The sequence below is a fragment of the Micromonospora sediminimaris genome, from assembly GCF_016863575.1.
In the GTDB taxonomy this organism is placed as follows: domain Bacteria; phylum Actinomycetota; class Actinomycetes; order Mycobacteriales; family Micromonosporaceae; genus Micromonospora; species Micromonospora sediminimaris.
Genome location: NZ_BOPD01000035.1, coordinates 1 through 57,671 on the forward strand (window position 1 = coordinate 1; position 57,671 = coordinate 57,671).

The following is a 57,671-nucleotide window of genomic DNA, read 5'->3' on the forward strand; positions in this document are numbered from 1 at the left end:
TTGCGGTATGTCGGGCCTTCCCGTCGCCGTGATCGCCCGACATACCGCAAGCCGTGACCTCGGCGAGGCCAGGATCGCGGGAGGTACCCTGCGGCGGTGAGTGATCAGGGGCTGCCATGGGGAGCGGGTGCGGCGACGGGGCTGGGATCGTTGCCGGGGGCCGACATCGCCGAGGCCCAGCGGATCGTTCTCGGTGAGCTACCCGACCTGCCCCATCTGCCGGAGCTGCCGGCCCGTGGGCCAGGCGCCGACGTGATCGGGCGTACCGGCGGTCTGCTTGTGGAGTTGCCGATCGAGCTGTACGCGGCGCGGTGGCGGGTGGCCCCGCGTCCCGGCCGTGACCTGCGTCGGGCCCGCGACCTGATGGAGCGCGACCTGGACCAGCTCGCCGAGCAGGCCGAGGAGTACGCCGGCCCACTCAAGATCCAGGCTGCCGGCCCGTTGACCCTGGCCGCCTCGATCGAGCTGCCGATCGGCGGTCGGATGCTGCGCGACCCCGGCGCGCTGCGGGATCTCGCCGGCTCGCTCGCCGAGGGGCTACGCGGCCACGTGGAGGCGGTCACCCGCCGGCTGCCGCGCGCTTCGGTGCTGCTCCAACTGGACGAACCGTCCCTGCCGGCGGTGCTGGCCGGCCGGATCCCCACCGAGAGCGGCCTCGGTGCCTACCGGGCGGTGGAGTCGGGCGACGCCCGTGCGTTGCTGAGTACGGTGATCGAGGCGGTCGGGGTGCCGACCGTGGTGCACTGCTGCGCCCCGCACGTGCCGCTGGACCTGCTCCGCACCACCGGAGCGGTCGGTGTCGCGCTCGACCTGAGCCTGCTGACCGACCTCGACCCGCTCGGCGAGGCGCTTGACGCCGGGTTCGGGCTGCTGGCCGGCGCCGCGCCGACGACGCCGACCGGTCGCCCGCCGACCTCCGCCGACCTCGCCGACCGGGTACGCACCCTATGGGACCGGCTCGGGTTTCCGCGCCGCCGGCTCGCCGAGCAGGTGGTGGTGACCCCCGCCTGCGGCCTGGCCGGGGCGGACGCGGCCTACGCCCGGGCGGTGCTCGCGGCCTGCCGGGACGCCGGGCGTCGGCTCTCCGAGGAGTGAGGTTTCTCGTCGTACCCGTGGGGCACCATGCTCGCCATGATTGGACAGCTGCGTTCGACGGTGATCGACTGTCCCGACCCGCGTGCGCTGGCCGGCTTCTACTCGGAGCTGCTCGGCCTGCCGCTGATCGAGGACAACTCCGACGGCAACGACTGGGTGGTGCTCGGCGGCCCGCCCGGCCACCTGCCCCGGCTGGCCTTCCAGCGGGCCCCCGAGCTGCGCCCGCCGGCCTGGCCCGATCCGGAACGGCCCCAGCAGTTCCACCTCGACGTGACGGTGGACGACATCGAGGCGGCGGAGCAGGCGGCCCTGGCCCTGGGCGCCCGCCGGCTACCCGGTGAGGGCGAGGGCTTCCGGGTCTACGCCGACCCGGCCGGGCACCCGTTCTGCCTCTGCTGGGACTGACCGCCCGGCCTGCCGGTGCCGACCTCAGCCGGGCCGGCAGGCCGACCGTGGTGGTCCGACCGGCCGCTCTGCGGACTTGCGGGCGACAGGCATCATCACGGTCATGATCAGCCCTGCGCCTCAGCGTGCCGCCGGCTCGCTCTTCGGGCTCGCCTTCGGTGACGCCCTCGGCAAACCCACCGAGTTCCTCACCGTCGCCGAGATCGACAGCCGGTACGGACCGACCGGCCCGCGTGAGCTGATCGGTGATCCGGTGCTGGTCACCGACGACACCCAGATGGCGTTGGCGGTGGGCTGGGCGCTGCACGACGCGCCGACGTACACCGCCGAGGCGGTGGAGCCGCTGCTGCGCCGCCGCTTCCTGGACTGGGCGGCCAGCCCGGACAACAACCGCGCGCCGGGGATGACCTGCCTGCGGGCCTGCGCCGAACTGTCCCGGGGCCTGCCCTGGCAGCAGGCGACCGAGGCCGGCTCGAAGGGGTGCGGTGCGAACATGCGGGTCACCCCGGTCGGGTTGCTCGACGTCGACCTGGACACCCTCGCCGGGCTGGCCCAGCTCCAGGCGGGCCTGACCCATGGACACCCCACCGGACTGGCGGCGAGCGAGCTGACCGCGTACGCCGTGCGGCTGCTGGTCGACGGTGCTCCGCTGGCCGACCTTCCCGGCCTGCTCTCCGCCCGGGCCCGGCAGCAGCGCACGGTCTACCGGGCCGACTGGCTGGGCGACCTGTGGCAACGGCCGGGCGAGCGGACGCCTGCGGAGTTCATCGCCCGTGGCTGGGACGAGTGCCTACTGGCGTTGGGTCGACTCGATGTGGCCCTGGCCGCCCCGGACGACGGCGACGACCCGTGTCGCGTCACCGGCGCGGGCTGGATCGCGGAGGAGGCTCTCACGGCGTCCCTGTACTGCGCACTCCGGCACCCGGACGCCCCGGTCGACGCGCTGGCCCGAGGTGCGCGGAGCACCGGTGACTCCGACTCGATCGCGGCCCTCGCCGGAGCCTTCGTCGGCGCGGCCAACGGGATGGCCGGCTGGCCGGTGGACTGGGCCGGCCGGATCGAGTACGCCGATCAACTCGCCGCGCTGGCCGCACGGTTGTCCCACCCGGGGACTACCGTGCGGGGGTAGCACGATCACGGGAGGTCGACAGCGGTGTCCGGAGGCGGCAGGGTGTCGGAGGAAGCGGTTCCCCAGCAGGTTGATGCGGCGCAGGAGGCCGCCGGCCCCGAGCCGACGCCGCAGGCGCGGGAGCGGCACACCACGCTCAGTCAGGAGCTGACCGAGCACCAGTACCGCTACTACGTGCTCGACGCGCCGACGATCTCCGACGCCGACTTCGACCGCCAACTGCGCGAGCTGGAGGCGCTGGAGGCGGAGTTCCCGGCGTTGCGCACCCCGGATTCACCGACCCAGCGGGTCGGCGGCACGTTCTCCACCGACTTCACTCCGGTCGCCCACGCCGAACGGATGATGTCGCTGGACAATGCCTTCGCCGACGAGGAGTTGGCCGCCTGGGCGGAGCGGGTCGAGCGGGACGCGGGTGGTCCGGCGCCCTACCTGTGCGAGCTGAAGGTCGACGGGCTGGCGATCAACCTCACCTACGAAGGCGGCCGGCTGGTTCGGGCGGCCACCCGCGGCGACGGCCGCACCGGCGAGGACGTCACCGCCAACGTGCGCAGCATCCGGGACGTGCCCGGTCGGCTGACCGACTCGGCGGAGTTCGGCCCGGCCCCCGATTTCATCGAGGTGCGGGGCGAGATCTACTTCCCGGTGGCCGCCTTCGCCGATCTCAACGCCGGCCTGGTCGAGCAGGGCAAGGCGCCCTTCGCCAACCCCCGCAACGCGGCGGCCGGCAGCCTGCGGCAGAAGGATCCACGGATCACCGCCTCCCGCCCGCTGCGCCTGGTGGTGCACGGCATCGGCGCCCGTCGCGGTTTCCAGCCGGCCACCCAGTCCGAGTCGTACGCGGCGTTGACGGCGTGGGGGCTGCCCACCAGCGACCGCTGGCGGGTGGTGCCCGACCTGGCCGGCGTCCGGGACTACATCGCGCACTACGCGGCGCACCGGCACGACGTCGAGCACGAGATCGACGGCGTGGTGGTGAAGGTCGACCCGGTGCCCATCCAGGGGCGGCTGGGTTCGACCAGCCGGGCACCACGCTGGGCGATCGCCTTCAAGTATCCGCCGGAGGAGGTCAACACCACCCTGCTCGACATCGAGGTCGAGGTCGGGCGGACCGGTCGGGTCACGCCCCGGGCGGTGCTCCAGCCGGTCCGGGTGGCCGGCTCCACCGTCGAGTACGCCACCCTGCACAACGCCCGCGAGGTCGAGCGCAAAGGGGTGCTGATCGGCGACACGGTGGTGATCCGCAAGGCCGGTGACGTGATCCCCGAGGTGCTCGGCCCGGTGGTCGACCTGCGTCCGCCGGACGCCCGGCCGTTCGTCATGCCGACCACCTGCCCGGCCTGCGGCACCCCGCTCGCTCCCGCGAAAGAGGGCGACGTCGACATCCGGTGCCCCAACTCGCGCAGCTGTCCGGCACAGTTGCGGGAGCGGGTGTTCCACCTGGCCGGGCGCGGCGCGTTCGACATCGAGGCGCTCGGCTACAAGAGCGGCGCCGCGCTGCTCGATGCGCAGATCATCACCGACGAGGGTGACCTGTTCTCGCTGGACGCCGAGCAGCTGGCCCGCGCGCCGTTCTTCGTCAACAAGGACGGCAGCCTCGGCAGCAACGCCGCCAAGCTGCTCGACAACCTCGCCACCGCCCGGGAACGTGACCTGTGGCGGGTGCTGGTGGCCCTCTCCATCCGGCACGTCGGCCCGACCGCCGCCCAGGCGCTGGCCCGACACTTCCGCTCGGTCGAGGCGATCGACCAGGCGACCGAGGAGGAACTCTCCTCAGTCGACGGTGTCGGTCCGACCATCGCCGCCAGCATCCGCGAGTGGTTCGCCGTCGACTGGCACCGCGAGGTGGTTCGGAAGTGGGCCGAGGCGGGCGTCCGCATGGCGGAGGCGGCGGTGCAGGAGGGGCCGCGCCCGCTGGAAGGGGTGACGGTGGTGGTCACCGGCACGCTCGGCGGTTTCTCCCGGGACCAGGCGGCCGAGGCGATCCAGTCCCGGGGTGGCAAGGTCAGCGGCTCGGTGTCGAAGAAGACGGGCTTCGTCGTGGTGGGCGACAACCCCGGCTCCAAAGCGGACAAGGCGGCCAGTCTGAAGGTGCCCGTGCTCGACGAGGAGGGTTTCCAGGTGCTCCTTGACGCCGGCCCCGAGGCGGCCCGGCAGGTCGCCCGCGTCGAGGAGTGATGATCTTTACGGCACTCTGCCGGATACCAACTTAATTACGACTACGACCGATTCGTGACTGTCGCGACGGGAAAGTGGGGGGTGGGGGCGTTTCATTGGGGCACGGCGCGTGGAACCACGGGCCGGTCTCGTGCCGGGAGGTGTGATGGAGTCGCCCGATCCGCGCAACCTCGTCCCGCCCGGGCGGACGGCGCAGTTCTCGACGTTTGTCGCGGCCGTACTCGTGGTGGCCCTGCTCGTCTCGGCGAACGGGCTGGTGTCGTTCGCTTCGGCCCTGCCCGACCTGCCGGCGGCGTTCTGGACGATGGCGGTGCTCGCCGTGGCCTGCGACGCCCGGCCCTTCCTGCCGCCCGGCCGGGGGCAGTCCTCCTCGGCCGTCTTTCCCTCGACCTGCTTCACGTTCGCGATCCTGCTCGGTTGGGGACTCGGCCCTGCGGTCGCGGTGCAGGCGGTCGCCGTCGTGGTGTCCGGGGTCCGGATGCGGCACGCGCCCTGGCGGACGGCCTTCAACGCCGGGCAGTACGCCTGCTCGCTGGCGGCGGCGTACGCGATCACCCGGCTCGGCCCCGGCGGGATCTACGACGGTGCGGCGCTGGGCTGGACCGACATCGCCGCGATTGGCGGCGCCGGGGTCGCCTGGTTCGCGGTCAACTACGGGTTGGTCACCACCGCGGTGCGGCTGCGCTTCGGTGAGCGGTGGTGGCCCAACGCCTGGCACGGCCTGCCCTTCGAACTGCTCTCCACCGGGTCGTTGCTGCTGCTCGCGCCGGTGCTGGTCACCGCCGCCAGGGCAAGCGCCGCCCTGGTGCCACTGGTGCTGGTGCCGCTGTTCGCGGTCTACCGGATGGCCCGGCTCACCGTGGAGCAGCACCAGTTGGCCGCGCTCGACCCGCTCACCGGGCTACCCAACCGCAAGGCGTTGCTGGCTGAGGTCAACGAGCAGGTGCACCGGCACGCCGAGCGGGCCGCCCGAGGAGAGCCCGAAACACGCCTCGCCCTCCTCCTGATCGACCTGGACCGGTTCAAGAACGTCAACGACGCGCTCGGCCACGCGGTCGGCGACCGGCTGCTGGTGGAGGTGAGCGCCCGGTTGACCGACGTGGTCGCGCCGCCGCAGATGGTCGCCCGGCTCGGCGGCGACGAGTTCGCGATCGTGATGACCGGGCTCACCGATGTCAGCGAGGCCCGTTCGCTGGCCGACCAGGTCGTCCAGGCCCTCGCCGAGCCGGTGCCGCTGGACGGGCTGCCGCTGGATGTCGGCGGCTCCATCGGCATCGCCCTGTTTCCGGATCACGGCGAGGACTTCGCCACCCTGATGCGGCACGCGGACGTCGCCATGTACGACGCGAAGCACCGCAACGACACCGTCGCCGTCTACACCGCCGAGTCCGACCACAACTCCGCCGAGCGGTTGGCGCTCCTGGCCGACCTGCGCCGGGTGCTGGAGGTCGGTGCCTCGGGTCGAGCCGACGGGTCCGCGCCGGCCGAGGCGACCGCCGCCCGCCCCGTCGACCAGGCGACCGGCAACCCGCGACCCACCGTCCGCGGCGGGGACGGCGCGGTGCTGCCCACCTCCGGGCCGTCGGAGGAGCCGGTCGGCATCCGATGGTGGAGCCGGCGGCGACGTCGTCCCCGGGTGCTGCACCATGACGACGAGCTGATCGCCCGGATCATCACCGGCGCGGACCCGACCCTGCGCCGGGCGGCCCGCGACGTGGGATCGGATGCTGTGACGGCAGACGGCACGGGTTGGCCCGGGGCGCATGACGGTGGCCAGCCGCAGCTCGGCGGCGGAGCGGATCCCGCAGTCCCGACCGCCGACGACCGCTCCGGTGCCGAGCCGGCAACGGACGCGGGCGAAATCATGATGTATTACCAGCCGCAGGTCGCCATCGCCACCGGCGAGGTGGTCGGGGTGGAGGCCCTGCTGCGCTGGCGGCACCCGCGCCGGGGGATGGTCGACCCGGAGGAACTGATCCGGGTCGCCGAGCAGAGCGCGGTGATGCGGCTGCTCACCCGTCGGGTCGTCGACGACGTGGTGGAGCAGCTCGCCAAGTGGTCGGCGGCCGGCCTCGGGCTGCGGGCGGCGTTGAACGTCAGCGTACGGGACCTGCACACCGGCGAGATCGCCGACCAGATCGCCGACCGGCTCGCCCGCTACGGCGTGGCACCGGAGCGACTGCAACTGGAGATCACCGAGGGCGCGCTGATGGCCGACCCGCGTCGGGTGCTGACCACCATCACCCGGCTGCACCGGATCGGGGTGGGCATCGCGCTGGACGACTTCGGCACCGGCTACTCCAGCCTTCAGCACCTGCGCCGGCTGCCGCTGTCGGAGGTGAAGGTCGACCGCTCGTTCGTCCTCGGCATGACCGAGGACACCGACGACGCGGCGATCGTCCGCTCCACGATCGAGCTGGCCAAGGCGTTGGGGCTGCGGGTGGTGGCCGAGGGCGTGGAGGACGAGCGGACCTGGCGGATGCTGCACGCGGCCGGCTGCGACGCCGCCCAGGGCTGGTTCTACGCCCGGCCGATGCCGGCGGAGGAACTGGTCGCCTGGCTGGCCCGGTACCGTCCGCTGCGGCCACTCGGCGGCCACGACGAGGCGGAGATCCCCCGCCGGCACGCCCGCTGATCCCACGGCGCCGGTCGGGCCGGGACCAGCCGGTCGGGCCGGCGCTCGGGGAGGCGGCAACGGCCCGCCGAGCGGGAAACAATAGACTCGCTGCGGTCACCGCGCGTCGCGTACCCGGCAGCGGTGGGCGCAGGTCAGGCAGACGCAGCACAGCCACGAAGGGGGCACCGATGGCCGCCATCTCCCGCGAGGAGGTCGCGCACCTGGCGCGACTGTCGCGGCTCGCCGTGACAGAGGAGGAGTTGGACACCTTCGCCGGTCAGCTCGACGTGATCCTCCAAGCGGTCGCGCAGGTGGGCGAGGTCGCCGCCGCGGACATCCCGCCGACCTCCCACTCGGTGCCACTGACGAACGTGCTCCGCGAGGACGTCGTGACGCCCTGCCTGACTCCCGAGGAAGCGTTGTCGGGTGCCCCCGACGCGGAGGAGCAGCGGTTCCGCGTACCGCGGATTCTGGACGAGGATGTGGCCTCATGACCGACGTCACCGCAATGACCGCGACGCAGATCGCGGGGCTCGTCGCCACCGGCGCGGCTTCCGCCGTCGAGGTCACCCAGGCCCACCTGGACCGGATCGCCGCGGTCGACGGCCGGGTCAACGCCTTCCTGCACGTCGACACCGACGGCGCGCTCGCCGCCGCCCGCGACATCGACGCCCGCCGGGCGGCCGGTGAGGAACTGGGGCCGCTGGCCGGTGTGCCGGTCGCGGTCAAGGACGTCCTCACCACCAAGGGCGTGCCGACCACCGTCGGGTCGAAGATCCTTGAGGGCTGGCGTCCGCCGTACGACTCGACGATCGTGGAACGGCTGCGCGCCGCCGGCACGGTGATGCTCGGCAAGACCAACATGGACGAGTTCGCCATGGGCTCCTCGACGGAATACTCGGCGTACGGGCCGAGCCGCAACCCGTGGGACACCGACCGCATCCCGGGTGGATCCGGCGGGGGGAGCGCGGCGGCGCTCGCCGCGTACGAGGCGCCGCTGGCGATCGGTTCGGACACCGGTGGCTCGATCCGTCAGCCCGGCGCGGTGACCGGCACCGTCGGCGCGAAACCCACCTACGGCGGCACCTCCCGGTACGGGCTGGTGGCCTTCTCCTCCTCGCTGGACACTCCCGGCCCGTGCGCCCGTACCGTGCTCGACGCGGCGTTGCTGCACGCGGCGATCGGCGGGCACGACCCGCGTGACTCCACCTCCATCCCGGCACCGGTGCCGGACGTGGTGGCCGCGGCCAAGCTCGGCGCGACCGGCGACCTGAGCGGCGTACGGCTGGGCATCGTCACCGAGTTCGGCGGCGAGGGCGCGGAGCCGGGCGTGACGGCCGCCTTCAACGAGGCCGTCGACACGCTTACCAAACTCGGCGCGGAGATCGTCGAGATCTCCTGCCCGCACTTCCGGTACGCGCTCCCGGCGTACTACCTGATCGCGCCCAGCGAGTGCTCCTCGAACCTGGCCCGCTTCGACGGTGTCCGGTTCGGGTTGCGGACCGGCGACGACGGCAACCGGTCGCTGGAGGAGGTCATGTCGCTGACCCGGGAGGCCGGCTTCGGCCCCGAGGTCAAGCGGCGCATCATGCTCGGCACGTACGCGCTCTCCTCGGGCTACTACGACGCCTACTACGGGCAGGCGCAGAAGGTGCGTACGCTGATCACCCGCGACTTCACCGCGGCGTTCGAGCGGGTCGACGCGCTGATCTCGCCGACCACCCCGTTCGTCGCCTTCCCGCTCGGCGCGCGTACCTCCGACCCGTACCAGATGTACCTGGCCGACCTGTTCACCATCCCGAGCAACCTGTACGGCGGGCCGGGCATCTCCGTGCCGTGCGGGCTTTCCGACGGGCTGCCGGTCGGACTTCAGGTGATGGCCCCGACGCTTGCCGACGACCGGATGTACCGGGTCGCCGCCGCGTTGGAGAGCGCCGTCGGCACGTTCACCCCACCGGCACTGTGAGGCAGGAGCACAGATGACCACGACACTGCCCGCGTACGACGAGGTCGTCGCGCGCTACGAGCCGGTGATCGGCCTGGAGACCCACGTCGAGCTGGGCACGAACACCAAGATGTTCTGCGGTTGCCCGACCGACTTCGGCGGCGAGCCGAACACCCGCGTCTGCCCGGTCTGCCTGGGGCTGCCCGGCTCGCTGCCGGTGGCGAACAAAGCGGCGATCGAGGCGACCATCCGGATCGGCCTGGCGCTGAACTGCTCCATCGCGACCTGGTGCCGGTTCGCCCGGAAGAACTACTTCTACCCGGACATGCCGAAGAACTTCCAGATCAGTCAGTACGACGAGCCGCTCTGCGTCGACGGTTACCTGGACGTCGAGGTCAACGGCGAGACGGTGCGGATCGGCATCGAGCGGGTGCACCTGGAGGAGGACACCGGCAAGACGCTGCACGTCGGCGGCGCCACCGGCCGGATCCACGGCGCGACCGAGTCGCTCGTCGACTACAACCGGGCCGGCATTCCGCTCGTGGAGATCGTCACCAAGCCGATCCCGGGCACCGCTGCGCTGGCGCCCGAGGTGGCGCGCGCGTACGTCACCGAGCTGCGGGACGTGATCCGCAGCCTGGGCGTCTCCGACGTACGCATGGAGGAAGGCTCGCTGCGGTGTGACGTGAACACCTCACTTAACCTGCCCGGTCAGGAGTGGGGCACGCGTACCGAGACCAAGAACGTCAACTCGCTGCGGTCGGTCGAGCGGGCGGTCCGCTCGGAGATGCTGCGCCAGGCCGCCGTACTCGACGCCGGTGGCCGGATCACCCAGGAGACCCGGCACTTCCACGAGGACACCGGGGACACCACCCCCGGCCGGTCCAAGGAGACCGCCACCGACTACCGCTACTTCCCCGAGCCGGATCTGGTGCCCCTCGCGCCGGACCCGGCCTGGGTGGCCGAGCTGAAGGCCGCCCTGCCGGAGTTGCCCCGGCTGCACCGCCGTCGCCTTCAGCAGGCGTGGGGCCTGTCGGACGCGGACATGCAGTCGGTGCTGAACGCCGGTGCTGTCGAGTTGATCGAGGCCACCGTGGCAGCCGGTGCGACACCGGCCGCGGCCCGCAAGTGGTGGCTGGGCGAGCTGTCCCGGCGGGCCAACGAGTCGGGTGTGGAACTGGCCGACATCGGGGCCACCCCGGCCCAGGTCGCCGAGTTGCAGGGCCTGGTCGACGCCGGGAAGCTCAACGACAAGCTGGCCCGCACCGTGCTGGAGGGCGTGGTCGCCGGTGAGGGTTCACCGACCGAGATCATGACCAACCGCAGGCTGGAGGTCGTCTCCGACACCGGCGCGCTGACCGCGGCGGTGGACGAGGCGATCGCCGCCAACCCGGCCATCGCCGACAAGGTCCGCAGCGGCAAGGTGGCCGCGGCCGGTGCCCTGGTCGGCGCGGTCATGAAGACCACCCGGGGCCAGGCCGACGCCCAGACCGTCCGCACCCTGATCCTGGAGCGTCTCGGCGTCTCAGCCTGACCAACCCACCAACCCACCAACCCACCAACCCGAGTTGATCATGAGGTTGGCGGCATTTGTCGATCTTCAAACTGCCGCCAACCTCATGATCAACGAGGTGCGCCACCCCTCGCGAGGACGTCAATGGGGACGTCTGGATGGAGTTCACCGTGGACCAGCGTGATCTTGATGTGCTTGATGAGATTCAGCGGCGGGTGTTGTGGCTCGCCACTCGGATCGTGGACGCGGCGAATCATGATCGCGGTGCTGGTGACGGGGTGAAGGTCGGTGGGCACCAGGCGTCAAGCGCCTCGCTTGTCACCGCGATGACCGCGCTGTGGTTCGCCCACCTCAACGCCGAGGACCGGGTCGCGGTCAAGCCGCACGCTTCCCCGGTCTTCCACGCCATCCAGTACCTGCTGGGCAACCTGGACCGGTCGTACCTGCCCCGGCTGCGGGCGCGGGGCGGGCTCCAGTCGTACCCGTCGCGGACCAAGGACCCGGACGAGGTGGACTTCTCCACCGGCTCGGTGGGGCTCGGCGCCGCCGCGCCGCTCTTCGCCGCGGTGACCCGGCGCTACGTCGACGCCCACTTCGGGGCGCGGCCGCACTCCCGGTTCGTCGCCCTGATCGGTGACGCCGAACTCGACGAGGGCAACATCTGGGAGGCCGTCGCCGACCCGGCCACCACCGGGCTCGGAAACGTGATGTGGGTGGTCGACTTCAACCGGCAGTCGCTGGACCGGGTCGTCCCCGGAGTGCGGATCGACCAGTGGCGCGGCCAGTTCGAGGCCGCCGGCTGGCACGTCGTCGAGGTGAAGTACGGCCGCCGGCTCGCCGAGGCGTACGACCGGCCGGGCGGGGCGGCGCTGCGCAACTGGATCGACGCGATGCCGAACGAGCAGTACCAGTCGCTGTTCGGGCTGACCGGCCCGGCGCTGCGCAAGCAGTTCCTGGACGGTGCCCCCGAGGGCATCGCGGCATTGATCGCCGACGTCTCCGACGCCGACCTCGGCCCGCTCGTCACCGACCTGGGCGGGCACGACCTGGCGGCGCTGCTCGACGCGTACGCCCAGTGCGACGCGGTGACCGACCGCCCGAGCGTGGTGTTCGCGTACACCGTCAAGGGTTGGGGGTTGCCGATCGCCGGCAACCCGCGCAACCACTCCGCCCTGCTGACCAGCGAACAGGTCGACGCGTTGCGCGCCGCGCAGGGGTTGACCCGGGACACCGAATGGGACCGGCTCGACCCGGCGTCGCCGGCCGGGATCCGGGCCGGGCAGCGCCGGGAGGCGCTGTCCCGCGCGCCCCGCGAGCGTGCGCTCGGGGTCACCGTGCCCCAAGCCACGAACGTACGCGCCAACAAGCCGATCTCCACCCAGGAGGTCTTCGGCCGGGTGCTTGTCGACCTGGCCCGCGATCCACAGGTGGGCCGGTACCTCGTCACCACCGCGCCGGACGTGGCCACCTCCACAAACCTGGCCGGGTTCATCAACAAGACCGGCGTGTTCGCCCCCACCGCCCAGCGTTCCTGGTCCGAGGACCGGATGCTGCGCTGGACGGAAAGCCCCGAGGGCCAGCACATCGAGCTGGGCATCTCCGAGATGAACCTGTTCCTGCTGCTCGGCCAGCTCGGCCTGGCCTGGGACCTCTCCGGGCAGCCGCTGCTGCCGGTCGGCACCGTCTACGACCCGTTCGTGCTGCGCGGGCTGGACGCCTTCCTCTACGGCACCTACTCGGGTGCCCGCTTCGTCGTCGCGGGTACCCCGTCCGGGGTCACTCTCGCGCCGGAGGGTGGCGCCCACCAGTCGACCATCACCGCGAGCGTGGGCCTGGAACTGCCCGGGGTGACATTCGTCGAGCCCGCGTACGCGGCAAGCCTCGACTGGCTGCTCTGCGACGCGTTCGGGCACATGGCCGGTACGGTTCGGCCGACGACGACTGCGGTGCCGGCCGAGGACGGGGCGTACTACTTCCGGCTCAGCACCCGGCCGGTGGACCAGGCGCCGTTCGAGGCGGCCCGGGCCCGGCTCGGTGACGCGGTACTCCGCCGGCAGGTGCTCGCCGGGGCGTACCGGTTGGTCGACGCTCACCAGGCGTACCCGCACCTGGCAGACGCGCCGACTGTGCAACTGGCCGCCTCCGGGGCGGTGCTGCCCGAGGTGCTGGCCGCGGCGGCGGAACTGGCCGACGAGGGGGTCGCGGCCCACGTGGTGGACGTGACCAGCCTGGATCGCCTCTACCGGGCGTGGCAGCGCACCCTGCGTCAGGGCGTACGCACGGCGACCGTGCCGAGCGTGCCGGGCGCGCTGCGGTCCGCCTTCGCCGACCGGGTGCCGGTGGTGACCGTGCACGACGCCGCCTCGCACGCCATGGCCTGGCTCGGCTCGGCGGTCGGTGCCTCCGCGGTGCCGCTCGGCGTCGACGAGTTCGGCCAGTCCGGCAGCGTCCACGACCTCTACGACCTGCACGACCTCCTCCCCGGCAGCATCGTCAACGCCGCCCTAGCCGCCCTCTCCCTCCGCTAACCCCCCACCCCCCACCCCCCCTGCTCCGTTGATCAAGAAGTTTTCGTCATGGTGGAGCGCTCTCCCAGGCGAAAACTTCTTGATCAACGGGGTGAATGGGGGCGGGGCCGGGGGGCTGGGTGGGGGTTAGCGGGTGGGGGTGGGGGTGGGGGAGATGGTGGTGGGGGTTGGGGTTGGGGTGGCGCCCAGGGGGGTGGTGGGGGGAGGGGCGATGACGGTGCGTTCGAGGTTGACCTGGGCCTGGCCGGTGCCGCCCACGGTGATGTCGTCGTACGCCTGGAGACGCTTCTCCTGGTCGAAGTAGAGCACCGTCATCGCCAGCGGGGTCGGCTCCTCCTGCTCCAGCCCGCGCAACCCGGCACCGCCGGTGGAACCCTGCACCATCAGCGTGGTGGGCTGCTGGCCGGGCACCTCCGGCAGCGTGTTGATCTGCCGGTCGTGGGTGTGCCCGGCGAGCACCAGCGGGCAGGTGCCGGAGAGCGGGCCGGCGGCGGCCGGGTCGTGCACCAGCGCGATGTCGACCGGTCGGGGAGAGCTGCGAATCGTGGTGGCGAGCTTCTCGCCCGTCGTGATCAACTCGTCGGCGGTGGGTTGGCTCAGCCCACCGCTGGCCGGCGAGGTGCTCTTGTCCGGGGTGAAGCGGGGGTCACCGATGCCGGCGATGGTCAGCCCAGCGACGGTGGTCGTGGTGTTGTCAAGCACGACCGCGTTGGGTTGGCGGGCCACCGCCGCCGCCGTACGCCCCGAGTCGTGGTTGCCCCGGATGTAGACGTACGGCTTCTCCAGCAGGCTGATCGAGCCGACGTACGACGCCTCCGGCTCGCTGCCCCAGTCGGTGATGTCGCCGGTGTCGATCACCACGTCGATGCCGAACTGCTCGGTCACGGTCCGGATGATCTGCCAGGCGCTCGGGTTCAGATGCAGGTCGGAGATGTGCAGCACCCGGGTGGTGCCCGGGTCCGGCTCGTACACCGGCAGCGCCGACACCGTCGTGTACAGCTGGGTGACGTTGCCGATGAGCCGCTGGAGCTGCTCGGCGTACCGGGTGTAGTCGTCGGCGATCTTACGCACGTCGCCGACGATCGCCGGGGCGTTGACAAGCAGTCCCTCGTACCGGGGCTCCTCGATCGACTGGGGTCGGATGGTCGCCGCGGCGGTGCCCAGGCTGCCGGCCGTGATCAGCAGCGCCAGCCCGCCGGCCCAGGCCGCCCGTCGGGTGTCCCGGAACACCAGCAGCGCCAGCACCAGGGTGGCCAGTACGGCGGAACCGACAGTGCGCAGCCCGAGCCGCATCACCCCCTCCCGGACCTCGTCGACCGCCGACTGGGTGGCCCGGTTGAGGCTCGCCGGATCGTCGATCAGCGCCTCGACCCGGCTCTGCTCCAACGCGCCCAGCTCCACGGTCAGCTGGGTCGGCCCGCCGTGACTGTCCAGCAGCAGCGAGCCCAGCGGCGGGATGTTGACGGTGGTACCGCCGTCGGTCGTCGGCGACACGGAGAGCCGAGCGTGGAACGGCCCGATGTCGGTGCCCACGTTCCCGCCCGCCACCACACCGGCGAGCACACCGACAAGCGTCACGACCAGGATGGCCACGGCCACGGCGAAGCGGCGCAGGCCCAGCCGCCACCCGCCGTCGGGATGCGATGCCGAGCGTCGCGTCAGTGGGAAACGGCGCGGCCGACCAGGGGGCGTCTTCCCGTCCCGATCGCGGCGCGGCTCGTCGTTCTGCTGACCGTCCATGCTGAGATTCTGACCTGCCCGCCGAAGGATCTTGGCAAACCTGGAATGTCGCGTCGGGCGACCGACTCAGCTGCGCCCGGCACCGCCACCGGCGAAGACCAGACGCAGCAGCCGGTCGTCCTCGGGCGCCGGCCGGCCCCGCCCGTCGTGGTTGGAGGTGCCGACCCAGAGCGAACCGTCCGGCGCGGCGGCGATCCCGCGCAGCCGACCGTACCGCTCGGTCAGCAGTGCCTGCGGCTGGCCGAGGACCGTGCCGGTCTCGGTCAGCTCGACCAGCCAGAGCCGCTGACCGCGCAGGCAGGCGGTGGCGAGCATCCGTTCCACCGTGGCCAGGCCGGAGCAGGACGCCTCGTCGGTCGACCACTGCACGATCGGGTCGACGTACCGCTCGTCGTCGCCGCGTCCCTCGACCTCGGGCCAGCCGTAGTTCTTGCCCTTGGTGATCTGGTTGATCTCGTCCCAGGTGTTCTGGCCGAACTCGACGGCGTACATCCGGTCGCCGGACCAGGCGATGCCCTGCACGTTGCGGTGACCGAGGGACCAGACCGGGGAGTCCGGGAAGGGATTTCCGGGAGCCGGCTTCCCATCCGGCGTGATCCGCAGGATCTTGCCGCCGAGCTGCTTGACGTCCTGCGACTGGTCGGTGTCCCCCGCGTCGCCGGTGCTGGCGTAGAGCTGCCCGTCGGGACCGAACGCCAGGCCGCCCCCGTTGTGGATGCCCGCCTTGGGGATGCCGGTGAGGATCGGCTTCGGCTCCTCACCGAGTCGCAGCCGGGCCACGCGGTTGTCCCGTTCGGCGGTGTAGTAGACGAACACCGTGCGGTCCTGGGCGAACTCCGGGGAGACCGCGATGCCCAGCAGGCCGCCCTCACCCGAGGCGACCACGTCGCCGATGGTCTGCACCTCGGTGATCTTCAGGCCGTCCGCGGTCGACTCCGGGCCGACCTGGACGATGCGGCCACTGTCGCGTTCGGTGACCAGGGCGCCGCCGTCGGGTAGGAAGGCGATCCCCCACGGCACCCGCAGCCCTTGGGCGAGCACGGTGGCGACAACCTCCTGGTCGCCGTTGTCCGCGGTGATCGTCGGGCTGGGCAGGTTCGGTGGCGCGCCGGCCGGGTCGGGTTCCGGGTCACCGAGGCTGCAACCGCTGGCAACGAGCAGCAGCGTCGCGCAGGACGCCACGAGGGCGGCACGAATCTGACGGGCGCGGAGGTACGGGGGAGCGCTCACCCGCCCCAGAGTAGCCCGCCGGGGCCGGGCCCGTGGAAGGCGACGCCGTGCTGCCCCCCATCGGCTGGTCGGGCTGCGCCGACGCCTATCGTCGGCCGGGTGAAGGTATGGATCCCGCACGAGGCCGGCCACGCCCTGCTCGGCGAGTTGCCGCCGGAGGTCACCGTCGAGACGATGGAGGATCCGGCGAAGCTGCCCTCGCCGATGGCCGGCGTCCGATTCTGGGTACCGCCCTTCCTGGCGGGCGAGGACGCCGTGGCCGTGCTGCACGAGCTGCCGGACCTGGCGGTGGTGCAGCTGCTCTCGGCCGGAGCGGACGCCTGGGTGGGTCGGATACCGGCCGGTGTCACGCTCTGCGACGCCCGTGGGGTGCACGATCCGTCCACCGCCGAATGGGTGGTCGCCGCGATTCTCTCCCAGTTGCGTGCCTTCCCGACGATGGCCCGGGCGCAGGCCCGGCGACGGTGGGCGTACGACGAGGTGGCCCCGACCGACGAGCTGGCCGGCAAACGGGTGTTGATCGTCGGGGCGGGGTCGATCGGTACCGCGTTGCGGCAGCGGCTGACGCCGTTCGAGGTGGAGTTCGTGATGGTGGCCCGGACCGCCCGGCCCGAGCAGGGGGTGCACGGTGTCGACGAGCTGCCGCGACTACTGCCGCAGGCCGACGTCGTGGTGCTGCTGGTGCCGTTGACCGAGCAGACCCGGGGGCTGGTCGACGAGACGTTCCTCGCCGCGATGCGGGACGGTGCCCTGCTGGTGAACGCCGCCCGGGGCCCGGTGGCCCGGACCGACGCCCTGGTGGCCGAGCTGGCCACCGGACGGATCTCCGCCGCGCTGGACGTCACCGATCCCGAGCCGCTGCCCGCCGACCATCCGCTCTGGGAGCTGCCGAACGTGCTGATCACTCCGCACGTGGCCGGCTCGGTGCGGGGGCTGCTGCCCAGGGCGTACCGCCTGGTGGGTCAGCAGATCCGACGGTTCGTGGCCGGTGAGCCGCCGCGCAACGTGGTGGTGGACGGCTACTGATCCGCTTCGGTGACGTCGCGTCCGGCCGCCGCCACCAGCCTCGGCAGGTCTGCCCCACGCACGGCCGGGAGCACGAACCACCGGCCGTCGTCGAGCTGGGCCACCGCCCGCCCGCGCGGATCGGCCGCCAGCTCGACCACCTGCTCCCAGGAGAACCGGCGCTCTCCGGCGAGCGCCCGTACCCGTAGTCCACGGGAGTCGGCGTCGGTGCCGGCCCGCCAGGCCCAGACGGCCACCGCCAGCGGCACCAGCAGCACCGGCAGCAGATAGGGGCGGGAACTGGCCAGCGGCAGGGCGCCGATGGTGGCGACGATCGCCCCGACCAGGATGGCCTGGTTGTGCCGGAATCGTGCGGTGTCGGTGCGAGGCATGACCAGATGATCCCACCCGGGCCGGGACGGCCGGCGGTGGGCCGAGGTCGCGCGCGGCACCGAGCGGCGGGTGAACCGGGCACGGCCCATCTTGACACTCGGTTGTCGTGACCTGACTCACTGTCGACTGGCCGTCACTTCCCGCCGAGTGACTCGTTCACCGATGGTGGGCGGTGGACCATGTCTGTCGTCCGCGCACCGCCCCCGTGCCCCCTCACGAAGGCGACCGTCGTGCCCGTCGCGTCTGTGTTCCGTGCCGCCCCGTTGCGGGCCAGCGCACACCGTCCGCTCCTGCCCGAGATCTGCGTGCTCGCGGTCGCCGCCGTGCTGATCGCCCTCGGCACCGCCGGTCCGGTTCCCGCCCTCGCCGTGGTGGCACTCGCCGGTGCGGCCGCGTCCACACTGGCCGGGGTGCGGCTGTCCCGGCTGACCCTCGGCCCCGACTTGCCCGACGGCAGCCCACCTGCCGGACGGATGGCCCGCCGTCGGGCGGCGCGTCCGCGTCGGGCCGCCGCCCTGCTGCATGCCGCGGTGGTGACCGCTGGCCTGACCGCGGCGGTGCTACCGCTGGCCTCCGCCGGATACCGTTCGGCGGCCGCTGCGGCCGGGCTCGCCGGCACCACCGCGCTGCTCGGCGGCGGCCTGTTCAGCCTGTATCGGTCGCGGCCGTCGATCCGGGGACGCCTGCACCGCCTACTCGACCAGGCCGCGCCCGGTGTCTGCCTGATCCTCACCGCCTGGCTGCTGCTGCCGTACGCCGGTGTGCCGGCCCCGCTGCGGCTGGCGGTCGCGGTGGTCCTGGGACTGCTCGCCGTCGACGCGTTGGCCATGCTGACCGGGCCCGGTCGCGACGGCGGCTCCGCCCGCTGCCGCGCAGGCGCCGGGTTGACCCTTCTCGCCCTGGTGCTGCTGGCCGCGCTGCCGGCCGGTCCCGCCGCCGGGCGCGCGGCGCTGCTGGCCGTGCCGCCCCTGGTGGTCGGCGTGCTGCTGGTCGCCGCCGGGGTTCGGCAGGTGGCGCAGGCCGCGCCCACCCGGCAGACCGCGCTGGTCTGGCCACGGGCGGTGCTGCCACCGGTCGCGGTGGTGCTCGCCGTCGTCCACCAGTTGCAGGTCGGCCTGCTACCCGACCGTACGGCGGTGCTGCTCGCGCTCGCCGTGATCCCGCCGCTGGTGGCGCGTGAGTTGTTCGGTGCCGCCACCCTGACCGGGTCGGAGGCGCCGGCGGCCACCGCCCCGACACCGGCCCCCGCCGAGTCGAGCGGCTCGACCGGTCGCGTCGCCCTGCTGGGGGCGCTGGCGGCCCGTCCCGAGCCGGTCTCCGGCGCTCTGCTCGTGATCGATCTGCACCTCACCGAGCTGCCCGGCCGGCTGGTGCGCGACGACGTGGCGGCCGAGGCCGTCCGTCGGGCCCGAGCCGTGGCGGCCGACGAGGACGAGGTGTTCGACCTGGCCGGCAGTGGACTCGCGGTGGTCAGCGGGTCCGGGCCGGTGCTGGCGTACGCGCTGGGTACCCGGCTGCTCAGCGCGCTGAGCCGACCCTACGAGGTTTCCGGGGCGGTGCTGCGGTCGCGACCCAGCGTCGGACTGGCCGAGCTGGGCCGGGGTCGGCCGGAGGATCTGTTCCGCCAGGCGGACCTGGCCCGTCGACGCGCGGCCCAGCTCGGCCGGGACCGGGTCGAGTGGTACGACGCCTACCTGGAGGAGCAACTGGTCCGCCGGCTGGACCTGGAGCGGGAACTGCCCGGCGCGGTGGCCCGGGGCGAGTTGGACCTGGTCTACCAGCCCGTCCTCGGCCTGGCCGATCGGGCGCCGGTCGGCACGGAGGCGCTGCTGCGGTGGCGCAACCCGGTGCTGGGCACCGTGTTTCCGGTGGAGCTGCTTCCGGTGGCCGAGGATCTCGACATCATGGGTGAGCTGGGGGTCTGGGTGCTGGACCGGGCCTGTCGACAGCTGGCCGACTGGACGCTTGGTGGTCGACGGCTGTGGATGGCGGTGAACGTGACCACCCGGGAGCTCACCTCGCCGGACTTCGTGCCCCGGACGGCAGCGGTGTTGGAGGCGTACGGGGTGCGGCCGGACCAGCTGGTGATCGAGGTCGCCGAGCCGAAGGTCGCCGCCGAGCTGCCGACTGTGGTCGCCCGGCTGGCCGGACTGCGCTCGATGGGCATCCGCACCGCGCTTGACGACTTCCGGGCCGAGCACGCCTCCCTCGCTCAGCTCCGGCGACTACCGATCGACCTGCTCAAGGTCGGGCCGGAGGTGGCCACGGCAGGCGGCGACCCGCACCGGCCCCTGCTGGACGTGGTGGTCACCGTGGCCGAACGGTTGGGCCTTGAGGTGGTGGCCGAAGAGCTGGAATCGGCTCACCAGGTCGAGGGGGCGCACCGGGCCGGATGCCGGTACGGCCAGGGCTTCGAGCTGGCCCGGCCGGCGACCGCCGAGCGGGTCGAGGCGTACTTCGAGGAGTTTCCGTCGACGTCGCGCTGAGAGCAGCCGCTTAACCGTTTCACTTGCTCGTGGGGGCGGGACCGGTGCTGCCGCGTGGGGTCAGGTGTGGGGCCTCGTCCTCCAGCCCGACCGTCGGGGCGCCCTCGATCAGCTGTAGCAGCTGGCGCGCGGCATGCGCCCCGTACGCCGGGATGTCCCGGCCCAGCGCGGTGAGCGGCGGATGCACCAGCCGGCACAGCGGGGAGTCGTCCCAGGCCACGATGGACAGGTCGGCGGGGACTGCGAGCCCCATCTCCTGGGCGACCGACAGCCCGGCGATCGCCATCACGTCGTTGTCGTAGATCACCGCGGTCGGGCGGACCCGGGAACTGAGCAGCCGCCGGGTGGCTCGTGCGCCCTCCTCGCCGGTGTAGTCGGAGGGGGCGGTGACCGCGTCGGCCAGGCCGAGCCGCCGGCACGCGTCGGTGAACGCCTGGGTGCGGATCGCGGTGTGCAGCAGCTCGGGTAGACCGCCGACCCGGGCGATCCGCCGGTGGCCGAGCGCGTAGAGGTACTCCACGGTCTCCACAAGCGCCGCCGCGTCGTTCGACCAGACACTCGGGAGCCCGCCGGTGCCCGTCGGCCCGCCGATCACCACGGCCGGCAGGCCCAGTTCCTCAAGCACCGGCACCCGGCCGTCGTCGGTTCGCAGGTCGCAGACGAGTACGCCGTCGACCCGCCGCTCACCCCACCAGCGCCGGTAGACCGCGATCTCGGCGCTCTGGTCGGCCACCACCTGGAGCGTCAGCGCGTACGACCGGGCGGACAGCTCCGCCTCGACGCCACTGATCAGCTCCATGAAGAAGGGCTCGATGCCGAGGGTGCGGGCCGGTCGGGCGAGGATCAGGCCGATGGCGCGGGCGGTCGCGCCGGACAGCGCGCGGGCGGCGCTGCTCGGGCTGAACCCGATCTCGGCGGCGATGGCGAGAATGCGCTGCCGGGTCGCCTCGGAGACACCCGGCTGGCCGTTCAGCGCGTACGAGACCGCGCCCTTGGAGACTCCCGCCCGGCGGGCGACGTCCGCGATCGTGGGCCGCTTCACCGGCGTACGTCCTCCTGAACCAGTTCGTCCTGCCGGCCGTGTCGATGGCGCGGGCGGCGTGGGACACGCTACCCGGCTGCCTGCCTCTGGGGCGGTACGGGGCGGCTCGACACCGGCAGGCAGGCGAACTTGTGCGGTTCAGTCTACGGGATCGGCTGGCCGGTTCCCCCTCGTCGCGTTCGGGAATCCGTTGCCCGGATGCGTGAAACCGCCTGCCAGAAGGCGATCCTGCACAACCGAACGGGCACGAGGTTTCGGGTTGGGCTCGGTGTTAACCCGTCGTTGACACGCCGAGACCACCCCCGTACGGTGACGTCACTTATCCGGTTCAGTCAACGTTCCTCGATCTCTGGAACGTGTCCAATGGTCTCGGAGGATGGGTCATGAGACGGTCTACGCCTCGGTGGCTGCGGGTCGCAGCCGTAGGTCTGACGGTCGGCTCCCTGGTCGTCGCGTGCAGCGGACGCAGCACCCAGGGCGGTGGCGACAGCGGCGGCGTGGTGACGCTGACGATCAATTTCTGGGGCGACTTCGGGCTCCAGGACCTGAAGGCGAAGTACGAGGCGGAGAACCAGAACGTCAAGATCGCCCTCAACTCCGGCGAGTACAACGCCCAGCACGAGGACCTGCAGAAGAAGTTGATCGCGGGCTCGGGCGCACCCGACATCGCGGCCATCGACGAGGGCTTCATGGTCCAGTTCCGCAGCCAGGCCGACAAGTTCGTCAACCTGCTCGACTCCGGTGCCGGCAAGTACGAGACCAGCTACCTGCCGTGGAAGTGGAAGCAGTCCCTGTCGGCCGACGGCCGTACCCAGATCGGCCTCGGCACCGACGTCGGCGGCCTTGCCATGTGCTACCGCACCGACCTGTTCGAGGCCGCTGGGCTGCCCACCGAGCGGGACCAGGTCTCCGCGCTCTGGCCCACCTGGGACGCGTTCCTCACCATCGGCCAGCAGTACACCGCCAAGACCAAAAAGAAGTTCGTCGACAACGCGACGAACCTGTTCAACCCGATCCTCGGTCAGCAGCCTGTCGGTTTCTACGACGAGAACGAGCAACTGCGGATGGAGGGCGGTCCCAAGGTCGCGTTCGACTACGCGGTCCGGGCCGCCGACGCCGGCCTGTCGGCCAACCTCACAAGCTTCCAGGCCGACTGGGACAAGGGCTTCACCAGCGGGTCGTTCGCGGTGCTGGCCTGCCCAGCGTGGATGCTCGGGCACATCCAGAACACCGCCCCCGGCACCAAGGGCAAATGGGACATCGCCGCGGTGCCTGGTGGTGGCGGCAACTGGGGCGGTTCCTTCCTCACCATTCCCAAGCAGGGCAGGAACGTCGACGAGGCGTACAAGTTCCTGGAGTGGCTGATCCAGCCGGCGCAGCAGATCGAGGTCTTCAAGACGGTCGGGAACCTGCCCTCGCAGCCGGCGCTCTACGCCGACCCCGCGATCGCCGATTTCAAGAACGAGTTCTTCAACTCCGCGCCGGTCGGCCAGATCTTCCCGAAGATGGCGGAGGGCCTGACCCCGCAGTACCTGGGCAAGAAGAACGGCCCCACCCGGGTCGCCGTGGAGAACGTCATCAACCGGGTGCAGAACGGCACGCTCACGTCGGACGCCGCCTGGGCCGAGGCGATCAAGGAAGCCGAGAAGGCCAGCAGGTAACGCCATCGAGACTGGCGCGGGCGCGTGGGCGCCCGCGCCCACCTCGCTTCCGGTCTGAAGTCCCCCCGTCGCCCCTGGAGCGCCCATGCCCACCACGCGCGCCGCCCCCGAACCGGCCACTCGCCGCCCCCGGCCGTCCCCCGGCCGGTCGATGACCTGGCGTGACCGGCTGCACCGCTTCGACATGCGGTACGTGCCGTACCTGATGATCGCGCCGTTCTTCCTGCTCTTCTTCGTCTTCGGGCTCTTCCCGATGGTCTTCAACGGTGTGGTGGCGTTACGCCACTGGCGGCTGGACGACCCGGAGCTGACCGGCTGGGCCGGCTTCGCGAACTTCAGCCGGCTGTTCACCGACGGCGATTTCGGCAACGCCCTCTACAACACCTTCGGGATCTTTCTGCTCTCCACAGTGCCGCAACTGCTGCTCGCGCTGATCATCGCGTCGCTGCTCAACCGCCGGCTCCGGGCCCAGACCTGGTGGCGGGTCGGCGCGCTGCTGCCCTACATCACCCCGATCACCGCCTCGACGCTTGTCTTCAACGTCTTCTTCTCCCGCGACCTCGGAATGGCGAACTGGGCACTGGGCCTGATCGGGATCGGCACCGAGAACCCGATCGACTGGCGGGCCGACAAACTGCACTCCTGGATCGCCATCGCCACGATGGTCAACTGGAAGTGGATCGGCTACAACGCCCTGCTCTACCTGGCGGCGATGCAGTCCATCCCACGCGACGTGTACGAGGCGTCGGCGCTCGACGGCGCCGGCCCGTGGCGGCAGCTCTGGCGGATCACCGTGCCGATGATCCGGCCGGTGGTCATCTTCACCGTGGTGCTGTCCACCATCGGTGGGCTGCAACTGTTCACCGAGCCGATGCTGTTCGACCTCAACGCGCAGGCCGCCACCGGCGGTGCCGGCGGCGAGTGGCAGACCGTGGCGCAGCTGATCTACAAGGTCGGCTGGAAGGACCTCAATCTCGGGTACGCCGCCGCGATGTCCTGGGCACTGTTCTTGATCATCCTCGTGGTCGCGGCCCTGAACACCCTGCTGACCAACCGCATCTCGGGGGGACGCAAATGAGCGAGCGAATCGATCGGCTCAGCGCGATGAGCGAGCGAAGCGAGGTGCCGCGGTGAGCCTCCTGGAGCGACCCCGGCCGACACCGTCGGCGACGCGCGGCGGACGAAAGCGGGCCGCGCTGCTGGGCCGGGCACCGCAGGACACTCCGGCCGGCTTCTGGACCTACCTGCTCCTGGCCCTGAGCACGCTGTTCGCGGCGTTCCCGCTGTACTGGATGTTCGTCATCTCCACCAGCACCGACGAGGCGACCTCCCAACTGCCGCCGGTGGTGGTCCCGGGCGACCAGTTCCTGGTCAACCTGGACGAGGTCTTCTCCCTCCAGGATGTCTACTTCGCCGCCTCCCTGGTGAACAGCGTGATCGTCTCGACCGTGGTCACCGCGTCGGTGCTGTTCTTCTGCTCGTTGGCCGGCTTCGCCTTCGCCAAGCTGCGGTTCCGGGGCAGCAGGCCGCTGATGCTGTTCGTGATCCTCACCCTGACCGTGCCCAACCAACTCGGCGTGGTCGCGCTCTACATCGTGATGGGCAAGCTGGGCTGGAACGGCACCCTGCTGGCGGTGATAGTGCCCGGTCTGGTCACCGCCTTCGGGGTGTTCTACATGCGGCAGTTCATCGTCAACACGGTGCCGGACGAACTGGTCGAGTCGGCCCGGGTGGACGGCGCCACCACCATGCGGGTCTACTGGAACATCGTGTTGCCGGCGGTGCGGCCGGCGCTTGCGGTGCTCGGCCTGCTCACCTTCGTGGCCACCTGGAACGACTTCCAGTGGCCACTGATCACCCTCAACGGCACCGACTATCCCACCTCGATGGTGGCCATCTCCGACCTGGCCAGCGGCAACTACGTCATCTACCGCCGGGTGCTGGCCGGCGCGTTCGTGGCCACCATCCCATTGTTGATCATGCTAGTCATCGGCGGTCGGCAGATCGTCCGGGGAATCATGGAAGGCGCGGTGAAGTCTTGAGCGACGCGCGGGGGACCGGTCCGATCCGGCAGACGCTGCACGACGGGTGGACCATGCGGACGGTACCCGGCCAGCAGGTGCCACCCGAGGTGGACGGGGCGACGGTGCCGGCCACCCTGCCGGGTTGTGTGCACACCGATCTGCTGGCGGCCGGGTTGATCCCCGATCCGTACCTCGACGACAACGAGACCGCGCTGGCCTGGATCGGCCGCACCGACTGGGCGTACGAGACCACCTTCGCCCGGCCAGCCGGCGACCACGCCCGCCTCGACCTGGTCTGCGCCGGCCTGGACACGGTCGCCACGATCACGCTCAACGGCGTCGAGGTCGGCCACACCGAGAACATGCACCGAGGCCACCGCTTCGACGTCGCGTCGCTGCTCCGCGCCGAGGGCAACCACCTGGTCGTACGCTTCGACTCCGCCTACCGGTACGCCGAGGCGCAGCGCGACCGGCTCGGCGATCGCCCCAACGCGTACCCGGAGCCGTTCCAGTTCATCCGCAAGATGGCCTGCAACTTCGGCTGGGACTGGGGGCCGACGCTTGTCACCGCCGGCATCTGGCAGGAGATCGCCCTGCACGGCTGGTCGGTCGCCCGACTGGCGACGGTACGCCCACTTGTCACGGTCGACGGCGACACCGGCCGGGTGGCGGTGCACGTCGAGGTGGAACGGGCCGCCGACCGGCCGCTCACCGTCCGGGCGCAGGTGGCGGGCCAGCGCGCCGAGGTGACCATCCCGGCGGGGCAACGTTCCGCAGTGCTGGCCCTCACCGTGCACCGGCCGGAACTCTGGTGGCCCCGGGGCTACGGCGTGCCGCACCGCCACGAACTGACGGTCACCCTGCACGATGCCGACGGCGGCCGGCTCGACGAATGGCACCGCCGGATCGGCTTCCGGTCGGTACGCCTGGACACCACCCCCGACGAGCACGGTGCGCCGTTCACGCTGTACGTCAACGAGATGCCGATCTTCGTCCGGGGCGTCAACTGGATCCCCGACGACATCTTCCCCAACCGGATCACCCGCGCGCGCCTGGCCCACCGCTTCGACCAGGCCGAGACGGCGAACATCAACCTGCTGCGGGTCTGGGGCGGCGGCCGGTACGAGTCGGCGGACTTCTACGACCTGGCCGACGAACGCGGACTGCTGGTGCAGCAGGACTTCCTCTTCGCCTGCGCCGCGTACCCGGAGGAGGAGCCGTTCGCCACCGAGGTGGCCGCCGAGGCCACCGAACAGGTGATCCGTCTCGCGCCGCACCCCTCGCTGGTGCTCTGGACCGGCAACAACGAGAACATCTGGGGCTGGCACGACTGGGACTGGCAGGCCCCGCTGGCCGGGCGCAGCTGGGGGCGGGGCTACTACCTCGACCTGCTGCCGCGCATCGTCGCCACGCTGGACCCGACCCGCCCGTACTGGCCGGGCAGCCCCTGGTCGGGCAGCGAGGAGATCCACCCCAACGATCCGGCGTACGGCACCACGCACATCTGGGACGTGTGGAACACCGACGACTACGTCAAGTACCGGGAGTACCTGCCCCGGTTCGTGGCCGAGTTCGGCTACCAGGGGCCGCCCGCGTACGCGACGCTGCGCCGGGCCCTCTCCGACGAGCCCCTCGCCCACGACTCACCCGGCATGGCGCACCACCAGAAGGCCGCCGACGGGGACCGTAAGCTGCGCCGAGGGCTGGACGTGCACCTGCCCGAGCCGCACGACTTCGACGACTGGCACTGGCTGACCCAGCTCAACCAGGCCCGGGCCATCGCCCTCGGGGTGGAACACTTCCGCTCCCACCGGGGCCGGTGCATGGGCGCCATCGTCTGGCAGCTCAACGACTGCTGGCCGGTCACCTCGTGGGCTGCCATCGACGGCGACGGCCGCCGCAAACCACTCTGGTACGCGCTGCGCCGCTCCTACGCCGATCGGCTGCTCACCGTGCAGCCCCGCGACGGTGGGCTGGCTCTGGTCGCGGTGAACGACGGCGGGCAGCCGTGGCGGGCGTCGATCACGGTCACCCGGCGCACCCTGGCCGGGGAACCGAAAGCGAAGTCCACCCTGGAGCTGGAAGTGCCCGCGTACGAGACGGTGACCCTGGCACTGGCGGCGGAGCTGGCCCGGCCCGACGACGCCCGGGACGAACTGCTGGTCGCCGAGACCGACGACCCGGCCGAGCGTGCCTGGTGGTTCTTTGCCGAGGACCGCGACCTGCGATGGCCGGCGGCGGCCTTCGACGCGACGGTGCAGCCGGCCGACGGCGGCCAACAGGTACGCGTCACCGCCCGCACGATCCTGCGCGACGTGACCCTGTTTCCGGATCGCCTCGACCCGTCCGCTGAGGTCGACATGGCGCTCGTCACCCTGCTCCCGGGCGAGGCGGCGACCTTCACGGTGCGGTCGGCGGCACCCCTCGACCCCACCGCCCTGATCACCCGCCCGGTGCTGCGCTGCGTCAACGACCTGCCGGTACGGCCGCCTTCATGACGCCTCGGGCGGAGGGGCCGCTTCCCGGCCTCACCGCCGCCGTGGTGGATGGTCACCGGGCCGGCGCGTGGTCCCATGACGCGCCGGCCCGGTAGCCCTGTCTGCCGGCCCTGCTCGCACCGCAGGGCCGGCCCCGGGGAGACCGTCAGGCGCAGAGCGGGTCGCTTGTGTACGTCGTGCCGGAGGAGGTGGTCACCTTGCCGACCGCGCAGACCGTCATGTTGTGCCCGTAGAGCTGGTCGCCGTAGTACTGGGTGCCGGTGCCGCCGTACCACTCGGTGGTGGCGTACGGGCTGGACCGGTAGACATGCACCTGAACGGTGTTGTGCGGGCTGACCCGGTTGGAGATCCGACCCCAGTTGGTCTTGCAGGCTTCACTCCAGCGCAGCTCCACGACGGCGAGGGTGGTCGAGCCCTGCATGATGTACTTCGGGTAGGGCGTGGCGTTACGGGCGTTCGCGGAGCAGCCGGTGTCGATCGGGTCGGTGCCGTCGCAGCCGTGACCGCTACAGGTGGCGGCGCTGGCGGGCGTCGCGACCAGGAGGCTGGCGGCGATGAGGGCGCCTGCGGCAGCGGCGGCCAACCGGCGGGCGTTCCGGATCATTGTCTCTCCTGACCTCTGGTGGGCTGTGTCAGCCCTAGGATTCGGCTTCTCATCTCTACCGTCCGTCGACGCTGATCTCTACGCTGTGTCGCGTCGGACAATGAATCCCGGTTGTGGTCAATCAATTCGAGGAGCGGCCCATGGCCCGGGCGGAACGCCCCCTGGACCCCACCGCCGACCCGCTTCAGGCGTTCGCCGCCGACCTGAGGATCCTGCGTGACAAGGCAGGACGCCCCACCTATCAGGCCCTCGCCCGGCGGGCCCACCGGTCCGCGAGCTCGCTGTCCGAGGCGGCCGGTGGCCGGCGGCTGCCGACGCTGGACACGACCCTGGCGTACGTGCGAGCGCTCGGCGGCGACGAGGCGGAATGGACCGAGCGGTGGCGCGTCGTCGCCGGGCACGTGACGGCAGAACAGGGCCACGCCGGCCCGACCGGCGACCACGACGGTGGCAGCGAGACGCGACCTGCCACCGCGCCACCTGCGGTTGGGGACTCCGCCACCGCGCCACCTGCGGTTGGGGGGCCGGTCGCCGTGCCATCCGCGACCGTGGATTCCGGCGCTGCGTCGCCTGCGGCTGCGGGTCCGGCCGGTGTGCCGCCGACCACCAACTCGCCGGTCGCCACGCCGCCCGCCGCGTCGAGGGAGGACGGCCAAAAACCGCATGACCCGGCCACCCCGGCCGGTGACACCGCTTCATCCCACTCGGTCGGGCGCACCGCCCGGGCCGTTCTCGCCGGGGCGCTGGTGCTGGCCGGGCTCGTCGCGGTGCCCTGGCTCGCCGGAGGGTTCGGCAAGCCGGAGGCGGGCAGCAACACGCCGCCTGCGGCCGAGCCGACGACCGTGACGGTGGGCGTCCGCGACGGTGCCGACCCGAAGGACGCCGGCTGCGCCGCAGACGCCGACGTGACCACACTCGAAAGCGCCGCCGTGCTGCTCGACGAACGGGTGATCGGCACTGTCGAGTTGCGCTACTCGCCCGCGTGCGGGGCGAGTTGGCCGCGATTCGTGCCGGTGCCGGCAGTGGTGGAGGTGCCCCGGCCCGCCCGGATCCAGCTCACCGTGTTCGATGGCGACGATGCCGGCCGGCAGGCCGACTTCGCGATGGACTACGCCGGCATTTCCACCTTCGGCAACCTGCTGACCAGCACACGGACCTGTGTCTGGGCCCAGGTGCAGCTTTCCGGCCAGGGCTGGGCCTCGCCCCTGGCGCGCACCGGCTGCTGGCGAGGCGCCACCCAGGTGAGACCGATCCCCTGAACCGCTCGCCCGGCTCACGGCGGCTCTCACCCTGGTCGCGGCGCTCAGGGCGGCGTCCTTGGCGAAACGAGAGGAGCAGCGGCCATGGCCCTGGCGGATGCGTTGACCAAGGCTCCGACAGACGTTCCGGAGCTTGCCGTGGCCGAGCCGCCGGCTCCGTCGGACCTGCTCCAAGCGGTGGTTGACGCCGTCTTCGGCCCCGGCAGTGTGATCGCCTGGTTCGTCGGTCTGTTGATTCTCGTCGGGCTCTGGCTGAGATTCGGTCTTGACATCTACCGCGGTGCCCGGCAGGCGGGCGAGACGATCCGGGCCGCGGTCCGGATCAGCCTCCAACACCTGAGCCGGCACCCTCGGCACCGGATCGTGGCGGCCTTCGCGACGACCCTGTTCGGTCTGGCCGTTCAGGCAGTATGGGTGTTCGCCACCTTCGCGTTCGTGTGTGCCGTGTCGGCGGCCGTGGGCGCAGCCGACCCGGCCGACCCCCTGCGTTGGGACCGCTTCACCGGCTCGTACACGATGACCTGCGTTCTTTTGCTGGTGGCCGCCTACGTGTTGGCCGTCGCCCGGCAGGACCGTCATCTCTCCTGGCTGGCCGTCCCGCCGGCCGCGCTGCCGATCGCCACGGGGGCGGTCGTCGCTCTGATCGCCCTGGTCGTGACGGTCGCCTATCTGCTCTCGTGGTTGTTCGTGCTGGTCGCGACGCTCTTCACCGATCGGGCGGAGGGACCCGATTTCCTTGACGACATGGTCGGGATGTGGGCGGTGGTGGTCGTCCTCGTCCTGCTGGCCCTCGGTGGATTTCTGGCAATGTGGCTCTCGGCTGTCACGGTGTCTGCGTGGCGGGGGCCGGCGCAGGAGCCGACCGGCGACCCGGAGTAGGCAGTGAGGTGCGGCGGCTCCGACCGGGGTTCGCCGCACCGGGTGTTCCCGACCTGTCGAGTTGAAGAATTTCGCAAGTGCTAAAGTCTTCAGGGTGTCTGCCGGGGTGGCAGCATCCGAAGGGGGAGCGTGGCGTGTCGGTGCCGCTGTACCAGGCGAAGGCGGAGCTGTTCCGCACCCTCGGGCACCCTGTCCGGATCCGGGTGCTGGAACTGCTCCAGGACGGCCCCAGGCCGGTGCGGGACCTGCTGGCCGCCATCGACGTCGAGGCGTCGAACCTCTCCCAGCAGCTCGCCGTGCTGCGCCGGGCCGGCATGGTCACGTCGCATCGGGACGGCCCCCTGGTGATGTACGCGCTGAGCACGCCCGACGTGGCCGACCTGCTGGCCGCCGGGCGGCGGATCCTCGGCGCGGTGCTCACCGACCGGGACGGGCTGCTCGACGAGTTGCGTGCCGGCGGACCGGACCGGTGACGGCCACCGACACCGGTCCGGCCCGCTCGGCCGGACCCGCCCTGTCCGCCGCCTGGCGCCGGGTCCGCGACCTGCTGCCGGGCCGCGCCGACTGGCAGGCGGTACGCCGCTCACCCCGCCGTGACCTGGTCGCCGGGCTCACCGTCGCCGTGGTCGCGTTGCCGTTGGCGCTCGCCTTCGGGGTCACCTCCGGGCTCGGCGCGGAGGCCGGGCTGATCACCGCCGTGGTCGCCGGTGCGGTGGCGGCCGTCTTCGGCGGCTCGAACCTTCAGGTGTCCGGCCCGACCGGCGCGATGACCGTGGTGCTGGTGCCGGTCGTGGCGCAGTTCGGGGCGACCGGGGTGCTGATGGTCGGCGCGCTGGCCGGGTTGATCCTGATCGCCCTGGCCCTCGCCCGCCTCGGCCGCTACGTCCGCTACCTGCCGGTGCCGGTGATCGAGGGCTTCACCGCCGGCATCGCCGTGGTCATCGCCCTGCAACAGGTGCCAGCCGCGCTCGGCGTCACTGGCGCGCAAGGCGAGAAGGTGTGGGCGGTGGCGGCCGACGCGGTCACCCGTTTCGTCGTACACCCCCGGCCGGCCGCCGTCGCGGTGGCCCTCGGTGTCGCGGCGGTGATGCTGCTCGGTGCCAGGTGGCGTCCCGGGCTGCCCTTCTCGCTGCTGGCCGTGGCCGCCGCCACGCTGCTCGCCGAACTCGTGCCGGTCGACCTGGTCCGGATCGGCGCGCTGCCGCAGGGGCTGCCCGCTCCGTCGCTGGACTTCCTCGACCTTTCGGCGGTGGGTGTGCTGCTGCCCGCCGCACTCGCGGTAGCGGCGCTGGCCGCGTTGGAAAGTCTGCTCTCGGCAACCGTCGCCGACGGGATGACCGTCGGCCAGCGACACGATCCGGACCGCGAACTCTTCGGCCAGGGCCTGGCCAACCTGGCCTCTCCGCTGTTCGGAGGCATCCCGGCCACCGCGGCCATCGCACGTACCGCCGTCAACGTCCGGGCCGGAGCGGCCTCCAAACTGGCGGCGCTGACCCACGCGGTGGCGCTGGCCGTGATCGTGCTGGCCGCCGCCCCACTGGTGGGCCGCATCCCGCTCGCCGCCCTGGCCGGCGTGCTGCTGGCCACCACCGTACGGATGGTCGAGGCCGCGTCGCTAAGGGCACTGGCCCGATCCACCCGGGGCGACGCGCTCGTGCTGGTGCTGACATTCGCCGTCACGGTGATCTGGGATCTGGTCACCGCCGTGGCCGTCGGCGTCGGGGTCGCGGTGGTCGTGGCACTGCGCGCCATCGCCCGCAGCGCGAAACTCGAACAGGTGCCGCTCGACTCCGGCGAGCACACCGCCGAGGAGCGGGCCCTGCTCGCCGAACACATCGTGGCCTACCGGCTCGACGGCCCGCTGTTCTTCGCCGCCGCGCACACCTTCCTGCTCCGGCTCTCCGACGTCGCGGACGTACGGGTGGTCATCCTGCGGATGTCCCGGGTATCCACCATCGACGCCACCGGCGCCCACGTGCTCGGCGACGCCATCCGCCGACTCCAGGGGCGCGGCATCACCGTGCTGCTCTCCGGCATCGTGCCCGGTCACGACCAGGTGCTCGACGCTCTCGGCGTGGCCGACCAGCTGCGCCGCGACGGACTGGTCTTCCCCGACACACCGGCCGCCATCGCGTACGCCAGGAACCTCGCGTTGGCCCCCGCCGGTGACCGGTACTGGCATCAATCCGGCGAAGGTGAGAGTGTGTCCGCTGCGGTCCATTGATCATGCCCGGGTCAGGCGCGTGCGCTGAACAAGCAGGGGAGCACCATGTCCCAGAACGGCAACGCTCGGTCACACCTGCGGATAGGTGGCTGGCTTCCCGGGACGAGCCGACCCGGTTCGGGTTCTGATCATTGGGACTCCGGTACGCAGCATCAGCTGGTCAGACCCCGGCGGACCACATCTTCTCCACCGTTGACCGGCATCGCGCCGTCGACCGTCCCGCCTCCGGGCGGGTACGCCGGTCGGACCATCGACGCCTACCCGGTAACCGAAGAACCCGTCCCCGAGCACGCCCGTTACGCAGCGCCAACCGCCGCCACGGGCAACCAGGGCGCGACCATCGGGAGGGCCGGCCCACGGCGTGCGCAGGTGCTGGGCGGTGCCGCCCTCGTCGTCGTCACCGCCGTCATCGGGGTGATGGCGCTACGCGACGGCACGTCCCAGGAGCCGATCCGCAGCGAGTTCGTCGCCGGGATGCCCCGTCCCGACGGTGCCGCGGATGGCCCTGCCGTCGACTCGCTGCCCGACACGGACGGCACCGGCTCCCGAGGCGACGGTGGCGTCTCGCAGAACCCGACCACCGACCCTGTCGTCCGGCCCGGCCTCAACCCGCGTACCGACGGCAGCGACGCGGACGACGCCGGCTCGACCGGCCCCGGCAGCCCACCGGCCAGCCCGGCCGCCAAGAACCCACCACCGGCCCCGAGCATCCCCGAAACACCTGCCAAACCGGCCGGGCCGGCGCTGGTCCCCGGTGCCCGGATCGGTCTCGAACCTGCCGGCTCGCCCGGACACCGGGTACGGCATGCCAACTTCCAGGCCCGAGTCGATCCGGTGAATGCCGCCAGCAGCGCCGGCACGAGAGCCGACGCCGCGTTCATCGTCCGGTCCGGTCTCGCCAGCGACAGTTGCGTCTCCTTCGAGTCGGTCAACTTCCCCGGCCACTACCTGCGGCACTCCGACTTCCGGGTGTTCCTGCACCGCGCCGACGGCAGCGCCCTGTTCCGCGCCGACGCCACGTTCTGCCCGGTCACCGGCATCGGCGGCCGGCACACGTCACTGCGGTCGCACAACTTTCCGGATCGGTACCTGAGCCACGCCCGCCACCAGCAGATGCGGATCTCGCCGGTCGGTGGCGGTGCCGGACCCTCGACGGCCACCTTCCGAATCCGTCCCGCCGGGTAGCCTCCCCGCCGCGCACGAACCGGCGCGGCGGTCGACGCGGCTGCGCTCGGTGGCGATTCGGGCAGCCGTCGTTCGTCATCTCGGTGCGGGCCCCATGGCCCACACTGGGAGCGAAGGAGACCACCATGCGTTATGCGCTGCTGATTCACTACCGCGAGCCGGGCGAGGGTGAGCTGTCCGACGAGATCGTCGCCGAGGCGAGGGCGGCCTTCGACGCGTACGGTCGGGCGTTGGTGTCGGCCGGGGTGCTGCTGGCGGCCGACGTGTTGCAGCCGACCGCGGCGACGACGACCGTCACCCGTCGGGACGGTGACCTACGCGTGCAGGACGGCCCGTTCGCGGAGACCAGGGAGGCGCTGGCCGGGGTGTTTCTCCTCGACGTACCGGACCTCGACGCCGCGATCGGCTGGGCGGAGAAGTGCCCGGCCGCGCAGTGGGGTGTGGTGGAGGTACGCCCGAGCGCGACGGCGATCGTCGACGGGGTATGGACGAGCTGACCGTCGGCGACGGAGGGTGGGCAGCCGCGACTGTCGTGGCCCGCGACAGTTACGGGCGGCTGCTCGCCCTGTTGGCCGCGTCGACAAGTGACCTCGCCGCAGCCGAGGACGCCCTGGCCGACGCCTTCGAGCGGGCCCTGCGGACCTGGCCCGACCGGGGCGTACCGGAGAGTCCCGACGGGTGGCTGTTGACGGTTGCGCGTAACCGGCTGCGGGACCTGTGGAAGTCGGCGCACTGGCAGCGCACCGTCCCGCTCGACGTGGAGCGGGACGCCCCCGTACACCTCGATGCCCTCGACCTCGACGCCGTTCCGGACCGGCGGCTGGAGCTGATGCTGGTGTGCGCGCACCCGGCGATCGAGCGGGCCGTGCACACCCCGCTCATGCTCAACACGGTGCTCGGTTTCACGGCCGCCCAGGTCGGCCGGGCCTTCTCGGTGCCGGCGTCGACGATGGCGACCCGCTTGGTCCGGGCGAAGCGGCGCATCAAGGCCGCCCGGATCCCGTTCCGCATCCCCGACCGCGGCGATCTGCCGGATCGGATGGCGGCGGTGCTGGAGGCGGTCTACGGGGCGTACGTCATCGACTGGACGACGACCGGCCCGGAAGCCCGGCAGGTCCCCACCGAGGCCCTGCACCTGGCCGAGGTGCTGACGACGCTGGTGCCCGACGACCCGGAGGCGCACGGGCTCGCCGCCCTCGTCCAGCTCTCGTCCGCGCGGTTACCCGCCCGCCTCGACGCAGACGGGCGGTTCGTGCCGCTGGCCGAGCAGGACCCGTCGCGCTGGGACGACCACCTGATCCACCGGGCGTACGCGCACCTACGCGCCGCGCACGCGCGCGGGCAGGTCGGCCGCTTCCAACTTGAGGCCGCCGTCCAGGCCGTGCACTGCGCCCGGCGGGAGACCGGCACCACCGACTGGCCGGCGCTGCTGGACCTGCACCGTGCCCTCCATGCGGTCGCGCCGTCGCTCGGCGGTGCGGTCGCCTACGCGGTCGCCACCGCCGAGGTCGAGGGCCCGGCGGCCGGGCTGACCCGGCTCGACGAGCTGCTGGGCGACCGGGCCCGACGCTTCCAGCCGGCCCGGGCTGCCCGCGCCCACCTGCTCGAACGGCTCGGACACCATGGCGAGGCGGTCGCCGCGTACGCGAGCGCGATCGACCTCACCCACGACCCCGCCGAGCGGGCACACCTCCAGCACCGCCGTTCGCTCCTGCCCGGCTGAGCAGTCCCGGACTGCCTCAGCAGTCAGCGGGTGCCCGCGGTGCTCAGGGGCGGGCGGCCAGGTTGACGGCCTCCGCGAGGAGGGCGTCCAACTCGTCGTCCGACAGGTTCTCCTCGGTGAGGATCTTCTGCACGGTGGCCGCCTGGATGCGGCCGATCATCTCCTGGCTCATCGAGTAGTCGAGCGCCGGGTCGATGATGGACATGATGAGCTGCTCGGCGGCCTCGGCGCTGATCTCGGGACCACCGTTGGCGAGCCCGGCGCGTAACTCACCGACGAAGGCGATGGCCTCGGCGCGGCTGGCGGTGTCGCCGAAGCGGCGGTCAACGGCGAGGAAGAAGACCGCCGCGAGGTAGCGCGGAAGGCCGTCCCAGCCTTCGGCGTCAAGCTTGGCCTCAACCGCGTCGTTAGCGGCGTAGTCGCCGCGAACCATCGTGCGGATGTACTCGGGCAGTTCAGGCTTGATCATTGTTGTCCCGCTTCCTCGCTCGTCGGGCTTTGCCATGGTTCCATATCGCCTTCACGGTCACCGCCAACGCGCCGGCCGCCATCACCGCAGCGGTCACCGGGTTGTCGACATGTGGTCGATCCTGTCCCGGCGCAGGCCCAGGGCTCGTCGTCCCACTCGTGGTTCCGCCTTGGCCGTCGCCATGTTGCTTGAAGAACTTGAACACTTCTCGGGCGCTGGCCTCGGCGTTCTTCAGGCTGTCCTCGGTGTCGTCGGCCTTCTGGACCTGCTTGCGCCAGGCGATGTCGGCACGCCGCCCACGTCGCTCAGCTTCGGTCACCACACGCTCGCCGGACGGGGAAGCAGCATCATCTGGTTGGGTGGGCGCCGCCCCGGGGGCGATCGTGTTGACGTACGCGGTGATGTTGCGGGCAGCCTCAGACAGCAGGCGGGCGTACCGGCCGGCTTTGTCCCGGGCCACCTCGGCGTCCGTGACGGCGGCGCGTAATCGATTGTCGTTGCTTCCCCGCTGAACCTCGGCCAGCCGCGCCAAAGCCACCTCAGCGTCCGTCCGGGCGCGCAGCGCGGTGACAACTGCGGCATCAAGCTTTCCGCGTACGGCGAGAAGCTGCGCGACCAGCTCGGCGATGCTGCCGCTCATCCGAGTCGAGTTAGGTAGTCGCTCGCGTGTTCGGCGGTGTGGTCGAAGCGGCGGCGAGTCGGTTCGACCTCTGCCTTGGCAGCGGCGAGTGCCTGATGGGTGTCGGTCACGTGCTGGTGTTGGCTGTCGCTCAGCACAGCGTTCGCCGTTCGGGTTGCCGCTTCGGCCTCGGAGACGGCCTTATCGAACACCCGTCGTCCCTGGCGCGCGGCTTCGATGGCGGCGCGCAGGGCCGCCTTGACCTCGCCGACACTCATGGTGGTGGTCGGTGATCAGCCGAGGATGCCGACGTAGCGGCGGGCAGCCTCCGAGCTGCCCTGCACGAGGGTCACAGCCTCGGCCAGGCGCTGCTTGCTCTGCTCACCGCGGGCAATGGCCTCGGCGATCGCCGGATGGCCGGTGCCGGCGGCGACGGCACGTAGCCGGGCCAGCATCTGCTCGGTGTTCTCGGCGGCGGCGCGGATCTGGTTGATCGTCACGTTGCCCTGCTCGGCTGCCTGCATCAGTGCCGCCTTGACCTCTTCGATACTGGCCATGCCGCCCCCCGTCTGCTGATTGTGGACCCGGATCACCATTACGTGGCCGGACGGACACTATCGGAGATGAATGCAGCTCGCAGCCCGGTGACTACAGGTGGTCAGCTGCGGTTCGTGCCACATCGGCAATGAACTCATGCGATCGCGTCTCGGCGACGAACAAGCATCGTCGGCGGGAGAGTGGCCAGCGGCGAAGCGCTCGTTGACCGCGATGGCGGTGGCCTCACCGATCACCTGGCTGTCGCCGCGCCAATCGGTTGTCTCCCAAACCGTGCAGGATCTGGCGGGGATCCTTCTGCCGGCTGCATTCCAGGGCCTCGGTGACGGCGTCGAGGGTCACCCCGGCCTCGGTACGCAGGTCACGCACTACGCCGTCGCCGACGCCGTGCCGACCGACCTGGCGGTGCCGATCCAGGCGCCCGCCGCCGCGCCGAACGACCTGATCGCCGACCCGGTGCCGGCGCTGCTGCGGTTGGCCGCCCGGCACGTCGGGCAGACCCTGACCGTCCGCTTCATCCGTGCCGGCTGCACCCTGCACCTCCACGACGACGACGGTGTAGTTGTGGTTGCCACCGTCCCCGACCTGGACATCAGTGAGCGGTGAGAAGATGAAAGGGAGCGACCGGCCGGGGCGCGGCGGGCGGGGAGGTGGCGGGTGAGCAGGGCGGTCGAGGAGACGAATCGGGCGATGTTGCGCGCCCGGGACGCCATGGACCGGGCGTACGCTCAACCGCTGGACATCCCCACCCTGGCGCGGATCGCGCACGTCTCCGAGGCGCACTTCATCCGCACCTTCCGGGCCACCTTCGGTGAGACCCCGCACCGCTACCTGCAACGGCGTCGGGTGGAGCGGGCCATGTACCTGCTGTTGCACACCGGTCAGGACGTGACGGAGATCTGCACGGCTGTCGGTTTCGGCAGTCTCGGCACGTTCAGCCGTACCTTCCGGCAAATCATCGGTGAATCGCCCACCGACTACCGTAAGCGGCGGACGGCGCCCGTCGCGCCGGTGCCGGGCTGCTTCACGAAGGCGTGGACCAGACCGAGCAGTTTTGGATAAGCAGCAGGTCAGAGCGTTGCACTAGCGTTTCGGGCATGACGATGAACGCGATCAGCCGCTCCCAGATCTACGTCCTCGACCAGGACGAGGCGCTCGACTTCTACATCGGCAAGCTCGGCCTTGAGTTGAACACGGATCAGGATCTCGGCTTCATGCGTTGGCTCACGGTCAACATTCCCGGCGACCGGCAGCGGGAGATCCTGCTGGAGAAGCCGGGCCCGCCGAACCTGGACCCGGCCACCGCCGAGCAGGTCCGCGAGCTGCTCTCCAAGGGCGCCGCGGGTGGCTTCCTCTTCATGACCACCGACGACGCCCACAAGACGTACGAGGAGTTGGTCGCGAAGGGGGTCGACATCACCGACGAGCCGATGGAACGGCCGTACGGCATCGACTTCGGCATCCGCGACCCGTTCGGCAACCAGATCCGCATCGGGCAGATGTTCGACCGGAAGGCCGAGCACTGCTGAAGTCCTGGAAGCAGCTCTGTCTGGCCCCGGCGCCGGTCACCGACGCCGGGGCAGGCGACACCTCAGCGCCGCAGGTCGAGCCAGACCAGCCGGTGGTCGGAGGTGGGGAAGCCACCAGGCAGGGCCGGGTCGTAGTCGCCGACCAGCCGGAACAGCGGGTCACCCGGCACCGGCCAGAAGATTCCGGTGGCGCGGACCGGCAGGCCCCGGCTCGGTAGCAGGTAGTCGACCCGCAGGTTGCCAGGGCTGGTGTCGGCGAAGTCGGCGGTGTCGAAACGCGGGTCGCTGCGGTGGTCGAGGTTGGCGCCGCCCTGCCGCCGTGCCGCCGCGGTGCCGCCCGCGCTGGCCGGCACGACCCGGTCGTTGATCCGGGGGTGGTCGAGCAGCTGCTGCGCCGCGCCGGGCAGGCTGTCACCGTCGTACGGGTCGGAGTTGAGGTCCCCGGCGATCACGAAGGCCGCCCCCGGCCCCAACCCGCCGCGTCGCCCGGTGTCGTCGTAGATGTAGCCGGCCCGCCACGGCGAGACATAGTCGGCCCAGAAGCGGATCTCGTCGTGGTTGCGGCGGCCGTTGCGGTCCTCCGGCCCGTCGAAGACCGGCGGCGTGGGGTGGCTGGCCAGCAGGTGCACGGTACGGCCGGGCAGCCTGACCGGCACGTCCCAGTGACTCTTGGAGGACAGCCGCACGTCGGCCAACTCGGCCGGTGAGTACCAGTCTGCGGGCGCGGGGGTGGCCGGGTCGTCGGGCAGCAACGCGCCGGGCATGTCCCGCCAGCGGAACGTCTGGAAGGTGCGCACTCGGGCCAGGTCGATCGGGTACGCCGAGTAGACCGCCATGCCGTACTGGCCGGGGAAGAGCCCGAAACCGTAGGCGTCGTCGGGCCCACCGACGGTCCCGTCGTTGTTGAGATCGTGTCCGGAGGGGACACCGGTGTTCGACGGGGCCGCGTAACGGTACGGGTAGCGGATCGCCCGGGTGCCGTTGCGCGGCACGGAGAGGTAGTTGTCCTGGAACAACGCCAACGCCCGCCCCTGCGGGTCGTAGTCGAACTCGTTGATCAGCAGCACGTCCGGGCGTACCCGCTGGATCACCTCGGCGACGTTGCCGGCCTGCGCGTCGTTCCGCCCGGACAGGTCGGCGACCAGCCCGCCGGCGGCGCCCCGGTTCAGCGAGGCGTTGAAGGTCGCCACCCGCAGCGTGCCCGGTTGCCCCCTACCCGCACTGGCCGGCGACGGCACCACGACCGCCGCCGTCGTGGCGAGCAGCGCCGCCGTGATCGCGGCGCTGACCTTCCGCTTCGCACCCATCGACACCCTCCCGATCCACGATCAACGATCGCCACGCTACCGGGAGCGGCATGACGCCAGGGTGAACCGCGATCGACGATCCGCCGCCTCCCACGGGAGCCGTCTCCCTCAGTTCACAGTGGACCGAGGACGTCGTGCGGGTCGGCGTCCAGGGCGAGCGTGTCGAGGACCGTCAGTAGCTGGCGTTCCTCGTAGCGGAAGTGGCTTTCCATGATGGCGGCGATGCCCTCGACGTGGCGGTCGAGTTCGGCCGGGGAGGCGGCCCGGTCCACGGCGGCCTGTAGACCCGCGAGCAGATGCGCGATCATCGAGTGGTCCTGTTTCAGGTACCGCAGGGTGTCGCGCAGCTCCGGATGGGCGGCGGCGATCGCCGGGAACAGTTCGCGGTCCTCGCCCTCGTGGTGCCCGGTCAGGGCGGCACAGAAGCCGTGACAGAACAGCAGCAGGTCACGGGTGGCTGGTCCGGCCGCCTCGCCACCGGCGAGTGCGTTGCGGGTCAGGCGCAGGGCTTCGCGCAGCCGATCGTGCACGCTGCGAAGCTCGTGGCTCCAGGCGACGAGCCTGGTCTTCTCGCCCTCAGTCACAGGAGGGCGAAGGCACCGACTGTGTCATCGTCGTGGTCCTTCGTATCCGGCGCCTCCATGCCTGACACGGCCTGCCACCGGCACGCGACGCTGCCCCCACGCTACCCGAGCCGGGGCGGTTACGCGTGCCCGGATGGCCCGGCGCCGGCGGCCGGGCCATCCGGCCGGTCACTCCGGGACGCGACGGTAGGCGCCGTCGCTGGCGGAGGTGGCCATCGAGGCGTACGCGCGCAGCGCCGCCGACACCGGACGCTGCCGGTCGACCGGGGTGTACGGGCGGTCCCGCTTCTCCTGGGCGACCCGGCGGGCGTCCAGCACGTCGGCCGGCACGTTCAGCTCGATCGAGCGGGCCGGGATGTCGATGACGATCTCGTCGCCCGGCTCGACCAACGCGATCAACCCGCCGGAGGCGGCCTCGGGGGAGGCGTGCCCGATGGAGAGCCCGGAGGTGCCGCCGGAGAACCGGCCGTCGGTCAGCAGCGCGCAGGCCCGGCCCAGCCCCCGTCCCTTGAGGAACGAGGTGGGGTAGAGCATCTCCTGCATGCCGGGACCACCCTTCGGCCCCTCGTAGCGGATCACCACGACGTCCCCGGCGACGATCTCCTTGGCCAGGATGGCGGTCACCGCGTCGTCCTGCGACTCGTAGACCTTTGCCGGGCCACGGAAGGTCAGGCACTCCTCGGGCACCCCGGCGGTCTTCACCACACAGCCCTCCGGCGCGAGGTTGCCGTAGAGGATGGCCAGCCCGCCGTCGGCGGTGTACGCGTGCTCCCGGTCCCGGATGCAGCCGCCGGCCGCGTCGGTGTCCAGCGACGACCAGCGGTTGGTGGTGGAGAACGGCTCGGTGGTGCGCACCCCGCCCGGTGCGGCGTGGAACAGCTCGATCGCCTCGGGCCTGGCGGTGCCGCCGCGCACGTCCCAGTCAGCCAGCCAGCCCTCAAGCGTGGAGGAGTGCACCGCGTGCACGTCCCGGCGCAGCAGGCCGGCGCGGTCGAGTTCGCCGAGGATGGCCGGGATGCCACCGGCGCGGTGCACGTCCTCCATGTGGTACTGCGGCGAGTTAGGAGCGACCTTCGCCAGGCACGGCACCCGGCGGGAGATGGCGTCGATGTCCGCCACGGAGAAGTCCAGCTCGGCCTCGCGGGCGGCGGCCAGCAGGTGCAGGATCGTGTTCGTCGACCCACCCATCGCCACGTCCAGCGCTACGGCGTTCTCGAACGCGGCCCGGGAGGCGACCTCGCGGGGCAGCACCGAGGCGTCGTCGCCGTCGTACCACCGCTTGGCGATCTCCACGGCGGTGCGGCCGGCCTCGACGAAGAGCGACCGGCGGGCGGCATGGGTGGCCAGCGTCGAGCCGTTGCCCGGCAGCGCCAGCCCGATCGCCTCGGTGAGACAGTTCATCGAGTTCGCGGTGAACATGCCGGAGCAGGAGCCGCAGGTGGGGCAGGCGGACCGCTCGATCTCGCCGAGCTGCTCGTCGGTGACGGCCTCGTTCGAGGAGGCGATCATCGCGTCGATCAGGTCGATCTTGCTGTGCACGATCCCCTCGATCGCCACCGTCTTACCGGCCTCCATCGGGCCGCCGGAGACGAACACGGTGGGGATGTTCAGCCGCAGCGCGGCCAGCAGCATGCCCGGGGTGATCTTGTCGCAGTTGGAGATGCAGACCAGAGCGTCCGCGCAGTGTGCGTTGACCATGTACTCGACCGCGTCGGCGATCAACTCCCGGCTGGGCAGGGAGTAGAGCATGCCGCCGTGGCCCATGGCGATGCCGTCGTCGACCGCGATGGTGTTGAACTCCCGGCCCACCCCGCCGGCTTCGGCCACCGCGTCGGCGACCAGGCCGCCCATGTCCTTGAGGTGTACGTGGCCCGGCACGAACTGGGTGAAACTGTTCGCGATGGCGACGATCGGCTTGCCGAAATCGTCGTCGGTCATCCCGGTGGCCCGCCAGAGGGCCCGGGCGCCGGCCATCGTCCGACCGTGCGTGGAGGTCTTCGACCGCAGCTCAGGCATGTGTACCAGTCTGACACCGCCGGCGCGGCCCGGACACCGGCGTCGCGCCGTGTCCCAACAGATGCACACCCGATCCCCACAGCTGGCATCGATCCGGCAGAGTTGAGGTCGTGCACACACCCCCGGCCATGATCGGCGCTGCGGTGCTGAGCGCGCTGATCGCCCTGACGGCCGGCGTGCTGCTCGCCGCCGCCGTCCGCCGCCGGGCCGCGCCGCACCGACCGGCGTACGCGGTGCTGGCCGTCGGTGGCGCGTTCGCGGTGGTGACCATGCTGGTCGGGGCAGCCGTCGCGGTGACCATGAGCGAGCACTGGGCACACGAGCAGCACCAGCGCACCACCTGGGCCACCCTGGTGGCGCTCGGCACGGCCACCGGCGGCCTGCTGTTCTGCTTCGGCCTGCTCCGCCTGCCCGGGGTGACCGGCTCGGTGCCCTCGGCGGCCCGGCTCGCGCTGGACGGCGTGATCGTGGGCACCGCGCTGTGGTTCGTCGGCTGGGTGCTGTTCTCCGAGCCGACCCGGCTGCTCGGCGACGCGACGCCGACCGCCTGCCCGTCGATTCTGCTCGCCTCGGTCAGCGCGGCGTTGAGCGCCGGCCTCTCCGCGATCATGGTGCTCCGGGCGCCCGCGCCCCGACGCTGCCTGGCTGTGCTGGGCACCGGCATCACCGCCGCGTCGGTGGGTGGGTTGGGTGTCGCGGCCGGGCTCTGCCAGGCCGGGCCGGCACTGGCGCTGGCCGGTGCGGTGGTGCTCGCGGTGGGGCTGCTGGTCGCCGCGGTGGCGGCCTACCGCATCGATCCGCCGGGCCAACTCGCCATCGACGTGATCCGCCACGACGGCGAGTACGCCTTCGTGCCGATGGGCGCCCTGGCCGCCTCGGCGATGTACCACCTCCTGCAGGACGGCCGGTTCGACGGGTTGGCCATCGCGGCCGGCAGCGTCGAGGGCTTCGCCCTGGTCGCCCGGCAGTACCTCACCCTGCACGACGTGCGGGCCTACGCCCGCCGGCTGGCCGACCGGGAGGCGCACTTCCGGCAGCTCGCGCACACCGACGCGCTCACCGGCCTGGCCAACCGTCGTGGCCTGCTGCGGGCCCTGCACCGGTGCGCCGAGGAGCGGGTGCCGTGCGTACTGCTCGGGTTGGACCTGGACGGCTTCAAGAACGTCAACGACATGCGGGGCCACGACGTCGGCGACGCGGTCCTGGCCGAGGTGGGCCAGCGGCTGCGCGGCAATCTGCGCCCCGGTGATCTCGCGGCCCGGCTCGGTGGTGACGAGTTCGCGGTGCTCATGCGCGGAGGCCCGGCCGGGGCGGGGGTGGTCGCGGAGCGGCTGTTGCGGGTTCTCGGTGGCGCCTACGAGCAGCCCGAGGCGCCCGTCTTCCTCTCGGTCAGCATCGGCCTGGCCGGCTGGGCCGACGAGCCCGACGTCGAGCTGCTGCTACGGCACGCGGATCTGGCGCTGCGCTACGCCAAGCAACGTGGCAAGAACCGGATCGAGCGCTACGACGGCGCGTACGACCGGCTGCTGCGCCGGCGCACGACGCTGGAGCATGAGCTGCGCGGCGCGATCGAGCGCGACGAGTTGCGGCTGGTTTTCCAGCCGGTGGCCTCCCTGCCGTCGGTACGCCCGGTCGGCGCGGAGGCGCTGCTGCGGTGGCGTCACCCTGAGCTGGGCAACGTCCGGCCGGACGAGTTCATCCCGCTCGCCGAGGAGAGCGGGATGATCGCCAAGCTGGGCGCCTGGGTGCTGCATCAGGCCTGCTATCAGCTGTCCCGCTGGCTGGCCGAGGGCCACGACGTCTGGGTGTCGGTGAACGTCTCCCCGCGTGAGCTGCACGCCCCCGAGTACGTGGTGCAGGTCGCCGAAGCGCTGCGCGCCCATCACGTGCCGCCGCAGCGGCTGGTGCTGGAGATCACCGAGCACGCGGTCGCCACCGACCTCGACGAGCTGATCCGGCGGCTGACCGCGCTGCGGCTGACCGGCGTGCGGATCGCCCTGGACGACTTCGGTGCCGGCTACTCCTCGCTCAACCAGCTCCGCCGACTTCCGATCGACATCCTCAAGATCGATCATGGGCTGGTGGCCGAGCACGAGCCCGTCCAGCCGGAAGGGCGTGACGGCCCGGCCTTCGCCCCGATGGTGGACATCGTGATGCGGTTGGGCCACCAGTTCGGCCTTGAGGTGATCGCCGAGGGGGTGACCACGCCCACCGAGATGGCCGCCGTGGTGGCCGCCGGCTGCCGGTTCGGCCAGGGCGCGCTGTTCGGCTGGGGCGTACCGGCCGAACACCTGGAGGCGATGCTGGACGCGGCCACGTCGCCCGGTGCCCGTCCGGCCCGTCCCACGGCGGGCGCCCCACTTCCGCGACCCGTCGGGCCGCCCGCGCCGAGGCGGGGTGAGAGCGTCTCCGGGCAGGTCGTGCCCGGTCCGATCGGCGTGCCAGCCGGCGACGCGCCGACGTCCGTGAACCAAAATGTGGGATCAGTTGACTCATCGCGTGAGATGCGTCAGGCTTGAGCCCATGTCGTCGTACCGGTCGCTGCGAGTACTTACCTGAGCGCACTCTCCCTGACTGAGAGTGCGCTGGCCCCGTGCATCTGGCACGTGGGCCTTTTTCTTGCCGTCGAACCAATCGAACGCTGGCCCCGCCCGCGTTCCACAGTGTGAGCAGCCCCACCCACTCCAGCCGAAGGCCAACCGCCATGACGAGACCCACGCCCGAGACGCTCGCCCATTCCGCCCGGCGCGCCCGCACCGCCGCCGAGGCGTCGGGTGACGCCGACCAGACCCGCGCCGCCTCGCCGGCCGTCCCTGTGGCGCGTCCCGCCCCGGCCCAGGTGTCCGGTGCCGGCTCACTTGTGCGCTCCCTGGAGGCACTCGGCGTAGACGTCGTCTTCGGTATCCCGGGCGGCGCGATCCTGCCGGCGTACGACCCGCTCTACGACTCGACCGTGCGGCACATCCTGGTCCGGCACGAGCAGGGCGCCGGCCACGCCGCCACCGGGTACGCCCAGGCCACCGGCCGGGTCGGGGTGTGCATCGCCACCTCCGGTCCGGGCGCGACGAACCTGGTCACCCCGATCGCCGACGCGTACATGGACTCGGTGCCGCTGGTGGCGATCACCGGCCAGGTGGCCCGCCCGTCGATCGGCACGGACGCCTTCCAGGAGGCGGACATCCAGGGCATCACGCTGCCGATCACCAAGCACAACTTCCTGGTGCAGGAGGCCAGCGAGATTCCCCGGGTGCTGGCCGAGGCGTTCCACCTGGCCTCGACCGGGCGTCCCGGGCCGGTCCTGGTGGACATCCCCAAGGACATCCTTCAGGCGCCGACCACCTTCGCCTGGCCGCCCACCCTGGACCTGCCCGGTTACCGGCCGACGCTGCACCCGCACGGCAAGCAGATCCGCGAGGCGGCACGGCTGATCGGTGCCGCCCGCCGACCGGTGCTCTACGTCGGCGGCGGCGTGCTCAAGGCCGGCGCCACCGAGGGGCTGCGCCGGCTGGCCGAGCTGACCGGGATCCCGGTGATCACCACGCTGATGGCGCTCGGCGCGTTCCCCGACTCGCACCGGCAGCACCTGGGCATGCCCGGCATGCACGGCACCGTCGCCGCGGTCTACGGGCTGCAGAAGGCCGACCTGATCGTGGCGCTGGGCGCCCGGTTCGACGACCGGGTCACCGGAAAGCTGGACTCCTTCGCGCCGGACGCCACGATCGTGCACGCCGACATCGATCCGGCGGAGATCGGCAAGAACCGGCACGCGGACGTGCCGATCGTCGGCGACGCCCGGCACGTCATCGACGAGCTGGTCGCGGCGGTCACCGCCGAACGCGCGGCGGGGCGTACCACCGACATCGCCGACTGGTGGACGCAGTTGGACGACCTGCGCGAGCGCTACCCGCTGGGCTACGAGGAGCCGTCGGACGGCACCCTCTCCCCGCAGTACGTGATCAAGCGACTGGGTGAGATCGCCGGTCCGGACACGATCTACGTTGCCGGTGTGGGCCAGCACCAGATGTGGGCCTCCCAGTTCATCTCGTACGAGAAGCCGCAGACCTGGCTCAACTCCGGCGGCCTCGGCACCATGGGCTACGCGGTGCCGGCGGCGATGGGGGCCAAGGTGGGCCGGCCGGACACGGTGGTCTGGGCGATCGACGGCGACGGCTGTTTCCAGATGACCAACCAGGAGTTGGCCACCTGCGCCCTGGAGGGCATCCCGGTCAAGATCGCCGTCATCAACAACGGCAACCTCGGCATGGTCCGGCAGTGGCAGACGCTGTTCTACAACGAGCGCTACTCCAACACGGAGCTGGGCACCCACAAGCACCGCATTCCGGACTTCGTCAAGCTGGCCGAGGCGCTCGGCTGCGTCGGGCTGCGCTGCGAGACCGCCGAGGAGGTGGACCGGACCATCGAGATGGCCATGTCCATCAACGACGCGCCGGTGGTCATCGACTTCGTGGTCGGCAAGGACGCCATGGTCTGGCCCATGGTCCCGGCCGGCACCAGCAACGACGAGATCATGTTCGCCCGCGGCGTCCGCCCGGCCTTCGACGAGGACGATATCTAGGTCATGGCCGATTGCACCGAGCGCAGCGAGGGCCATGAGGACATGACAAGGAAGGCACAGCCGTGACCATTCACACCCTCTCCGTCCTGGTGGAGAACAAGCCAGGCGTGCTGGCCCGGGTCTCCGGGCTGTTCTCCCGGCGCGGGTTCAACATCGACAGTCTCGCGGTCGGCGAGACCGAGAACCCGGACGTCTCGCGGATCACCATCGTGGTCAACGCGGAGTCCTCGCCGTTGGAACAGGTCACCAAGCAGCTCAACAAGCTGGTCAACGTACTCAAGATCGTCGAACTGGACCCGGGCACCTCGGTGGCCCGCGAGCTGCTGCTGGTGAAGGTACGTGCGGACCGCAACGCCCGAGGCCAGGTCCTGGAGACGGTAAACCTGTTCCGGGCCCGGGTGGTCGACGTGGCCGCCGACACCCTCACGGTCGAGGCGACCGGCACCCCGGACAAGCTCGACGCGCTGCTGCGCGACCTTGAGCCCTTCGGCATCAAGGAGATGGTCCAGTCGGGCCTGGTGGCGATCGGGCGCGGCTCGCGCGCGATCACCGCCGGCCCGGCCCTGCGGGCCGCCTGACCCCACCTCGGCCCGGTCCGCTTGCCCGGGCCGGCCACCAGCCACGACGGGCCGCTGCGGCCGCCGTACGAAAGGGAAGTCATGAGCGTTGAGGTGTACTACGACGACGACGCCGACCTGGGCCTGATCCAGGCGAAGAAGGTCGCCGTGATCGGGTACGGCAGCCAGGGCCACGCCCACGCGTTGTCGCTGCGCGACTCCGGTGTCGACGTGGTGATCGGTCTGCCGGCGGGCTCGAAGAGCCGGCCGAAGGCCGAGGAGCAGGGGCTGCGGGTGCTCACCCCGGCCGAGGCGGCGGCCGAGGCCGACGTGATCATGGTCCTCGCGCCGGACACCGCGCAGCGTCACATCTACGCCGAGTCGATCGCGCCGAACCTCAGCGCGGGCAAGGCGCTGTTCTTCGGCCACGGGTTCAACATCCGGTACGGGCTGATCAAGCCGCCGGCCGGGGTGGACGTGGCGATGGTCGCCCCGAAGGGCCCCGGTCACCTGGTCCGCCGGCAGTACGTCGATGGCAAGGGCGTGCCCTGCCTGGTCGCCGTCGAGCAGGACGGCAGCGGCAGCGCGTTCGCGCTGGCCCTGTCGTACGCGAAGGGCATCGGCGGCACCCGGGCCGGCGCGATCAAGACCACCTTCACCGAGGAGACCGAGACCGACCTCTTCGGCGAGCAGGCGGTGCTCTGCGGCGGTGCGGCGGCACTGGTGCAGACCGGTTTCGAGGTGCTCACCGAGGCCGGTTACGCGCCCGAGGTGGCCTACTTCGAGTGCCTGCACGAGCTGAAGCTGATCGTGGACCTGATGTACGAGGGCGGCATCGCCCGGATGCGTTACAGCGTCTCCGACACCGCCGAGTACGGCGACCTCTCCCGTGGGCCGCGGGTCATCGACGGCCGGGTCAAGGAGGAGATGCGCAAGATCCTCGGTGAGATCCAGAACGGCGAGTTCGCCCGCGAGTGGGTGGCCGAGGACGAGGCCGGGCGGCCCAACTACAACAAGTGGCGCAGCGAGGGCGCGGCGCACCCGATCGAGGAGACCGGCGCGAAGCTGCGCGGCATGATGAGCTGGGTGGACCGGCCGATCACCGAGACCGCCTGAGCGCTTTCCCCAACGGCACCCGACCCCGGCGTTCTCCCCGACGCCGGGGCCGGGTGCCGTGCTTTCTCCACGTGGTAAACGATCGTTAACACGCACGTCACGTCCGGTTTGTGAGGGCACTCACCCCGCGCTCCGGGGCGCGCCGGGCGGCCCGCCCCCTACGATCGCGGGTAGGTGCTCCAGGCGGCACCTGACGGCCATGGCCCGGAGCGCGCCGGGCGCAGCGCAGCGCCCAGCCCCCGGCCGACCGCTCTGACGACATCTACGAGGACCAATGACTCCTGTCGTACTGATCGCCGAAGAACTCGCCCCCGCCGCCATCGAGGTGCTCGCCCACGACTTCGACGTCCGGCACGTGGACGGCACCGACCGCCCGGCCCTGCTCTCGGCGCTCTCCGAGGCCGACGCCGTCATCGTCCGCAGTGCCACCCAGATCGACGCCGAGGCGATCGCCGCCGCTCCCCGGCTCAAGGTCGTCGCCCGGGCCGGTGTCGGCCTGGACAACGTCGAGGTACCGGCCGCCACCGCACGGGGCGTCATGGTCGTCAACGCACCCACCTCCAACATCGTCTCCGCCGCCGAGCAGGCCGTCGCGCTGCTGCTCGCGGTCGCCCGCAACACCGCCAGCGCCAGCGCAGCGCTCAAGGCGGGGGAGTGGAAGCGGTCGAAGTACACGGGTGTGGAGCTCCAGGGCAAGACCGTCGGCGTGGTCGGTCTCGGCCGCATCGGCGTGCTGTTCGCATCCCGGATCGCCGCCTTCGGCACCCGGCTCATCGCGTACGACCCGTACATCCAGCCGGCCCGGGCCGCGCAGCTCGGCGTACGCCTGGTGGGTCTGGAGGAGCTGCTGCGGGAGAGCGACTTCATCTCGATCCACCTGCCGAAGACCCCCGAGACGGTGGGCCTGATCGGTGAGAAGGAGCTGTCCATCGTCAAGCCGGGCGTGCGGATCGTCAACGCCGCCCGGGGCGGGCTGATCGACGAGCAGGCCCTCGCCGACGCGCTCGCCGAGGGCCGGGTCGCCGGTGCCGGGGTGGACGTCTACGCCAAGGAGCCGTGCACCTCCTCGCCGCTGTTCGCCTTCGACAACGTGGTGGCCACCCCGCACCTGGGCGCCTCCACCGCCGAGGCGCAGGACAAGGCCGGCCTGGCGGTCGCCAAGAGCGTGAAGCTCGCACTGCAGGGCGAGTTCGTGCCGGACGCGGTAAACGTGCAGGCCGGCGGCGTGGTCGCCGAGGACGTCCGGCCGCTGCTGCCGCTGGCCGAGAAGCTCGGCCGCGCCTTCACCGCGGTGGCCGGCGGGGTCGCCGCCAGCGTCACCGTCGAGGTGCGTGGCGAGATCGTCGAGCACGACGTGTCGGTGCTCAAGCTCGCCGCCACCAAGGGACTGTTCAGCTCGGTGGTGGAGGAGCAGGTGACCTACGTCAACGCGCCGCACCTCGCCGCGCAGCGCGGGGTGGAGGTGTCGCTGGACACCCAGACCGAGACCGCCGACCACCCCGTCCTGGTCACCGTGCGCGGCGCGCTGCCCGACGGCCGCACGGTCAGTGTCTCCGGCACCGTCACCCAGGCCGGCACCCGCGACGTCATCAAGCTGACCGAGGTGGACGGCTTCGACGTGGAGATCGGTGCCGAGGGCATCCTGCTCTTCCTCCGCTACGCCGACCGCCCGGGCGTGGTCGGCACCGTCGGCACCCTGCTCGGCCAGGCCGGCGTCAACATCGCGGCGATGCAGGTGGCCCGCCGGGAGGCCGGCGGTGAGACGCTGATGACCCTCACCGTGGACCAGGCGCTCGGTGCCGACCTGCTCACCTCGGCCGCCGACTCGATCGGCGCCACCTCGGCCAGCGCTGCCGACCTGCGCGACGAGTAGCCACCCGAACGCTCCAGACACGCCACGACGGGGCCCGGCCTACGGCCGGGCCCCTCGTCATCCGACCGCCGGGCAAGGCGTCGGGTCGTCGCATCCGCCGTGGCGGCGGCTTTGCCGTACTGACCGAAAGGCCCGCGCGACCCACGTTGTCGTCGTGGGTCTGCCGTCCGGCACGGCGGGTCGGTCAGCCGGGCAGCCGGACCCCGGGCGGCGGGTACACCGAGCCGTCCTGGGCGTCGAACAGCATCAGCCGATGCTCGCCGGCCAGCCGCTCGATGTCGAGCAGCACCTGGTCAGGGCAGGCCGGATCCAGGTTCAGCTCGATGTGGTCGGCCGCCTTGTGCAGCGGCGCCACCGCCCAGGGAGTGCTCGGGCCGGCCGGCTGGTCGGGGTAACGGGCGGTGATCGCCCGGTAGAAGGCCACACATCGTGGGTCCGGTTGACGCTCGTGGTGCCGGCCGCTGCGGCACTGCTGCACCGCCGCTCGTACATCCTCGGGCGTTGCCCCGTCCGCCAGGGCCCACACGCTCAGATCGAAACTCACGGCGGACAGCGTGCCATCTGCGGTTCACCTTGTCGAAAGGGCCCTGCCGCAGGCTAATGCCGGAGTACCAGGTTTGCGCAGATACTCCCCTGTGGAACCCTTGCCGCGAAACGCGTCAATTCGATAACGTACGGGTGCGGTCACCTGCCGAGCACGTGGCGCCGGCCCGTCTTCGGGTGGCGAGGTCGACGCCCGGCCGAGCGGCCCGCACCCCTCGATTGCGCGAGCCACGCGCACTCGTCGTCGACCGGCCTCCACGGTCGTTGCCGCGACCGTGGAGGCCGATCGCTGTTCCTGCCGCCGGTGGCCGACTGGCCGCCGCCGAACCCTCGGCTGGCCACGCGGAATCGGGCGGCTCAGCGCGGTGCGGCGAAGAGCACCCGGTAGTCCGACTCGGGGCGGAACCAGGCCAACCCGGCCGGTCCGGCGGCGTAGAGGGCGGTGGCGTAGGCGTCGGCGACCGCGAGGTCGGGCCCGATCACGGTGGCCGCGACCAACTGGCCGGCCGGTTCGCCGGTGTGTGGGTCCACCACGTGTCCCTGTCGTCCGGTCACCCCGGAGGTGCCGAGCGCACCGGCCGTCATCTCCAGTAGCAGCGGTGCCCGGCCCCGGTCCGTGGGATGGTGCACCGCGACCCGCCACGGGCCACCGTGCGCGGCCTGGCCGCGTACCACCAGGTCGGCGCCGGTGAGCACGGCGTAGTCGTGGATGCCGGCCTCGCGCAACCGGGCTGCGGCCCGCTCGACCGCCCACCCGCCGAGCAGGCCGCCCGGGTCGAAGCCGCCGGGCACCGCCCACGCGTCGAACCAGCCGTCCGTGGCCGCGCGCATCGCGGCGCAGCGGTCGACCAGGTCGGTCAAGGGTGGGTACGACTCGGGGCTGATCTCTCCCCGGCGCAGCCGGGACACCAGGCTGTCCGGGCGGTTCGGGCCGTATGTCAGGTCGATCGCCCGCAACTCGGCCACCGCGTCGCGCAGCGCCTCGCCGGTGCCGCGCCGGCCCAGCCACTCGGGGGCGTTCAGCAGCAGGGTGTACGCCGCCGTCGAGGTGCGGACGGTGTGCCGGACGGCGATCCGATCCCCCGCCACCAGATCGGCGCGGTCCGGCCGTTGCTCCCGGGCGCCCAGTCGCAGGTCGGGCCGGCGGAACCGAAAGACCGTTGGGTCCACCCAGCGGGTTCGTGGTTGTTCATCGGTCCACATCGCGTCCGTCCCCTCCTCGGCGGGTGCCGCCCCGTCGCAGCGCTCGCCCGGGCCCCAGCCCGTCACGCTCACGCTAGGCAGCGGAGATGACCGAGCCATGAATGCCGCCTGGGAAGCTGCTGTGCGTCACCGAATTCCCGAAAGATGGAACACTCGTACCGGGGGGCGGGACGGCGGCGTACCGTCGAGCCATTCGAGCTAAGGAGCTGACGGACGTGGCACGGATCGCGGTGGTGGCCGGGGACGGTATCGGCCCCGAGGTGGTCGCGGAGGCTCGCAAGGTCGTCGACGCGGTGCTGCCCGGTGTCGAGGTGACCGAGTACGACCTCGGTGCGGCACGTTACCACCGCACCGGCGAGGTCCTGCCCGACTCGGTGCTCGACGAGTTGGCCGGGCACGACGCGATTCTGCTCGGCGCGGTCGGCGATCCGACCGTGCCGCCCGGCGTGCTGGAGCGGGGTCTGCTGCTCAAGCTGCGCTTCGCCTTCGACCAGTACGTCAACCTGCGCCCGTCGCGGCTCTGGCCGGGCGTGACCAGCCCGCTCGCGGCGGTCAAGCCGGGCGAGGTCGACCTGGTGGTCGTCCGGGAGGGCACCGAGGGTCTGTACGCCGGCGCTGGCGGCTCGCTGCACCGGGGCACTCCGGCCGAGATCGCCACCGAGGAGAGCCTGAACACCCGGCACGGTGTGGAGCGGGTGATCCGGGATGCCTTCGCTCGCGCGGCCCGGCGCGAGCGGCGCAAGGTGACGTTGGTGCACAAGACGAACGTGCTGACCCACGCCGGCTCGCTGTGGTCGCGCACCTTCGACGCGGTCGCCGCCGAGCACCCGGACATCGCCACCGAGTACCAGCACGTCGACGCCGCGGCGATGTTCCTGGTCACCCAGCCGCAGCGGTACGACGTCGTGGTCACCGACAACCTCTTCGGCGACATCCTCACCGACATCGCCGCCGCCGTCACCGGCGGCATCGGGTTGGCGGCCAGCGGCTCCATCAACCCCGACGGGGCGTACCCGTCGATGTTCGAGCCGGTGCACGGCTCCGCGCCGGACATCGCCGGTCGCGGCGTCGCCGACCCGGTCGCCGCTGTGCTCTCGGCGGCCCTGCTGCTCGACCAGCTCGGGCACGCCGACGCCGCTGCCCGGATCACCGCCGCGGTCAGCGCGGAGCTGGCCGCCCGGAGTCCCGAGGTAACGGTACGTACCGCCGAGGTGGGCGACCGGATCGCGGCGCAGGCCGCCGGCTGAACCGGTCGCCGCCCACTGGCCGTCGACGCTCCGCCGGTCCGGCCGGGTAGGGAGCGGCGACCGCCACCGATGATGTGCCACCTGTCCACCGGTGGACCTATCCGCTGAACGACCGTTCGGGGTAGGTTTCTGGCACAAACAATGTTTCCGGCGTGCGGTCGGCGCATGCCGTCGTCCCCCAGGGAGGTCAGCGCGATGAGCGGTGGTGACAAGATCGACTTCGAGATCCGTCCGAACCCCGCACCGGTATCCGCCACCGACCGGGCTGCGCTGCTGGCAAACCCCGGGTTCGGCCGGGTGTTCACCGACCACATGGTCACCATCCGTTACGCCGACGGCAAGGGCTGGTACGACGCCCGGGTCGAGGCGCGCGCGCCGATCCCGATGGATCCCGCCAGTGCCGTGTTGCACTACGCGCAGGAAATCTTCGAGGGCATGAAGGCGTACCGGGCGGCCGACGGCGGAGTGACCATGTTCCGCCCGTACGCCAACGCGGCCCGGTTCAACACCTCCGCCGCCCGGATGGCCATGCCGGCGCTGCCGGAGCAGACCTTCGTGGACTCGCTGCACCGGCTGATCGAGATCGACCGGGAGTGGATTCCCGACGGCGATGACGGCGGCAGCCTCTACCTGCGGCCGTTCATGTTCGCCAGCGAGGTCTTCCTCGGCGTCCGCCCGGCCAACGAGTACCTCTACTCGGTGATCGCCTCACCCGTGGGGGCGTACTTCTCCGGCGGGGTCAAGCCGGTGACGGTCTGGGTCTCGCCCGACTACACCCGGGCGGCGCCCGGCGGCACCGGCGCGGCCAAGTGCGGCGGCAACTACGCCGCCTCGCTTGCCGCCCAGGCCGAGGCTCTCGAACACGGCTGCGACCAGGTGGTCTTCCTCGACGCCGTGGAGCGCCGGTTCGTCGACGAGCTGGGTGGCATGAACGTCTTCTTCGTCTACGACGACGGGTCGATCGCCACCCCGCCGCTGACCGGCACGATCCTGCCGGGCATCACCCGCGAGTCGGTGCTCACCCTGGCCGCGGCGGCCGGGCACCGGGTCGAGGAGCGACCGGTGACCTTCGACGAATGGCGGGCGGACGCCGCCAGCGGCCGGCTGCGCGAGGTCTTCGCCTGCGGTACGGCGGCGGTGATCACGCCGATCGGGCAGGTGCGCTTCCCGGACGGGGAGTTCGCCGTGGCCGGCGGGGAGCCGGGGAGCGTCACCATGGCGCTGCGCCAACAGCTCGTGGATCTTCAGCGGGGCAAGGCGGAGGACCCGCACGACTGGGTCCACCGCGTGTTCTGAGTGGTCTGTCGGGCCCCGTCGGCACGCCGAGCGTGGCGCGGGGCCCCTGCGCTGCGAGACCGTGCCCATGAAGCTCGCGCGGGCACGGTCTCGGCACAGCACTAGGCCAGCAGGTGGTCACGCAGGGCGGCAAGCTGTTCGTCGGTGACCCCGGCATGCCGCAGGTAGTCGTCGACCGAGCCGTGCCCCTCCCGGATCTCGGCAAGGAAGAGCAGCATCGTCTCGGCCGGTGAGGAGAGGTACGGCATGGGCAGCTCGGGCACCTCGGGATGGGCCGTGGCCACCCAGGCGGCGAAGCGCTGGGACGCCTCGGTGCTCAACGCGTAGTCCGCCGCGATCTCGGCGTCCTCGACGCCGAGCACCGCGAGGGTCAGGCCGCAGACGATGCCGGTGCGATCCTTGCCGGCGACGCAGTGCACCACCACCGGCGCGTTCGCGCTGTCGGCGATCAGGCCGATCGCCTCGGCGAGACCGGCGGTGCCGGTTCTGGCCAGGTCGGCGTACCGGTCGGCCAGGTAGCGGGCCAGGTCGGTGTCGGGCTGGTACGGCCGCTCCTCCCAGTGCGCGTGCTCCGGGTGGATGTGCCGGTAGGTGAGGCCGTCGAAGTCGGGAACCCGGCCGTATCGCTCGACCTCCTGCGGGCGGCGCAGGTCGACCACGGTCCGGACGCCGAGCGCGGCGAACGCCTCCCGGTCGGCCTCATCCATCCCGTGCAGCGAGTCGGAGCGGTAGAGCCTTCCGGTACGGACGGCCCGACCGTCCACGCCCCGGTAGCCGCCCACGTCCCGGAAGTTGAACATCCTGGTGAAGGGGATTCTGCGAGTCTGCTCAGTGGCGTCCATCCGGACACGGTAACGGCCGATGGAACAGCGTCCCACCGGCCGTCACGTTGTCGGGTGCCTTACCGCAGTGGGCCGCCGGGCGGGATTGCCGTGTACGTGTCGTTGTAGTAACCGCCGAGCTTGTCCCGGTAGGCCGGGTCGGTGGCCGTCTCGTCGTACTCCGGCGCTGCCTTGATCTGATCCTTGGTGCGGTCGACGAAGACCTTCTGCTCCTCGTGATCGACGTGGTTCACCGTGCCGGCCGGCAGCATGACCTTCTTACCGAAGATCCACGGCCCGGTGTCCACCACCAGGTAGCTGGCGTTGACCTCGGTGCTGTCACTGTCGATCTTGCCGATCGAGCCGTCGCTGGCCTCCACCTTGTAGCCGACCAGGTTTGCGCCGGCCACTCCGGCCTCGTCCCGGTAGCTCCAGGGGTCGAAGGCGCCGGCGGGGGTGCCGCCCGCGACGACGCTCTGGTCGACGGCGCGCAGCTCCGGGTCCGGTGTGGCGTTCGTGGTGTTCGGGTTGAGCCTGTCCATGGGATGTCTCCTGCCCCGGCCGTGGTGGGCCGTCTCGGAGGAAGGTGTTTCGTTGTCCCGAAAGCTCCTACCCCTGGACGGGCGGTCTACACCAGGAAAACCACCCGGCACAGGCGTCACCGGCTGTCCCGAGATGTGGATTGTGCCTCCCAAAAGCGACCCGGAGGTGGCAGAGTACCGATCGTGACCAGCACCGCCCGCATTATTGGCAACTAGCGCGCCGGCTTTCCCCTCGCCGAGCGCGCAGACCTCCCGCAGCCGCGGGGGGTCTTTTTGTTGCGCTGGCCGGTGCCTGACGAAGGGATCACCATGACGTTTCAGGTCTACGACACCACGCTGCGCGACGGCGCCCAGCGCGAGGGGCTCAGCTACTCGGTGGTCGACAAGCTCGCGGTGGCCCGGCTGCTCGACGAGTTCGGGGTCGGGTTCATCGAGGGCGGATGGCCGGGCGCGGTGCCGAAGGACACCGAGTTCTTCCGTCGGGCGCGCACCGAACTCGACCTCAGGCACGCGGTGCTTGTCGCGTTCGGCGCCACCCGGCGGGCCGGCGCGGTGGCCGCCGACGATCCGCAGGTGCGGGGTCTGCTCGACGCACAGACCCCGGCGATCGCCCTGGTCGCCAAGGCCGACCTGCGGCACGTCGAGCGTGCGTTGCGCACCACCGCCAAGGAGAACCTGGCGATGATCCACGACACGGTGTCCCACCTGGTCGCCGAGGGACGGCGGGTCTTCGTCGACGGCGAGCACAGCTTCGACGGCTACCGCCACGATCCCGCGTACACCGCGTCGGTGGTGGAGACCGCGCTCGCGGCGGGCGCCGAGCGGTTCGTGCTCTGCGACACCAACGGTGGAATGCTGCCGTCCCAGGTGACCGCCGCCATCGTCGACCTCACCGACCGGATCGGCGTCGCGCCGGAGCTGCTCGGCATGCACGCCCAGAACGACACCGCCTGCGCAGTGGCCAACACCATCGCCGCCGTCGAGACCGGGGTCCGGCACGTGCAGGGCACCGCCAACGGGTACGGCGAGCGGCCCGGCAACGCCGACATCTTCGCGGTCGTCGCGAACCTCCAACTCAAGCTCGGGCTGCCGGTCCTACCGGAGGGCTGCCTGGAGCAGATGGTGCGGGTCTCCCACGCCATCGCCGAGATCGCCAACATCGCCCCCGACACCCATCAGGCGTACGCCGGGGCTGCGGCCTTCGCCCACAAGGCGGGGCTGCACGCGAGCGCGATCAAGGTGGATCCGCTGCTCTACAACCACGTGGAGCCCGAGGTGGTCGGCAACGACATGCGGATCCTGGTCACCGAGATGGCCGGCCGGGCCAGCATCGAGCTGAAGAGTCGCGAGCTGGGGTTGGATCTGGCCGGCCATCCGGAGACCCTGTCCCGGGTCACCAACCGGGTCAAGGAACTGGAGGCCGGCGGATGGTCGTTCGAGGCCGCCGATGCCTCGTTC

General features: G+C 71.6%; 49 protein-coding genes (1 of these 49 running past the window's edge). 33 read left to right on the plus strand and 16 right to left on the minus strand.

Translation table 11 applies throughout. The features are described from left to right. Positions 1-96: 96 nt before the first annotated feature. The 9 genes from Vse01_RS24140 (at position 97) to Vse01_RS24180 (ending at position 13,407) form a co-directional block, all read left to right on the plus strand. Positions 97-1,095: a uroporphyrinogen decarboxylase/cobalamine-independent methonine synthase family protein gene (locus Vse01_RS24140; RefSeq protein ID WP_093401792.1), complete on the plus strand. Its 999-nt coding sequence runs from the start codon at positions 97-99 to the stop codon at positions 1,093-1,095. A 36-nt stretch (positions 1,096-1,131) separates the two neighbouring features. Next, positions 1,132-1,500, plus strand: coding sequence for a VOC family protein (locus Vse01_RS24145; protein WP_170863289.1), 369 nt, complete (start codon positions 1,132-1,134; stop codon positions 1,498-1,500). 103 nt (positions 1,501-1,603) lie between these two features. After that, on the plus strand, positions 1,604-2,629 hold the full coding sequence (locus Vse01_RS24150; protein ID WP_093402039.1) for an ADP-ribosylglycohydrolase family protein: 1,026 nt from the start codon (positions 1,604-1,606) through the stop codon (positions 2,627-2,629). Between the two features lie 42 nt (positions 2,630-2,671). Next, positions 2,672-4,804, plus strand: a complete 2,133-nt coding sequence (gene ligA / locus Vse01_RS24155) for an NAD-dependent DNA ligase LigA (protein WP_093401790.1) — start codon at positions 2,672-2,674, stop codon at positions 4,802-4,804. A 145-nt stretch (positions 4,805-4,949) separates the two neighbouring features. After that, positions 4,950-7,439 (plus strand): putative bifunctional diguanylate cyclase/phosphodiesterase, encoded by a 2,490-nt coding sequence (locus tag Vse01_RS24160; RefSeq protein ID WP_093401789.1) that lies wholly within the window; start codon positions 4,950-4,952, stop codon positions 7,437-7,439. A gap of 170 nt (positions 7,440-7,609) precedes the next feature. Further along, positions 7,610-7,915 carry an Asp-tRNA(Asn)/Glu-tRNA(Gln) amidotransferase subunit GatC gene (gatC, locus tag Vse01_RS24165; protein WP_088995614.1) on the plus strand — a complete coding sequence of 102 codons (306 nt, stop codon included), beginning with the start codon at positions 7,610-7,612 and terminating at the stop codon, positions 7,913-7,915. Next, a complete protein-coding gene (gene gatA, locus Vse01_RS24170) occupies positions 7,912-9,387 on the plus strand; it encodes an Asp-tRNA(Asn)/Glu-tRNA(Gln) amidotransferase subunit GatA (RefSeq protein ID WP_093401788.1) in 1,476 nt (491 codons plus the stop codon). Before gatC ends, gatA begins: the two co-directional genes overlap by 4 nt. Before the next feature lie 13 nt (positions 9,388-9,400). After that, complete coding sequence (gatB, locus tag Vse01_RS24175; RefSeq protein WP_093401787.1) at positions 9,401-10,900, plus strand: Asp-tRNA(Asn)/Glu-tRNA(Gln) amidotransferase subunit GatB; 1,500 nt, start codon at positions 9,401-9,403, stop codon at positions 10,898-10,900. A gap of 149 nt (positions 10,901-11,049) precedes the next feature. Beyond that, complete coding sequence (locus Vse01_RS24180; protein WP_093402038.1) at positions 11,050-13,407, plus strand: thiamine pyrophosphate-binding protein; 2,358 nt, start codon at positions 11,050-11,052, stop codon at positions 13,405-13,407. 126 nt (positions 13,408-13,533) lie between these two features. Here Vse01_RS24180 and Vse01_RS24185 read toward each other — a convergent pair whose 3' ends face one another. Beyond that, complete coding sequence (locus Vse01_RS24185; RefSeq protein WP_093401786.1) at positions 13,534-15,147, minus strand: metallophosphoesterase family protein; 1,614 nt, start codon at positions 15,145-15,147, stop codon at positions 13,534-13,536. 66 nt (positions 15,148-15,213) lie between these two features. Next, complete coding sequence (locus tag Vse01_RS24190) at positions 15,214-16,377, minus strand: PQQ-dependent sugar dehydrogenase (protein WP_093401785.1); 1,164 nt, start codon at positions 16,375-16,377, stop codon at positions 15,214-15,216. 99 nt (positions 16,378-16,476) lie between these two features. Between Vse01_RS24190 and Vse01_RS24195 the strand changes: the two genes are divergently transcribed. Then, positions 16,477-17,403 (plus strand): 2-hydroxyacid dehydrogenase, encoded by a 927-nt coding sequence (locus tag Vse01_RS24195; RefSeq protein ID WP_093401784.1) that lies wholly within the window; start codon positions 16,477-16,479, stop codon positions 17,401-17,403. Here Vse01_RS24195 and Vse01_RS24200 read toward each other — a convergent pair. Further along, the gene (locus tag Vse01_RS24200) at positions 17,397-17,774 is read right to left on the minus strand and encodes a PH domain-containing protein (RefSeq protein WP_093402037.1); all 378 of its coding nucleotides are present in this window, start codon (positions 17,772-17,774) and stop codon (positions 17,397-17,399) included. The genes Vse01_RS24195 and Vse01_RS24200 overlap by 7 nt on opposite strands. Positions 17,775-18,005: 231 nt before the next feature. Here Vse01_RS24200 and Vse01_RS24205 point away from each other — a divergent pair, with 231 nt between their 5' ends. Further along, complete coding sequence (locus tag Vse01_RS24205; RefSeq protein ID WP_093401783.1) at positions 18,006-20,261, plus strand: bifunctional diguanylate cyclase/phosphodiesterase; 2,256 nt, start codon at positions 18,006-18,008, stop codon at positions 20,259-20,261. Between the two features lie 19 nt (positions 20,262-20,280). Here Vse01_RS24205 and Vse01_RS24210 read toward each other — a convergent pair whose 3' ends face one another. Further along, entirely contained in the window at positions 20,281-21,303 is a 1,023-nt protein-coding gene (locus Vse01_RS24210) for a LacI family DNA-binding transcriptional regulator (protein WP_093401782.1), read from the minus strand. A gap of 383 nt (positions 21,304-21,686) precedes the next feature. Here Vse01_RS24210 and Vse01_RS24215 point away from each other — a divergent pair, with 383 nt between their 5' ends. From Vse01_RS24215 to Vse01_RS24230, 4 genes are all read left to right on the plus strand, one after another. Next, positions 21,687-22,964, plus strand: a complete 1,278-nt coding sequence (locus tag Vse01_RS24215; RefSeq protein ID WP_093401781.1) for an ABC transporter substrate-binding protein — start codon at positions 21,687-21,689, stop codon at positions 22,962-22,964. A gap of 85 nt (positions 22,965-23,049) precedes the next feature. Beyond that, entirely contained in the window at positions 23,050-24,042 is a 993-nt protein-coding gene (locus Vse01_RS24220; protein WP_093401780.1) for a carbohydrate ABC transporter permease, read from the plus strand. Positions 24,043-24,160: 118 nt separating this feature from the next. Further along, positions 24,161-25,006, plus strand: coding sequence for a carbohydrate ABC transporter permease (locus tag Vse01_RS24225; RefSeq protein ID WP_232511055.1), 846 nt, complete (start codon positions 24,161-24,163; stop codon positions 25,004-25,006). 53 nt (positions 25,007-25,059) lie between these two features. Next, positions 25,060-27,486 (plus strand): glycoside hydrolase family 2 protein, encoded by a 2,427-nt coding sequence (locus Vse01_RS24230; protein WP_093402036.1) that lies wholly within the window; start codon positions 25,060-25,062, stop codon positions 27,484-27,486. A 145-nt stretch (positions 27,487-27,631) separates the two neighbouring features. On the opposite strand, the gene Vse01_RS24235 is transcribed toward Vse01_RS24230, so the two are convergent. Beyond that, on the minus strand, positions 27,632-28,090 hold the full coding sequence (locus Vse01_RS24235) for a DUF2690 domain-containing protein (RefSeq protein ID WP_093401778.1): 459 nt from the start codon (positions 28,088-28,090) through the stop codon (positions 27,632-27,634). A gap of 140 nt (positions 28,091-28,230) precedes the next feature. On the opposite strand from Vse01_RS24235, the gene Vse01_RS24240 reads away from it, so the two are divergent. From Vse01_RS24240 to Vse01_RS24270, 7 genes are all read left to right on the plus strand, one after another. Beyond that, a complete protein-coding gene (locus tag Vse01_RS24240) occupies positions 28,231-29,349 on the plus strand; it encodes an XRE family transcriptional regulator (protein WP_139233074.1) in 1,119 nt (372 codons plus the stop codon). 84 nt (positions 29,350-29,433) lie between these two features. Then, positions 29,434-30,228 (plus strand): hypothetical protein, encoded by a 795-nt coding sequence (locus Vse01_RS24245; RefSeq protein ID WP_093401776.1) that lies wholly within the window; start codon positions 29,434-29,436, stop codon positions 30,226-30,228. Between the two features lie 134 nt (positions 30,229-30,362). Beyond that, positions 30,363-30,701: an ArsR/SmtB family transcription factor gene (locus Vse01_RS24250; RefSeq protein WP_093401775.1), complete on the plus strand. Its 339-nt coding sequence runs from the start codon at positions 30,363-30,365 to the stop codon at positions 30,699-30,701. Further along, complete coding sequence (locus Vse01_RS24255) at positions 30,698-32,452, plus strand: SulP family inorganic anion transporter (RefSeq protein ID WP_373870711.1); 1,755 nt, start codon at positions 30,698-30,700, stop codon at positions 32,450-32,452. Before Vse01_RS24250 ends, Vse01_RS24255 begins: the two co-directional genes overlap by 4 nt. Before the next feature lie 192 nt (positions 32,453-32,644). Then, complete coding sequence (locus Vse01_RS24260) at positions 32,645-33,637, plus strand: AbfB domain-containing protein (RefSeq protein ID WP_170863287.1); 993 nt, start codon at positions 32,645-32,647, stop codon at positions 33,635-33,637. A gap of 125 nt (positions 33,638-33,762) precedes the next feature. Further along, a complete protein-coding gene (locus Vse01_RS24265) occupies positions 33,763-34,134 on the plus strand; it encodes a YciI family protein (protein ID WP_093401773.1) in 372 nt (123 codons plus the stop codon). Continuing rightward, complete coding sequence (locus Vse01_RS24270) at positions 34,122-35,360, plus strand: RNA polymerase sigma factor (protein ID WP_093401772.1); 1,239 nt, start codon at positions 34,122-34,124, stop codon at positions 35,358-35,360. Before Vse01_RS24265 ends, Vse01_RS24270 begins: the two co-directional genes overlap by 13 nt. Before the next feature lie 43 nt (positions 35,361-35,403). On the opposite strand, the gene Vse01_RS24275 is transcribed toward Vse01_RS24270, so the two are convergent. From Vse01_RS24275 to Vse01_RS24290, 4 genes are read right to left on the minus strand one after another with little or no spacing between them, the layout of a single operon-like run. Continuing rightward, positions 35,404-35,829: a hypothetical protein gene (locus Vse01_RS24275; protein ID WP_093401771.1), complete on the minus strand. Its 426-nt coding sequence runs from the start codon at positions 35,827-35,829 to the stop codon at positions 35,404-35,406. Then, positions 35,816-36,469 (minus strand): hypothetical protein, encoded by a 654-nt coding sequence (locus Vse01_RS24280; protein ID WP_093401770.1) that lies wholly within the window; start codon positions 36,467-36,469, stop codon positions 35,816-35,818. Before Vse01_RS24280 ends, Vse01_RS24275 begins: the two co-directional genes overlap by 14 nt. Further along, the gene (locus tag Vse01_RS24285) at positions 36,466-36,726 is read right to left on the minus strand and encodes a hypothetical protein (protein WP_093401769.1); all 261 of its coding nucleotides are present in this window, start codon (positions 36,724-36,726) and stop codon (positions 36,466-36,468) included. The genes Vse01_RS24280 and Vse01_RS24285 overlap by 4 nt, the downstream gene beginning before the upstream one ends. Before the next feature lie 15 nt (positions 36,727-36,741). After that, a complete protein-coding gene (locus Vse01_RS24290) occupies positions 36,742-37,005 on the minus strand; it encodes a hypothetical protein (protein WP_093402034.1) in 264 nt (87 codons plus the stop codon). A 136-nt stretch (positions 37,006-37,141) separates the two neighbouring features. Here Vse01_RS24290 and Vse01_RS24295 point away from each other — a divergent pair, with 136 nt between their 5' ends. Genes Vse01_RS24295 through Vse01_RS24305 form a run of 3 tightly spaced genes read left to right on the plus strand, consistent with a single transcriptional unit; the run spans position 37,142 to position 38,532 of the window. Continuing rightward, positions 37,142-37,609: a hypothetical protein gene (locus tag Vse01_RS24295; RefSeq protein ID WP_170863286.1), complete on the plus strand. Its 468-nt coding sequence runs from the start codon at positions 37,142-37,144 to the stop codon at positions 37,607-37,609. Positions 37,610-37,660: 51 nt separating this feature from the next. Further along, positions 37,661-38,065 (plus strand): helix-turn-helix domain-containing protein, encoded by a 405-nt coding sequence (locus Vse01_RS24300; protein WP_093401767.1) that lies wholly within the window; start codon positions 37,661-37,663, stop codon positions 38,063-38,065. 35 nt (positions 38,066-38,100) lie between these two features. Continuing rightward, complete coding sequence (locus Vse01_RS24305) at positions 38,101-38,532, plus strand: VOC family protein (protein ID WP_093401766.1); 432 nt, start codon at positions 38,101-38,103, stop codon at positions 38,530-38,532. A 62-nt stretch (positions 38,533-38,594) separates the two neighbouring features. Here Vse01_RS24305 and Vse01_RS24310 read toward each other — a convergent pair whose 3' ends face one another. From Vse01_RS24310 to ilvD, 3 genes are all read right to left on the minus strand, one after another. Beyond that, positions 38,595-39,839, minus strand: a complete 1,245-nt coding sequence (locus Vse01_RS24310) for an endonuclease/exonuclease/phosphatase family protein (protein WP_093401765.1) — start codon at positions 39,837-39,839, stop codon at positions 38,595-38,597. A 113-nt stretch (positions 39,840-39,952) separates the two neighbouring features. Next, complete coding sequence (locus Vse01_RS24315; protein WP_093401764.1) at positions 39,953-40,423, minus strand: hemerythrin domain-containing protein; 471 nt, start codon at positions 40,421-40,423, stop codon at positions 39,953-39,955. Between the two features lie 168 nt (positions 40,424-40,591). Continuing rightward, complete coding sequence (gene ilvD, locus Vse01_RS24320; protein ID WP_093401763.1) at positions 40,592-42,439, minus strand: dihydroxy-acid dehydratase; 1,848 nt, start codon at positions 42,437-42,439, stop codon at positions 40,592-40,594. Positions 42,440-42,549: 110 nt separating this feature from the next. Between ilvD and Vse01_RS24325 the strand changes: the two genes are divergently transcribed. The 5 genes from Vse01_RS24325 to serA all read left to right on the plus strand — a co-directional run bounded on the left by Vse01_RS24325 (position 42,550) and on the right by serA (position 50,561). Continuing rightward, complete coding sequence (locus Vse01_RS24325; protein ID WP_093401762.1) at positions 42,550-44,958, plus strand: putative bifunctional diguanylate cyclase/phosphodiesterase; 2,409 nt, start codon at positions 42,550-42,552, stop codon at positions 44,956-44,958. Between the two features lie 185 nt (positions 44,959-45,143). After that, complete coding sequence (locus tag Vse01_RS24330) at positions 45,144-47,015, plus strand: acetolactate synthase large subunit (RefSeq protein WP_093401761.1); 1,872 nt, start codon at positions 45,144-45,146, stop codon at positions 47,013-47,015. 62 nt (positions 47,016-47,077) lie between these two features. Beyond that, positions 47,078-47,593, plus strand: a complete 516-nt coding sequence (ilvN, locus tag Vse01_RS24335; RefSeq protein ID WP_093401760.1) for an acetolactate synthase small subunit — start codon at positions 47,078-47,080, stop codon at positions 47,591-47,593. A gap of 81 nt (positions 47,594-47,674) precedes the next feature. Then, positions 47,675-48,688: a ketol-acid reductoisomerase gene (gene ilvC / locus Vse01_RS24340; RefSeq protein WP_093401759.1), complete on the plus strand. Its 1,014-nt coding sequence runs from the start codon at positions 47,675-47,677 to the stop codon at positions 48,686-48,688. A 274-nt stretch (positions 48,689-48,962) separates the two neighbouring features. Further along, positions 48,963-50,561, plus strand: a complete 1,599-nt coding sequence (gene serA, locus Vse01_RS24345) for a phosphoglycerate dehydrogenase (protein WP_093401758.1) — start codon at positions 48,963-48,965, stop codon at positions 50,559-50,561. 184 nt (positions 50,562-50,745) lie between these two features. Here serA and Vse01_RS24350 read toward each other — a convergent pair whose 3' ends face one another. Then, on the minus strand, positions 50,746-51,105 hold the full coding sequence (locus Vse01_RS24350; RefSeq protein ID WP_093401757.1) for a hypothetical protein: 360 nt from the start codon (positions 51,103-51,105) through the stop codon (positions 50,746-50,748). A 356-nt stretch (positions 51,106-51,461) separates the two neighbouring features. Further along, positions 51,462-52,307 (minus strand): FAD:protein FMN transferase, encoded by an 846-nt coding sequence (locus Vse01_RS24355; protein WP_093401756.1) that lies wholly within the window; start codon positions 52,305-52,307, stop codon positions 51,462-51,464. 215 nt (positions 52,308-52,522) lie between these two features. On the opposite strand from Vse01_RS24355, the gene Vse01_RS24360 reads away from it, so the two are divergent. Both Vse01_RS24360 and Vse01_RS24365 read left to right on the plus strand, forming a co-directional pair. Next, positions 52,523-53,554 carry a 3-isopropylmalate dehydrogenase gene (locus Vse01_RS24360; RefSeq protein WP_093401755.1) on the plus strand — a complete coding sequence of 344 codons (1,032 nt, stop codon included), beginning with the start codon at positions 52,523-52,525 and terminating at the stop codon, positions 53,552-53,554. A gap of 195 nt (positions 53,555-53,749) precedes the next feature. Then, positions 53,750-54,850, plus strand: coding sequence for a branched-chain amino acid aminotransferase (locus Vse01_RS24365; RefSeq protein WP_093401754.1), 1,101 nt, complete (start codon positions 53,750-53,752; stop codon positions 54,848-54,850). Between the two features lie 101 nt (positions 54,851-54,951). On the opposite strand, the gene Vse01_RS24370 is transcribed toward Vse01_RS24365, so the two are convergent. Continuing rightward, a complete protein-coding gene (locus Vse01_RS24370; protein ID WP_093401753.1) occupies positions 54,952-55,692 on the minus strand; it encodes a tyrosine-protein phosphatase in 741 nt (246 codons plus the stop codon). A gap of 59 nt (positions 55,693-55,751) precedes the next feature. Continuing rightward, entirely contained in the window at positions 55,752-56,213 is a 462-nt protein-coding gene (locus tag Vse01_RS24375) for a PRC-barrel domain-containing protein (RefSeq protein ID WP_093401752.1), read from the minus strand. Between the two features lie 309 nt (positions 56,214-56,522). On the opposite strand from Vse01_RS24375, the gene cimA reads away from it, so the two are divergent. After that, positions 56,523-57,671, plus strand: the 5' portion of a protein-coding gene (gene cimA / locus Vse01_RS24380; RefSeq protein ID WP_093401751.1) for a citramalate synthase. It continues 435 nt past the right edge of the window; 1,149 of the gene's 1,584 nt are visible here — the first part of the coding sequence; it begins with the start codon at positions 56,523-56,525; the stop codon falls past the right edge of the window.

What these genes read in the sequence shown, in the direction of transcription:
- Vse01_RS24245 (WP_093401776.1), top strand. Translation starts at nt 29,434, where the DNA reads ATGGCCCTGGCGGATGCGTTGACCAAGGCTCCGACAGACGTTCCGGAG.
- Vse01_RS24220 (WP_093401780.1), top strand. Translation starts at nt 23,050, where the DNA reads ATGCCCACCACGCGCGCCGCCCCCGAACCGGCCACTCGCCGCCCCCGG.
- Vse01_RS24160 (WP_093401789.1), top strand. Translation starts at nt 4,950, where the DNA reads ATGGAGTCGCCCGATCCGCGCAACCTCGTCCCGCCCGGGCGGACGGCG.
- gatA (WP_093401788.1), top strand. Translation starts at nt 7,912, where the DNA reads ATGACCGACGTCACCGCAATGACCGCGACGCAGATCGCGGGGCTCGTC.
- Vse01_RS24265 (WP_093401773.1), top strand. Translation starts at nt 33,763, where the DNA reads ATGCGTTATGCGCTGCTGATTCACTACCGCGAGCCGGGCGAGGGTGAG.
- Vse01_RS24185 (WP_093401786.1), bottom strand. Translation starts at nt 15,147, where the DNA reads ATGGACGGTCAGCAGAACGACGAGCCGCGCCGCGATCGGGACGGGAAG.
- Vse01_RS24280 (WP_093401770.1), bottom strand. Translation starts at nt 36,469, where the DNA reads ATGAGCGGCAGCATCGCCGAGCTGGTCGCGCAGCTTCTCGCCGTACGC.
- gatB (WP_093401787.1), top strand. Translation starts at nt 9,401, where the DNA reads ATGACCACGACACTGCCCGCGTACGACGAGGTCGTCGCGCGCTACGAG.
- Vse01_RS24275 (WP_093401771.1), bottom strand. Translation starts at nt 35,829, where the DNA reads ATGATCAAGCCTGAACTGCCCGAGTACATCCGCACGATGGTTCGCGGC.
- Vse01_RS24145 (WP_170863289.1), top strand. Translation starts at nt 1,132, where the DNA reads ATGATTGGACAGCTGCGTTCGACGGTGATCGACTGTCCCGACCCGCGT.
- ilvD (WP_093401763.1), bottom strand. Translation starts at nt 42,439, where the DNA reads ATGCCTGAGCTGCGGTCGAAGACCTCCACGCACGGTCGGACGATGGCC.
- Vse01_RS24330 (WP_093401761.1), top strand. Translation starts at nt 45,144, where the DNA reads ATGACGAGACCCACGCCCGAGACGCTCGCCCATTCCGCCCGGCGCGCC.
- Vse01_RS24365 (WP_093401754.1), top strand. Translation starts at nt 53,750, where the DNA reads ATGAGCGGTGGTGACAAGATCGACTTCGAGATCCGTCCGAACCCCGCA.
- Vse01_RS24200 (WP_093402037.1), bottom strand. Translation starts at nt 17,774, where the DNA reads ATGCCTCGCACCGACACCGCACGATTCCGGCACAACCAGGCCATCCTG.
- Vse01_RS24305 (WP_093401766.1), top strand. Translation starts at nt 38,101, where the DNA reads ATGACGATGAACGCGATCAGCCGCTCCCAGATCTACGTCCTCGACCAG.
- gatC (WP_088995614.1), top strand. Translation starts at nt 7,610, where the DNA reads ATGGCCGCCATCTCCCGCGAGGAGGTCGCGCACCTGGCGCGACTGTCG.
- Vse01_RS24235 (WP_093401778.1), bottom strand. Translation starts at nt 28,090, where the DNA reads ATGATCCGGAACGCCCGCCGGTTGGCCGCCGCTGCCGCAGGCGCCCTC.
- serA (WP_093401758.1), top strand. Translation starts at nt 48,963, where the DNA reads ATGACTCCTGTCGTACTGATCGCCGAAGAACTCGCCCCCGCCGCCATC.
- Vse01_RS24150 (WP_093402039.1), top strand. Translation starts at nt 1,604, where the DNA reads ATGATCAGCCCTGCGCCTCAGCGTGCCGCCGGCTCGCTCTTCGGGCTC.
- Vse01_RS24240 (WP_139233074.1), top strand. Translation starts at nt 28,231, where the DNA reads ATGGCCCGGGCGGAACGCCCCCTGGACCCCACCGCCGACCCGCTTCAG.
- Vse01_RS24355 (WP_093401756.1), bottom strand. Translation starts at nt 52,307, where the DNA reads ATGTGGACCGATGAACAACCACGAACCCGCTGGGTGGACCCAACGGTC.
- Vse01_RS24375 (WP_093401752.1), bottom strand. Translation starts at nt 56,213, where the DNA reads ATGGACAGGCTCAACCCGAACACCACGAACGCCACACCGGACCCGGAG.
- Vse01_RS24215 (WP_093401781.1), top strand. Translation starts at nt 21,687, where the DNA reads ATGAGACGGTCTACGCCTCGGTGGCTGCGGGTCGCAGCCGTAGGTCTG.
- Vse01_RS24370 (WP_093401753.1), bottom strand. Translation starts at nt 55,692, where the DNA reads ATGGACGCCACTGAGCAGACTCGCAGAATCCCCTTCACCAGGATGTTC.
- ilvC (WP_093401759.1), top strand. Translation starts at nt 47,675, where the DNA reads ATGAGCGTTGAGGTGTACTACGACGACGACGCCGACCTGGGCCTGATC.
- Vse01_RS24290 (WP_093402034.1), bottom strand. Translation starts at nt 37,005, where the DNA reads ATGGCCAGTATCGAAGAGGTCAAGGCGGCACTGATGCAGGCAGCCGAG.
- Vse01_RS24295 (WP_170863286.1), top strand. Translation starts at nt 37,142, where the DNA reads ATGCGATCGCGTCTCGGCGACGAACAAGCATCGTCGGCGGGAGAGTGG.
- Vse01_RS24230 (WP_093402036.1), top strand. Translation starts at nt 25,060, where the DNA reads ATGCGGACGGTACCCGGCCAGCAGGTGCCACCCGAGGTGGACGGGGCG.
- Vse01_RS24285 (WP_093401769.1), bottom strand. Translation starts at nt 36,726, where the DNA reads ATGAGTGTCGGCGAGGTCAAGGCGGCCCTGCGCGCCGCCATCGAAGCC.
- Vse01_RS24310 (WP_093401765.1), bottom strand. Translation starts at nt 39,839, where the DNA reads ATGGGTGCGAAGCGGAAGGTCAGCGCCGCGATCACGGCGGCGCTGCTC.
- Vse01_RS24270 (WP_093401772.1), top strand. Translation starts at nt 34,122, where the DNA reads ATGGACGAGCTGACCGTCGGCGACGGAGGGTGGGCAGCCGCGACTGTC.